Below are 57,671 nucleotides of genomic sequence, written 5' to 3' on the forward strand. Positions count from 1 at the left end.
AGACGCGCTTTCCGGTGAAGGGGGCCGAACGAGCCAATCGTCACTCTATGGAGTGAAGGATCTTTCCACATCGTCTTGGTTGTCCACAGATTTGCGAATTCCTCTGGCCTTTTCGGCCGTTCAAGTTCACGCTGGGTAGTGGCAGGTAGATACGGCGAAGCTGACCACGGTCTGAGGGAGGGGGATGCGAATGGACGCGGTGCGCATCATCGCGGCCAGCCGGCGCGGTCTGGCGCAGGCGCGGACGGTCCGGGAGATCGTCCTTGAAGCCTGGCAGGCCCAGGCTCTGGCCGAGGCGGTGGGCAGCCATCTCGCGATATCCGGCCCGCACGAAGTGCGGTCCCGGGCGCGGGGGTTGGGCGATGCGGGAGGGAGGACGAGCGCGGCCCTGGTGGTTCCGGCACCGAGGATCGGCGGGCCGCGAGCGGCCCAGCTGTCCGAGGTACGGGACACCAAGGAGGCGTTACGAGGACTGTCCTGGCTGCTCGGTGAGGTGTGCGAGGCGCTGGTGGGCGTGGTCTGCGCGGCGGACGAGGAAGGGATGTACTGGATCTGCGTGGAGGCGATGGACGTCGCCGACGAATCCCGTGACCGGGTGACCGGAATACTCAAGCACCTTGCCGTACGGGACCGCGACACAGCCTGACCGGGTCACGCGCCGGCGCGCGCCCTCCCGAACGACCCCCAGTCCGCCGGGTGCGGGTCTGGATGCGGGGTCTGGGTGCGGGCGCTCGGGCGGAGTGTGACTGGGCGGCCGGAGCCGGGTTGGTTGGCTGGAGCCTGGTGGACGGCTGGAGACCGGGGCGGCCGGGTCCCGGGTGGTCGGCCGGTGGCTGGCTGGGCGGGGGGCTCGGCGGGGATGGCTGTAGCCCGGTGGCTGGCTGGCTGGTGTCCGGTGGGGCGGCTGGGTGGCTGGTGTCCGGTGGGCTGGTCGTGGCCCGGTGGCTGTCTGGGTGGCTGGCCCGGTGGGGTGGCCGTGGCCCGGTGGCTGTCTGGGTGGCTGGCCCGGTGGGGCGGCCGCGGCCCGGTGCTTGGCTGGTGGCTGGTGGGGCGGTCGTAGCCGGGGGCTCGGCTGGGCGGCCGGTGAGTGGCTGGGCTGCCGCAGTTCGCTCGGGCGGCTGCCGCCGGGGGTGGGTCGGGCCGTCGGGTGGTTGGGTGGGGCTGTCGGGTGTTGGGGGGTGGTCGGGGTTCCGGGCGGCGGGGGTGTGGGGGCGGTGCGAGACTGCGGGGGAGGAGGTGATCACCATGGGAGGGGAGGCCTTCGCGGACGCCTATCCGGGTGCCGAGGGGTACGGGCTGCTGGAAACGTTGCTGGAGCATGTCCAGCGCGCGGCGCCGACGGACATGCCCGACCTGGTGAACCGGCACGCGGTGGCTCTCGGCCTGCGCCACGTCGGCCTCTACCTGGTCGACATCCAGCAGCGGCAGCTGTGCCCGATGGGTGAGGGGCGCAAGGCGCTCTCCGTGGACTCCTCGGTCGCCGGATGGACGTACCGCACCCTGGCCATGCGGGTGGAGGACGCCGACGGCGCCGAAGGCGGGATCCGGGTGTGGTTGCCGCTGGTCGACGGGGTGGAGCGGCTGGGGGTGCTGGAGGTGCGTACGGATCTGCTGGACACCGAGCGCATGCGCCGGTGCCGGGCGCTCGCGGCGCTGCTGGCGCCCATCATCGCTTCCAAGCGGGCCTACAGCGACACGTTCGTACGGCAGGCACGTACCCAGCCCATGCAGCTGCCCGCCGAGATGGTGCGGGCCTTCCTGCCGCCGCGCACGATCGGCACCGAGCAGGCCGTGTCCACCGCCGTGCTGGAGCCCGCGTACGAGCTGGGCGGCGACGCGTTCGACCATGCCATGACGCAGAGCACGCTGCACGCGGCCATCATCGACTCGATGGGCCACGACCTGGCCGCCGGGCTGGCCACCTCCGTCGCGCTGGCGGGCTGCCGCAGCGGGCGGCGCGCCGGGGCGGACCTGCGCGAGATGGTGGACACCGTGGACCAGGCGCTCGCCCAGTGGCTGCCGGACCGTTTCGCCACCGGCGTCTTCCTGCAACTGGACCTCAGCGACGGGCGGCTGCGCTGGATCAATTGCGGCCACCCGCCGCCGCTGCTCATCCGCCGGCACGCCGTCCTGGACCGCGCGCTGGAGCGTTCCGGCCAGTTGCCGCTGGGTGTGCCCGCGGCGTTGAGCCCCGAGCCGCGTACCGTCCATGTGGCGGAGCTGGAGCCGGGCGACCGGGTGCTGCTCTATACGGACGGCATCACCGAGGCGCGGGATTCCCACGGCAGGCTCTTCGGGATGGACCGCTTCACGGATTTGATCATTCGTGCGACGGCGGGTGGGGAGCTGGCTTTCGAGACGCTGCGCCGGCTGATCCACTTCGTCGTCGACGACCAGGCCAAGGATTTGCGCGACGACGCGACCCTGCTGCTGGTGGAGTGGTGCCCGGGGCCCTGGGGGCCGGGCGGGGACACCCTCCCCTGATGACGGCCGCCCCGGTCCGCGCCCATCGGAGCACACCGGAGCGGCCCCCGCCCGCCGGGCGGTCTTCTCAGGAGACCTGCGGCATGACCTCGGAGGCGATCAGTTCCATCTGGTCGAGGTCGGTCAGGTCGAGCATCTGAAGGTAGACACGCCGGGAGCCGACGGCCCCGAAACGGCCGAGGCGTTCGACGACCTCGGCGGGGGAGCCGGCCAGCCCGTTGGCCTTCAACTCGTCGACCTCGCGGCCGATGGCGTCCGCGCGGCGCTTGACCTCCGCGTCGTTCTTGCCGACGCAGGCGACCAGGGCGTTGGAGTAGACGAGGTCGTCGGCGTCGCGGCCGCGGGCCTCGGCGGCCGCGCGTACCCGCTTGAACTGCTGCTCGGTGGCGTCCAGCGAGGCGAAGGGGATGTTGAACTCGTCGGCGTATTCGGCGGCCAGCGCGGGGGTGCGCTTGGTGCCGTGCCCGCCGATGAGGACCGGCACCTTCGGCTGGGCCGGCTTCGGCAGCGCGGGCGAGTCCGTCAGCTGGTAGAACTTCCCGTCGAAGCTGAAGCGTTCGCCTGCCGGCGTCTTCCACAGTCCCGTGATGATCGCAAGCTGTTCCTCCAGGCGGCCGAACTTCTCCTTGGGGAAGGGGATGCCGTACGCCTTGTGCTCGTCCTCGTACCAGCCGGAGCCGAGCCCGAAGTCGACGCGGCCGCCCGACATCTGGTCGACCTGGGCGACCTGGATGGCGAGGACGCCGGGGAGGCGGAAGGTGCCCGCGGTCATCAGGGTGCCGAGCCGGATGCTCGTGGTCTCCCGGGCCAGGCCGGCCAGGGTGATCCAGGCGTCCGTCGGGCCGGGCAGCCCGTCGGTGCTGCCCATGTGCAGGTAGTGGTCGGAGCGGAAGAAGGCGCCGTAGTTCAGGTCCTCGGCGGCCCGCGCGACGCGGAGAAGGGTGTCGTAGGTGGCCCCCTGCTGGGGCTCGGTGAAGATCCGGAGTTCCATGCCGCCCATCTTGCCCTGCGCGTGCCGGGAGCATGAATGAGGCACGGAAGGCGCGGCCCTCGTAAAACGCTTAGGTCATATCACCGCGATCGGGCGATACTCGTTCGTGTGTTCCTGACGATAACCACCACTGGCAGCGCCGAGCGCCCCGCGACCGATCTCGGGTTTCTGCTGCACAAGCACCCCGCCAAGGCGCAGACGTTCTCGACGGCGCACGGCACGGCCCACGTCTTCTACCCGGAGGCGGACGCCGAACGCTGCACGGCCGCGCTCCTCCTGGAGGTGGACCCGGTCGCGCTGGTACGGCGCGGCCGGGGCAAGGGCCGCGGCGGCGCGCCGGACTCGGCCCTCGCGCAGTACGTCAACGACCGCCCGTACGCGGCCTCTTCGCTGCTGGCCGTGGCGCTGAGCGCGGTCTTCGCGAGCGCGATGAAGGGGCAGTGCAACGCGCGCCCCGAGCTGCCCGCGCTGCCGCTGCCGCTGCGCGTCGCGCTGCCCGCCGTACCCGCGCGCGGCGGCGCCGATCTGGTGCACCGGCTGTTCGAGCCGCTGGGCTGGACGGTGCGCGCCGAGCCGGTGCCGCTGGACGAGACGTTTCCCGAGTGGGGCGATTCGCGGTACGTACGCCTGGAGCTGGCGGGGGAGCGGACGGTCGCCGAGGCGCTGCGGCACCTGTATGTGCTGCTGCCGGTGCTGGACGACGCCAAGCACTACTGGGTCTCGCCCGACGAGGTCGACAAGCTGCTGCGTGCCGGCGAGGGCTGGTTGGAGAGCCACCCGGAGCAGCGGCTGATCGCCGGGCGCTACCTGGCCCGTCGCTGGTCGCTGACGCGCGAGGCGTTGGAGCGGCTGGAGCTGGCCCGGCTCGCCGAGGTGGACGACACGGCCGCCGAGGAGATCGACAACGCGGTGGACGAGGCGGCCGACACCGAGGAGAAGCCGGTGCCGCTCGCCGTGCGGCGCCGGGCCGCGATCCTCGGTGTGCTGCGTGACGCGAAGGCGGCGCGGGTGCTCGACCTGGGCTGCGGGCAGGGCCAGCTGGTAGGCGAGCTGCTCAAGGAGGGGCAGTTCACCGACATCGTCGGGGTGGACGTGTCGATGCGCGCGCTGCACGAGGCGCGGCGCCGGCTGCGGCTGGACCGGATGCCGGAGCGGCAGGCCGAGCGCGTACGTCTCGTACAGGGCTCGCTGGCGTACACCGACGCCAGGCTGAAGGGTTACGACGCGGCGGTGCTGAGCGAGGTGGTCGAGCACGTCGACCTGCCGCGGCTGCCCGCGCTGGAGTACGCGGTGTTCGGTTCGGCCAGGCCGCGTACGGTCGTCGTGACGACGCCCAACGTCGAGTACAACGTGCGCTGGGAGTCGCTGCCCGCCGGGCACGTGCGCCACCGCGACCACCGCTTCGAGTGGACGCGGGAGGAGTTCCGTACGTGGGCCGGCGAGGTGGCGGACCGGCACGGGTACGCGGTGGAGTTCCGGCCGGTGGGCCCGGACGACCCCGAGGTCGGGCCGCCGACCCAGCTGGCGTGCTTCCGGTTGGCGGAGGGCGGGGACGGCGCGGTGGCGCGTACGCGGCAGGCCGCCGTCCGCTCCGCGGCGACGCGGCCGGACGAGTCCGCCGACCCGCCGGAGAGCCCCGCCGCCCCCGGCGACCCCGCCAGCCCCTCCGCCCCCGAACAGCCCGAGAAGGAGGCCGTGACATGACCGGCTCCACCACCGACCGCCGCCCGCTGGCCGTGCCCGACCTCTGCCTCGTGGTGCTGGTCGGCGCCACCGGTTCCGGCAAGTCCACATTCGCCGCCCGGCACTTCAAGCCCACCGAGGTGCTCTCCTCGGACTTCTGCCGCGGCCTGGTCAGCGACGACGAGAACGACCAGAGCGCCAGCGGCGACGCGTTCGACGTGCTGCACTACATCGCGGGCAAGCGGCTCGCGGCCGGCCGGCGGACCGTCGTGGACGCCACGAACGTCCAGCCCGAAGCGCGCGGGCAGCTGGTCAAGCTCGCCCGCGAGTACGACGTGCTGCCGGTGGCCGTCGTCCTCGACGTGCCCGAGGAGGTGTGTGCCGCGCGCAACGCGGCCCGCGCCGACCGGGCCGGGATGCCGCGCCGCGTCATTCAGCGCCACCAGCGCGAACTGCGGCGCTCGCTGCGTCACTTGGAGCGCGAGGGCTTCCGTAAGGTGCATGTGCTCAGGGGGGTGGAGCAGATCGCGGCGGCGGAGATCGTCACCGAGCGGCGCTTCAACGACCTGCGGCACCTGACCGGCCCGTTCGACGTCATCGGCGACATCCACGGCTGCCGCTCCGAGCTGGAGACGCTGCTCGGACGGCTGGGGTACGAGGTCGGGCGGGACGCGCTCGGCCGCCCCGTGGACGCGCGGCACCCGGAGGGCCGGACCGCGGTGTTCGTCGGCGACCTGGTCGACCGCGGGCCGGACAGCCCCGGTGTGCTGCGCCTGGTGATGGGCATGGTGGCCGCGGGACACGCGCTGTGCGTGCCGGGCAACCACGAGAACAAGCTCGGCCGTTACCTCAAGGGCCGCAAGGTGCAGCACAGCCACGGGCTGGCCGAGACCGTGGCGCAGCTGGAGCGGGAGGACGAGGCGTTCCGTACCGAGGTCGCCATGTTCATCGAGGGCCTGGTCAGCCACTACGTGCTCGACGGCGGGGCGCTGGTGGTCTGCCACGCCGGGCTGCCGGAGAAGTACCACGGCCGGACGTCCGGCCGGGTGCGGTCGTTCGCGCTGTACGGCGACACGACCGGCGAGACCGACGAGTTCGGGCTGCCGGTGCGCTACCCGTGGGCCGAGGACTACCGGGGCCGCGCCGCCGTGGTCTACGGGCACACGCCGGCGCCGCGCGCGAGCTGGCTGAACAACACCATCTGCCTGGACACCGGCTGCGTCTTCGGCGGTGCGATGACGGCGCTGCGCTGGCCGGAGCGGGAGCTGGTGGCCGTACCGGCCGAGCGGGTCTGGTACGAACCGGCCAAGCCGCTGGCCAACGAGGCGCCGGGCGGTGCCGACGGGCGTCCGCTGGACCTGGGCGACGTGGCCGGGCGGCGGGTGGTGGAGACCCGGCACATGGGCCGGGTGGCGGTGAAGGAGGAGAACGCCGCGGCCGCCCTTGAGGTGATGAGCCGGTTCGCGGCCGACCCGCGCCTGCTGCCGTACCTGCCGCCGACGATGGCGCCCTGCGCGACGTCCAAGGAGGACGGTTACCTGGAGCACCCGGCCGAGGCGTTCGCGTCCTACCGGGCGGACGGCGTACGGCACGTGGTGTGCGAGGAGAAGCACATGGGATCGCGTGCCGTGGTCCTGGTGTGCCGCGACGAGTCGGTGGCGCGGGAGCGGTTCGGCGCGGCGGCGGGCGTCAGCGGCGCGGTGTACACGCGCACCGGCCGGCCGTTCTTCGACGACCCGGCCGTCACCGAGCAGGTGCTGAAGTCCGTACGGGAAGCCGTGGAGAGCGCGGGCCTGTGGGAGGAACCGGCCGGCCCCGCCGCGTCCGGCTCCGGGCACTGGCTGCTGCTCGACGCCGAACTGCTGCCGTGGTCGCTGAAGGCGTCCGGCCTGCTGCGCGGGCAGTACGCGGCGGTCGGTGCGGCTGCCGGCGCGGCGTTCCCCGGAGCGCTGGACGCGCTGGAGGCCGCGGCGGCGCGCGGGGTGGAGGTGCCGGAGCTCCTGGCGCGGCAGCGCGAGCGGGCCGCGGACGCCGCCGCGTTCACCGAGGCGTACCGGCGGTACTGCTGGCCGGTCGACGGCCTGGACGGCGTACGGCTGGCGCCGTTCCAGATCCTGGCCGGGCCGGGCCGCAGTCTGGCCGCCGTGCCCCACGACCAGCAGCTGGCCTGGCTGGACCGGCTCGTCGAGCACGACGGCACCGGTCTGCTGCGGCGCACCGGCCGGCTGGTCGTCGACACCGAGGACGCGGCGTCGGTCGCGGCGGGCGTGCGGTGGTGGCTCGACCTGACCGCCGGCGGTGGCGAGGGCATGGTGGTCAAGCCGCTGGACGCGCTGGTGCGCAAGGGCGACGGCCGGCTGGTGCAGCCGGGCGTCAAGTGCCGGGGGCGGGAGTACCTGCGCATCATCTACGGCCCCGAGTACACCCGCCCGGAGAACCTGGAGCGGCTGCGCGCCCGGCACCTGGGCCATAAGCGCTCCCTCGCCCTGCGCGAGTACGCCCTCGGCCTGGAGGCCCTCGACCGCCTGGCCGAGGGGGAACCGCTGTGGCGCGTCCACGAGGCGGTCTTCGCGGTCCTGGCCCTGGAGTCGGAGCCCGTGGATCCGCGGCTGTAGTACGGGGAGTGCCCACCGGCCCGGCCGCTTGGACGGAGGTCCTTACGGCCGGGCCGCCGGCGCCGGGGCCGGCCGCCCGCTGCGGTACGACCGCCGGTAGTCGACGGGCGGCACGCCGACCGCGCGGGTGAAGTGGCGGCGCAGGTTGGCGGCCGTGCCCAGACCGCACAACTCCGCCACCCGCTCCACCGGCGCGTCGGTGTCCTCCAGCAACTCGCGTGCTCGCGCGATGCGTTGGGTCTGGAGCCACTGCATGGGGGTGGTCCCCGTCGTCGCGTGGAAGCGGCGGACGAGGGTGCGCGGGCTGGTGTGGGCGCGGTCGGCGAGCGCGGCCACGGTCAGGGGGCGGCCGAGGTTCTCGCCCGCCCACTGCAGGAGCGGCGCCAGCGAATCGTCCGTGCGCGCGGGCAGGGGCGCCTCGATGAACTGGGCCTGGCCGCCGGGCCGGTGGGCCGGTGCGACGAGCTGGCGGGCGAGGGTGTTGGCCGCCTTGGTGCCGAAGTCGGTGCGCACCAGGTGCAGGCAGACGTCGATGGCGGCGGTCGACCCGGCGCCGGTCAGGACGTCGCCGTGGTCCACGTACAGGACCGAGGGATCGACGGTGACCGACGGGTGGCGTTCGGCGAGCAGTGGCGCGTACATCCAGTGGGTGGTGGCCGTGCGCCCGTCCAGCAGGCCGGTTGCGGCGAGCGTGAAGGCGCCCGAGCACAGCGAGACGAGGCGGGCGCCGCGCGCGTGGGCGGTCCGCAGCGCCTCGGTCAGCTCCGGCGGCGGGTCGCCGTGCACGTCCGCGGCGGCCGGTACGAGGACCGTGTCGGCGGTGACCAGTTCCTCGGGGCCGCAGGGGGCGTGGGTGCTGAACCAGGAGCGGGCCAGGGCCGGTGCCCCGTCCGTGCCGATCGCGCAGAGCCGCAGGTCGTACCAGTCGGCGGGGGTCTCGGGCCGGTCGCTGCCGAAGATGTGGCAGGGGATGGCCAGTTCGAAGAAGGGCAGTCCGTCGGTGACGGCGATGGCCAGGGAAGGCATGGCAGTAATGTAGCGGGTGCTGTCAGTCCTGCCACTCGTGACGGTGTGCGCGGACCGCGATGCTTGATCCACATGACGAATCCGCTCTCTTCCCGCCAGGGGTGTGGTGCGCCCGCGACCGGCGCCGCCACCCCGCGTACGGCGTCCTCCGGGGCGCGCGCGGCCGCGCCAGGTCCGCACCGCTGGCTGGTGCTCGCCATCGCCTCCGCCGCGCAGTTCCTCGCCGTCCTCGACATGATCGCGGTCACCATCGCGTTCCCGGCGATCGGCCGCGACTTCGGGTCCGCTTCCCCCGCCGCGCTGTCCTGGGTGCTCAACGCCTACACCGTCGTACTCGCCGCCCTGCTCGTGCCCGGCGGACGGATCGCCGACGCGGCGGGTCGCCGGCGCGCTTTCCTGGCGGGCATGCTGCTCTTCGGGCTGGCGTCGGCAGGCTGCGCCGCCGCGCCCTCCTTGGCGCTGCTGATCGCCGCCCGCGTCGCGCAGGGCGTGGCGGCGGCCGTGCTGATCCCCACGTCGCTGTCCTTGGCGCTGCCCGCCTTCCCGGCCCGCGAACGCGCCACCGCCGTCGGCGTGTGGACGGCCGTCAGCGCGGTCGCCGCCAGTTCGGGACCGGTCGTCGGCGGGCTGCTGGCCGCTGCCGACTGGCGGTGGATCTTTCTGGTCAATGTGCCGGTGGTGGTCGTCGCGGTGGTCGCGGGCGTACGGTACCTGCCCCGCCGCGCGGAGGGAGCGGGGCGGGCCGGCGCTCCGGACCGCCGGCCGGGGCTTGACCCGCTCGGTACGGTGCTGGTCCTCGTGTGCGTCGGCGCGCTGGTGACCGCCTGCTCCCAGGCGTCGCAGTGGGGGTACGCCGCTCCCGGCACCCTCGCCTTCCTCGCCGCCGGCGTTCTCGCGGGCGTGCTGTGCGCCGTGCACGTACGCCGCGCCGCCGAACCGGTGGTGCACCCGGACCTCTTCCGCACCCCCGGCTTCACCACCGCCACCCTCGGACTGCTCGCCTACTTCGTCGCCTACGCGGCCACCACGCTCGGCTCGACCCTGCTGTTCACCGACGTGTGGCACTACTCGTCCCAGGGCGCGGGGCTCGCCCTCGCGCCGTGGCCGCTGACGGTGCTGGTCGTCTCGGCGTTCTCCGGGCGGGTCGTACGCGTCATGGGGGAGCGGGCCGCGGCGCTCGCCGGCGCGCTGTGCTTCGCCGCCGTGCCCGTGTGGTGGCTGGCGGCCGCCCCCGCCGACGGTTCGCACTACGTCACCGCCTACTTGCCGGGGCTGGTCCTCGCCGGGATCGGTACCGGGCTCTACCAGCCGGTGATGTTCGCGGCGGCGGGCCGGCTGCCCGCCGCCAGGCTCTCGCTCGGCTCCGGTGTGCTGATGGTCTCGCGGCAGGGCGGTACGGCCCTCGGGGTGGCGGCGCTGGTCGCCGTCACGGGCGGGCAGCGGCACATGGACGCCGCGGCATTGCGGTACGGCTGGTTCCTCGTTGTGGTGATGGCGGCCCTCGCGGTGGGTGCCGCCGCCGTGCTCCCCGCTGCTCGAAGAGCCGAGTGAGGTACGGGTGTTCGAGGTGCTCAACAGGCAAGAAAACAAAGGGAGTTGAGGTGCGGTGAAACATTGACGGGGTCCGGTCATATGCCTGCCGTTCCGTAACTCAACCGAGCGCAGATCGATCAATTTGCGCAAGAACCTCGCCTGTAACGAAAGGTTTCAGAGGCGAGCTCATTTCTCCGCCACGCTGAGGAACCGGGCCGGGGCCCCAAGGCGACCAGATGCACAAGGACCGAGAGGTCCGCGGGGTCCGAGGGCGACCGGGGCCGGCAACCGACAGGGCGGGGGGAGGGGGCGGATGAGTCTCTTCGAGGACGGCAGACCCTTCTTGCGGGCGCTGCCCGCGCAGGACCGGCGGGCGCTGCTCGCGCTCGGTCGCGGCCGCAGCTACGCGCCGGGCGAGGTCGTCCTCAGGGAGCACGACACCACCACCTTCGTCGTGGCCATCGTGCACGGCTGGGCCTCCGTCTCCCTGGAGACGGAGCGCGGCGTACGGCTGATCCTGGCGCTGCGCGGCAGCGGCGAGGTGGTGGGCGACCAGGCGGCCGTCGACCACCGCCCGCGCAGCGCCACCGTCACCGCGCTCGGCCCCGTGGACGCCGTGGTCGTGCCCGGCGACCGGTTCCGCGGCTACCTGGCCGCGCGGCCCGTCGCGACCGTACTGATCATGCGGCAGTTCAGTTCCCGGCTGCGCAGCTCGGACGGCGAACGGCGGTCCCTGGCCTCGGAGAAGGTGCTGCAACGGCTGGCCGCGCGCCTGGCGGAGCTGGCCGAACGCACCGGGCGCGCCGGGGCGGGCGGCGTGCACGTCGATCTGCCGCTGCCCCAGCACGACCTGGCGGCCGCCGTCGGCTCCACCAGGGAGGCAGTGGCCAAGGCGCTGCGGCTGCTGCGGGAGCAGGGCGTCGTGCGCACCGGGCCCCGGCGGCTGGCGGTGCTCGACCTCGCGCTGCTGCGGCTGCTCGCCGAGGGCCGCACGGTCGGCGGCGCCGCCTCCGGACGTACCGGGGAATCCCCGCCCGCTGTGTAAACGGCTACAGCCACCACTCCCCGCCCCGGCCATGCTGCTGCACGTCGGCACGATCCAGGAGGTCCAGTGAGCACGGAAGCCTTGCACCGACTCGTCGTCAACGGAGACGTCTGCGGATCCGGACGGCTGGGCTTGCGGGCCAAGTTGCGGATGCGCGAGGCGATGTACGAAGTCTTCGCGTCGGGGTTCGACGCCGCGGGAGTCGGCGAGCGCTCCTTCCGCATGGAGGACCGCGGGGACGGCGTACTCGTCGCGCTCGCCCCCGGCGTACCGTCCGCCCACCTGGTCGGCCCCTGGCTCGAAGGGGTCTACCAGCGGCTGCGCCAGGAGAACGAGGGACGCGCCGAGCCGCTGCGGATGCGCGTGGCCATGCACGCGGGCCCCGTCGCCGAGGACGCCAGAGGGCTGGCGGGGCGCGCGGTGGACCTCACCTGCCGGCTGTGCGACAGCGACACGGCCAGAGACGTCATCGAACTCGCCCGCAGGGCACCGCTGTTGTTCGTGGTGTCCGACTCGCTGTACCACGACGTCGTGGCGGAAGGCGGCGCCTGCATCGAGCCCGAGCACTACCGCAAGGCCCGGGTCTCGAAGAAGGAGACGGACACGGAGGCGTGGTTCCACGTCCCCCGGCTGCCGTACCCGCCGCTTCCGGCACCGGACCGGCCGCGCGTGACAGGGGTGCACACGGCCCGGGGCCCGGCGCCGGAGCAGGGCGGCGGGGCGGAACACGAGGGATCGGCCCCGCCGCCCGAGTACGCCGCCAAGTACCACTTCGGGCACATCGGCGGCAGCAACCAGATCTTCGACGGCAACACCTTCAACGGGGACTTCACCGGTGTCCGCGGCACCGCGTCCGACCCGGAGACCGGCAGCGCCACGGAAGGCGGTGGCAGGTGACCGACACGGACGACGGGACGGCAGGAGGCGGCGAACAGCCCCCGCCGCAGAACGACGGCAGGCCGGGCGTCCGGGACGAGGACGGCGGGAAGGGGGGCAAGGACGGGAAGGACGGGAAGGACGACGGCAAGGGGGCCGGCGGCGAGCCGCCCGAGGAGAAGCCCCGCCTGGACGCCCCCAAAGGCAGCCCGCTGGGCGGCGCGGGCGAGGCGGGCGGCGCCCGTACCGCCAGGGAGGCCCGCACCAACCTCCACGTCGAGGGCGACAACCAGATCTACGACGGCAACACCTTCTACCAGACGCAGGTCCGGGTCGGCGCCGAGGACGTCTTCGTCGACGGGCCGGTGCCGGCCGAGGAACTGGAGCACCTGGACCGGGTCTACTGCCGGGCCCCCGGCTACGACGCGATGAAGACGCGGCTGGAGCGCACCCACCTGCTGGCCCTGTGCGGCGAACACGGCACCGGCCGCGCCTCGACGGGCCTCGCCCTCCTCCACGACATCGCCGCCGGGGTCTCCCGCCTCGACCCGTCCACCACGCTCGGCAGCGTCGACAAGGAGAAGTTCGAAGCCGGCCGCGGCTACCTCCTCGAACTGCCTGCCGAGGACGCCGGTACGGCACCGGGCGCGCACACCGGACCCGACCGCAACAGCGGCGCCGAACGCCGCCCGACCGAACTGCACCTGGACCGGCTGAGTGCCCTGCTGGCCGGGCGCGGGGCGTACGGCGTGCTGATCGTGGGCAGCGGCGACTTCGCCGACCGGCTGGTGCGCGGCCGCTACGGCGCGCTGTGCGTGCCACCGCCCGCCGCCGACGTCCTCGAACGCCACGTGGCGGACCTGCTCGCCGACGCGCCCGTACCGATCCGCCACCTGGCGCACGCCAACGCCGGACGTGCCGACGTGAAAGAGGCCCTGGGCCTGGACGAGCTGCGCCCCGGGGAGGCCGCCCGGCTCGCCACCCACCTGTGCGCACACGCCAAGGGCGACGCCGACGACGCGCGGCTCCTGCGGGAGTGCCGGTGGTTCGCGCCGCGCCAGGCGCAGGAGTGGTTCGCCGGCGCCGACCGCCCCGGCACCCTGCCCGAGGCGCTGCCCGCGCTGCGCGCCGCCGCGCTGCGGCTGTCCCTCGCCGTCTTCAACGGCTCGGCGGACAGCCTGGTGACGGAGTCCGGTGAACTGCTCGCCTGGGAGCTGGCGGTCACCCTCGATCCCCAGTACGCGCCCGGCAGGCCGCTGTTCACCGCGCACACGGCGGCCCGGCTGGCCGCGGCGCGTGCCGTGCCCGGCCGGGGCGTGGAGGACCTGGGCGACGCGGCCATCCCCGTACGGGTGGCCCGCTTCCAGGGACGCAGGCTGGCCACCGCCGTCCTGTACGAGGCATGGGACGGCTACCACAACGTGCGCGGCCCGCTGACCCGCTGGCTGCGGTCGCTCTGCGACGACCAGCGCCCCCAGATGTGGGTACGCGCCGCGATCGCCGCCGGCGTCCTGTGCTCCTGGGACTACTTGTACGGGTTCTCCGAACTGCTGCTGCCGCTCGCCCGCGCCGACAGCCCGGTCCAGCAGATGGCCGCGGCAACCGCGCTGGCCGAGGCGTCCCGCGACCCCCAGGTCCGGCTCGCCGTGCGCGGCCTGCTGCGCGACTGGGCGCGCGGCGGGGACGAGCCGGCCTGCGAGACCGCGGCCTTCGCACACGGCTACGGCATGGTGGCGGGCTCGGTCGCCGGCTCCCTGGACGAACTGGCCAGGATCGGCTGCCGGGACGACGGCAAGCCCGCCGACGCCGCCTCGTACAGCGTGGTGCGGCTGCTGGCGGGCCCCGAGCCCGAGGTCGTGCTCAGGCGGCTGGCCCGCTGGCTCAACGACCGGCGGCAGGTACGGCAGAACCTCGCGCTGATGGTGGTGCTGCGCGCGCTGTCCACCCGTACCTCCCACCTGTGGGGCCTCCAGGACAGCCCCGCCCTGGAGCCGTACGCCTCCTGGCCGCTGGCCGCGGCGCTGGCGGCGGCCCACCCGGAGCGGGCGCCCTGGCTGGCGGACCTGGTGCGCAGCGCGCTGAACACGGCACGGGCGGGCGCCGCGGCGCAGGAGCAGACGGCCCGCTGGATGCGGCGGGCGGCCGAGGACCCGCGGCAGCTCGACGTGCTGTGCGCGTTCCTGCCGCGGCTGGTGTGGGACCGGCGGGACCGGGACCGGTTGCTGCTGCTGGTCGCCCGGCTGGAGCGGGACAGTGACGAACCGCTCGCCCCCCGGGCGGCCGCGCGGATGCGGGCGGTGCTGGAAGGAGAGGGACGACGATGACGCAAGACGGCGGGAACGGCGCGGGATACGGCTACGGGCAGGCCCCGTGCCCTGCCGCGCCGGCAGGGCACGGCCAGGGACCGGGACCCGGGGCGGCGGTGCGGGGGCCGCTCGTACGGGAGTACGTGCCCGCGGGGCGCTTCCGGCGGCCGGGCATGCAGGTGGCCGCGGTGCTCAGGTACGAGAACGGCGGCTACAGCGTGGTGTGGCCGGACCGCCGCGAGGACGTCAACAAGCCGCTGTTCAGAGGGCCTTTCACGGTGATGGAGGTGCGGATGGGCTGGCATCTGACCGAGTTCCGCACCGAACTGCCGGCGGCCGGCGACGCGGAGTCCTTCCGCGCCGAGGTGCAGGTGCGCTGGCGCGTCGTGGACGCGTACGCGGCGGCCTGCGCCGGGGTGTGGGACCTCGCGGAGCACTTCTCGCCGGTGCTGCTCAAGGCGCTGCGCGGGGTGACCAGGCGCTACCGCATCAGCGAGGCGGAACAGGCGGACCGGGCGGTGGAGAGCGAGCTGGCCGGGCTGCGCCCCGGCGAGGAATTCGGCCTGGAGACCGACGTCTTCGTACGGATCGACCTGAGCGAGCGCGGCATCAGCGCGGAGCGGCAGCGCACGGCCATCGACCACGAGGGCGACCTGGCGCGGCGGCAGCACGCGGAAGAACTGAAGAGGGAACGGCGGGAACAGGAATTGACGCGGATGAGGGCCACCGAGCTGCAACAGGTGCTCAGTGGCAGCGACGACAGCCGGATCGCCTGGTTCATGGCACGGGACAAGGCCCGCGCCTGGGACATCCACCAGGCCATCCTCCAGGAGCGCAGGGAGGAGCGGGCCCTGTCGATCGAAACGGTGTTCCGCTTCGTGGACGGCGGCCTGATCGAACGCCAGGACCTCAACGACCAGACCCTGGCGGCCATCGACTTCCTGCGCTCGACCACGAGCGGGGTGGTGGGGCGCGCCGCCGACACCTTCCTGGAGCAGCCGCAGCGGCGGCGCGCGCTGGAGGACGGTGAGCACCACACCGAGCGCGAACGGGTACGGGAGCGGCAGCGCATGGACTGGGCACAGGACCCGGACCCGGATCCGGACCTCGCGGACGATCCGTACGGCAAGGACGATCCGTACGGCAAGGGGGACGACGACCTCGGCCGTGTCTACGAGCCCGACCGCGTGCAGCCCGCCGCCGAACGCGACGACTACCCCACCGGCCGGCCCGACGACTTCCGCGACGAGTTCCGCGACGACCGCGGGGACGGCCCGGCGCCGCGCGGCGGCCGCGGCCGGGGCCTGGACTGGGGGGACGAATGAGCACCTGCTCCTGCTCCTGCCGGGCCCCCGCGCCCGGCGCCGGCTCCGACTTCGTGGCCGAACGCCTGCTGAAGGCCGTACGGGAGGAGATCAGCCGCGCCGACACCAAGGCGTCCGTCCTGATGACGGGGGCCACGGCGGCGCTGGTCCTGCTCCTCGGGCGGGACGGGCGGCTCCCGACGCCGGCCGAGGGCGGCGCCCTCCTGCTCGCCGGCACCGTCCTGTGGACGGCCGGCATAGCGATGTTCGTGGCGGCCGTGCTGCCGCGCACCCGCACCTCGGCGGACGGCCGGCTGACGTTCTTCCCGCAGCTGGCCAGGGGCGCTTCGGCCGAGGCGCTGCTGCCGCGGGTGAGCCTCGCGGGCCGGGACACCGCGCTGTGGGCGGTCGAGCAGGCGTGCGCTCTCGGGCGCATCCTCGGGACCAAGTACCGCTGGCTGCGCTGGGGAGTCGGCTGCCTGGCGGCCGGCGGCACCTGCGCCCTGGCCGGTGGGCTGTGGTGAGCGGGGTGCGCCGCGCGGCCGTGGCGGCGCTGACCGCGCTGTGCGCGGCCGTGCCGGTCGGCCCGCCGCCCGCCCGGGCCGCGTCCGCGCCCGCCGCCCCGGCCGCCGGGCCCGCCCCCGTCGACTTCGCCGTCGTCGTGGACGCCTCGGCCAGCATCGACAAGGACGCGCTGGCCCGCGAGGCCGAAGCGGCCGCGCTGATCGGCCAGGGTGAGATCTCCGAGCGGTCCAGGGCGAGCGTGATCGGCTTCGGCAGCGCGGAGAAGGAGGGGCAGCAGCCCGTACGGGAAGTCTGCCCGCCCACCGTCGTCGACGCCGCCGGACGGCAGCGCATCAGCGACTGCGCCCGCCGGCTCAACGACCGCGCCGGCAACGGCCTGGGCCCGGGCACGGACTTCCCCGCCGCGCTGTCCCAGGCCCTGGCCCGGCTGCGCGAGAGCGCCGTCGAGGGAACGCCCAAGGTCGTGTTCCTGCTCACCGACGGCAAGCTGAACGTCAAGGACAGCCCCGCCTACGGCGCCGACCCGGACGCCCGGCAGCTGGAGGGCGAGAAGCAGCTGCGCGAGGTGCTGGCCCAGGCGCGCCGCGAGCACGTGCAGATCTGGCCGCTGGGCTTCGGCAAGGGCATCGACAAGCAGGCCCTCCAGGAGATGGCCGACGCCGGATACCGCAACGGCTGCGCCGACCTGCCGGGGTCCCGCCCGCGGCCGGAGGTCGTCGACGGCGCGGCGGACGTGGACAAGGCGCTGCAGGGCGCTTTCGCGGCCGCCCGCTGTGCCCGCGTCGAGCAGGGCACCAGCGGCAAGCCCCCGGGCGAGCTGACCGTCACCATCCCGCCGATCGCCACCGACGGCTCGATCACGGTGACCAAACGCGACCCCAAGGTGCGGGCCAGGTACTTCGACCCGAAGGGCCGTGAGGTGCCCCTGCAAGGGGAGGCCGACGGCTCGCGGTTCGAGGTGAGCGGCCAGGACGGGCCGGTGGAGGCGCTGCGGGTCAAGGACCCGCTGCCGGGGCGGTGGCGGGTGGAACTGTCCGCGCCCGAGGGCCACCGCGACCAGCCGGCCACCGTACGGGCCATCTGGCAGGGCGTGCTGCGCTCGTCGGTGACGCTGGAGCCGTCCGCGCCACGGGCCGGCGAGAGCGTCACCGTACGGATGCGCCTGCAGACCCGGCGCGGCGTGGTGATCACCGACCCCGGGCTGCTGGCCGGCGTACGGGCCGCCGCCCAGCTGTCCGGCGACGGCTTCGAGCCGGTGGACGTGCCGCTGCGCGACGACGGCAGGAGCCACGACGAGAAGCCGGACGACGTCCTGTACGGGGGCACGGTGACGGTGCCGAAGACCGCCACCGGCGCCCTGCGGCTGGCCGGCGCGATCGCGGCGCCCGGCGTCACCGGCGACCGGCGGCCCTACCACACCCGGGTGTCCTCCGGGCCCGCGCTGGTGACGGCCGGCGTCACGCTGGAGGGCCACGGCGTCCACCCCGGCGGCACGGTCGGCGGCAAGCTGGTGGCCCGCAACAACGACAGCCGCCCGCACACGCTGCGGCTCGGCCTGGCCGACCAGTCCGCGGCGGCCGCGCTGCGCGTCGGCCCGGCCACCGTCACGGTCGCGCCCGGCGCCCAGCGGCCGGTGCCCTTCACCGTGTCGTTCGGCGGCGGCACCCCGGCGGGCGACGCCGGCGGGCGGGTCACCGTCACCGACCTGACCGACGGCGGCCGCGAGGTCGGTTCCGGCTTCCTGACCGTCACCGTCACCCCCGCGCCCACCTGGTGGGACCGGTGGTGGTGGGCGGTCGTGGTCGGTGCCGGGCTGCTGCTCGCGGCGGCCGCCGTCATCGCCGTCCGCGTCTGGTACGGCGGCATCCAGGGCTCGTTGCAGGGGATCGTCGTCGAACTGCGCAGGGACGGCAAGACGCTGGGCGAGCTGGAGGTACGCGGCGCCAGGACGAAGGTGTTCTGCTTCGTGGTGGACGGCGCGGCCTCGGCCCGCCCGGGACTGCGCCGCCGCGACGCGCGCGCGGCACAGGCGTACCGGCTGCTGCGCAAGGGCGACGGGCTGCGGTTGCGGGCACCCAAGGGCGGCGAGCAGCCGGTGCCGCGCGGCGCGCCCGTCGCGCTCGACCACGACCTGGAGCTGTTCGTGCGCGGCGGCCGCGGCCAGGGCCGGGAACGCACCTCCCCGGGGCGCCGTCCGGGCCGGGTGCCGGGCCCCCGCAGCGCGCCCGGCCCCTCGGCCGGCGGCACCGCCAGGCCGGCCGGCCAGGCCGGGACGGGCACGGCCGGCGGATCGGCCGGGTATGACTCCGCGTTCTGAGGCGCCGCCCGCGCCACCGGCCCCCGGTACGGGCGCCCGCCCGCCCGTACCGCGGACCGCACCACCCGAAGCAGCACAGGCCGCCCCCGACGGGCGGACGAGGGGAGCGACACCATGAAGATCTACCAGCCCATGCTGTTCGTGGGGCTGGGCGGCACCGGCGCCCGCATCGGCGCCGAACTGGAGCGGAACCTGCGCCGCGAACTGTGCGGCCCGGACGGTACCGACCTGGTCGGCCGCGGCAAACAACGGGTTCCCTTCCAGCTGCCGGACTGCCTGCAATTCGTGTACGCGGACTTCAGCGAGGCCGAACTCGACCGGCTGCCGCACCTGAGCGCCCGCGGCCCCGAGGCGGCCGCGTACGCCCGTACCTCACGCGCCGTGCACAACCTGCTGCCCACCTACGACAACTCGCCCGAGATGACCCGCATGCTGCGGATCGCCCAGCACGAGGAGACCGCCGGCTGGCTGCCGCCGCGGGTGGACGAGCCCCGGGTCTCCCCGCTGCACACCGGCGCGGGGCAGCTGCCCACCGTGGGCAGGGCCGCGCTGTTCGCCACCATGCGCAACGGGCCCGACCAGGTACTCGGCCCGCTGCGCTCGGCGATCGACGCGCTCAGCAAGTCGGCGGGCGACCTCCAGGAGCTGGGCGGCGGGCAGATCCGCGGCTACGACGTGTTCGTGGCGTTCTCCGTCGCGGGCGGGACGGGCGCGGGGATCTTCTACGACTTCCTGCACCTGCTCGGGCACGCCTTCCACTCGGTGAACCTGCCGGGCGCCAAGATCTATCCGCTGGTCGTGATGCCCTCGGCGTTCCCGCCGGAGTCCGGCGGCGGCCGGGAGGCCGAACTGAACGCGGCACGTGCCCTGGTGGACCTCTCGCACCTGGTCGACGACCAGAACGCGGCCGACGCCACCGCCGACCTCGGCGACGTGGCACAGCGCGGCTCGCTGAGCGTGAAGTACCCCGAGATGGTGCCGGTGAGCCTGCGCACCTCCACCGTCCAGACGGCGTTCCTCTTCAGCCGTACCGCCGGCATGCGCCCCGAGGACCTGCGCCGCTCCATCACCGCCATGGTCACCTCGCTGATCGGCACGGATCTGGGCGAGGAGAACACCCGCGGCCGGGCCGACGACGCCTACCAGTCGTTCGCGGCCAGCTTCGTCAACCGCGGCACCAGCCGGTCGGCGGCCGCCGCCACCGGCATCGGCCTCCAGGGCATGTCCACCAGCCTCGCCGCCTCCATGACCGTGCCCGTCGACGAACTCGCCGAGATCGTCGCCGCCCGCATGCTCGCCTGCGCCGTACGCGGCCTGGCCGAACGGGCGCGCCAGGGCGGCGAGAGCCACCGCGGCCTGGTCGCCGAGGCGTTCAAGGAGTCCGGCGTGGAGGAGGTGTGGGCCAGGGACGCGCTGGAGGTGCCGGCGCCCGACCCGGTGCCCAAGGGCGCCAAGGCCATCGGCACGGCGCTGCGCGACCGGGTCGGCGACATGGAGGACCAGCTCGCCTCGCTCGACCGGCAGCTGGACCGCCGCTCGGTGGAGCTGGCCGAGCGCTTCAACCCGCGCCGTGGCCTGCTCACCATGCTCAAGCAGCACGACCCGTTCCGGCTGGAGCGGGTGTTCACCGGTAATCCGGGCGACCGCGACCGGGTCGCGCAGGCCGGCTTCTCCGGCATGCTCGACAACCGGCGCAACCGCCCGCAGCGCCCCGAGGGCGTGGACACCAGCCCGCCGCAGGTGCCGCGCATCGGCCGCCGGATGGGCGGCGTGGTGCCCGCACGCTGGGGCGACCCCGAGGTGGAGGCCGCCCTCCAGGAGCAGGACGCCTGGTACCGCTGGGCGGCCTGCCGGGTGTGGCACGCCCGGTGGAAGGAGCAGGAGCCGCGCTGGCGGCCGCTGGCCGACCGCGCGATGAAGGAACTGTCCGCGCTGGTACGGGCGTTCCGTGACCACGAGGAGGAAGAGAACGGCCTGTTCCGCGAGCGGCGCCGCGAGCTGTACCGCGAAGACCGCACGGGCGTCTCGTACCTGCTCCCGCCGCAGAACTCGCTCGACGCCTTCTACGACGACGTACTGACCCGCCTCCTCCAGCGCGAGGGCATCGCGGACAACCAGGACGAGGCCGTGCTGCTCGCCCGCATCGTCGAACCGCAGCACTGGGAACGCGCGCTGGAAGCCGTCCAGCGCTCGCCGCGCGCCGCCGTCAAGGAGGTCAAGCAGGTCCTGGAGGCCCGCATCAAGAAGCTGTTCGGGGAGGCGGGCGTCCACCAGGAGCGGCCGCTGCTGCCGTCCCTCGGCGACCTGCTCGCGGCGGCGTCCGGGGACGAGGAGTCCGCCGAGGCGGTGGACGAGAAGTGGCTGGAGCAGTTCCGCTCCCAGCTCGCGGGCCTGCTGCCGGCCGGCTTCACCCCGGACGGCACCGGAAAGCTCAAGACCCTCATCGTGCGCCCGCAGACCAAGGCCAAGGGCAGCGTGGACCGCTTCCTGGAGCAGTCGCTGCTCCTGCCGCGCGACGAGAACCGGCTGCCGCCGGAATTCCGGGCCGTGGTCACCGAGTCGATCACCGTCGTGCTGTTCCGCAGCGAGATGAGCCTGACCGACATCTCCGAGGTACGGCAGGTGCTGCGGCTGTGGGGCCGGGCCAGGGACCGGGAGGGCCGCGAGGACCATCTCCAGTGGCGCCAGCGCACCGGCTACCGCGACTCCTGGCTGGCCAGCACGGAGAGCGACCGGCAGCGGGTGCTCCAGCGCATGCTGTGCGCGATGTGGAACGGCCGGGTCGAGACCACCGGCGACCCCCTGTCCCCGGAGAGCGTCTGCTTCCGGCTGCGCGGCGGCGACTCGGCCACCATGACGCTCGCCCTCCAGCCGTACGACCGGGACGTCTCCAGCTGGTCCGATCTGCTGCGCGCCTACGAGCGCTGGGCACTGCTGGATGCCGGGTCGGCGGTCAAGGACTTCTGCTCGGTGCTGATGGAGGCGCTGCCGGAGGGGCTGAGCACCACGCCGAGGGAGCCCGACCCGCTGTTCTGGACCTTCCTGCGCCGGGTGGCACCGGCGGAGGCGGACCGGCTGCGGCGGCGCGCCCGCGAACTGGACGAGGACGCCAGGGACTGGATCGACCCGCTGCGCCACTTCTGGACCACCACCCTGGACGGCGCGCTCGACCTGCGCTTCCCCAGGAGCCTGCGGGCCAACCGGCCTTCGCTGCGCGCCCTGGCGCTGGCGCAGGAACAGGCGCGCGCGTCCGGCGCCGCCCCGGCGCGGCTGCGCAAGGCCAACGGCCACCAGCCCGACGGCCACCAGCCCGGCGGGGTGCCGCGGGCGAGGGAAGCGCAGCCGTACGAGCCGGGCCCGCACGACCCCGGCCCGGACCGCTCCGTACCGCACGACCCCGGCCCGGACGAGGCGCCGGTCGGCGCGGGGCGGGCCGGGCGCGCGGAGACCAAGGAGCCTCCGGGCCCGGCGGGCCCGCCCGGGTCCGGCCTGTGGGCCGACCCGTGGGACGACGAGCCGAGGGAGGAGGACCTGCTGTGAACGCCCGCACCACCGCCCCGGTCGTCACCCTCGACCTGCGCGACGGCGCCGCCGGACCGGACGGCGCGGACGGGCTGCACCGCGCCGTCCGCGCCGCCCTGGCCGGTACGCCGGACCGGCAGGCCGTGCGCTTCCTGCTCGTGGACACCGCCACCGGCCTGGCCCGCCACCAGCGCACGTACGAACAGGTCCTCGCCTACGGACCGGGCCACGCGCTGTGCGTCGCCGTCGGCGCCCCGCCCGCCGAACCGGGCGACGGCGTCGCGGTGCCGCCCGCGCCCACCCCCTGGGCCCTGGACCGGCCCTCCCCGCTGCGCCCGCCCGCCGTCGGCGTGCTGTGGGTGCTCGACCCGCACTGCGGCCTGCTGTCCTGCCCCACCCCCGCCGAGGACGCGGGCGCGCTGCGCCCGCTCCTGGAACTCCTCGCCGCGCCGGACGTGTTCGACGCCGTCCTGCACGCGGTCGCGGAGATCCCCGACGGCGTGGCCGTACCCGGCCTGCGCGTCCTGGAACACGACCTGTCGCACACCGCGCGCGCCCGCGTCTGGCGGCAGGCCCTGGCCGACCTGGTCGGCCAGGACGACCCCGGCGGCCGGGTCACGGTCGCCGACCCGGAGGCGGGCGGGGTGCCCGCCGCGCTGGCGCCGCTGATCGGCGCCGGACTGCCCAGGAGCGTGGAACAGGCGCCGTGGCGGCGGCCCGGCGGCGAGGTGGACGAGCGGTTCCGGGCCTGCGAGGCGGCGCTGGCGGAGGCCGAGGACGCCTGCGAACGGCAGCGCGGCGCGGGCGGTCTGCTGCGCGGCGCCGCCGCCGGTGACGGGGACCTCGCGGAGAGCCTGGACGCGGCCGCCGCCGAACTGGCCGCGTACCGCGAGACCGTCGCCGAGACCCTCCGCGACGGCGACGGCGTCGGACTGCCCCCGGAGCAGCGCAGAAGGCTGCACGAACGCGGCGTCGACCTGCCCCGGGTGCCGGAGGCCGCCCGCGACCGGATCGGTCCGGGGCTGCGCGGCTTCGCGCAGGGCCTGCTGGCCCGCCGGCTGCCGCTGCGCTCCACCGCGGCCCGGCTCGGCGCGCTCGCCGACCTGGCCACGCCCACCGGCAGCGCGGCCCGCCTCGGCCGGCTCGACGAGCTGTGCCCGCCCGGGCTGCCGCGGCGGATGGGCAGGGCGCGGCCGTTCGACGTCCCCGGCGCGGCCCGCCCGGAGCTGGCCGCGGGCTGCGCGGCCGCCGCCGCGGCGGGACTGTGGCCGGGGCCCGGCTGGGTGCTGGGCCCCTTGACGGCGCTGGCCGGAGCGGGGCTGACCGCGCTGGCCCTGGCCCGCCGCCCGGGACGCACCGGTGACGGGCATCTCGACGGCGGCGGCCGGTCGGGTGCCCCGGCCCAGGCGTGCGCCGGGCTGCTGGGCGCGGCCGCCGGCATCGCGCTCGGCCTGCTGCTCGCGGTGCCCGCCTGGGTCGGTCTGAGCACCTTGCTGGCGGCGGTGGTCGCGGTGCCGCTGCTGGCGGTACGCCGCTGGACCGCGGCCCTCGACGACTGGTGGGCGGCGGGCGGCGGCCCCGAAGCGCGGGACGCGCTGTGCGCGCTCGACGGACTGCTGGCGGACGCCGTGGCGCAGGACTGGCTGCTGGCGGACGCCCGGCTGTACTGCGCCGACGGGGCGCGGGCGGTGGCCGGGATGATCCGCAGCGCGGCGGACGCCGCGGAGGGCCGCGACCCGGTCCCCGCGGCGGCACGGAACGGGGCGGCCGCGGGAGGCGGCGCGCGGGACGACGGGTACGGTCCGCCGGACGGCGACCCGGCGGACGGCGGCCTGCTGGACGACGACTGGTTCGGCCCGTCCTACGACCGTTCCACGACGGCCGGCGACTTCCGCGGGCACGAGGCCCACGGCGCCGCCGACGCCCGGTACGAGGCCACGGCCCAGGACTGGGACGACTGGGACGACTGGGACCGCGAACCGGCCCACGGCGGGGACGGCGGCGACGGCACCGACGCGGGCCACGGCACAGCCCCGCAGGACCCGCCCGCCGAGCCGCCCGGCGACGTACCCGTGCCCTGGCTGGAGCGCGAAGCGGGCGACGGCGGCCCGGAGCTGGTCGCCACCCTCGTCGGCGATCTCGCCGACGGCATCGCCGGGCTCCTCGACCCGTACTGGGGCACCATCGAGCGCGACCCCGGCGCGGCCGCCGCGCTCCCGGTCGGCCGTGCGGTGCGGGCGCTGATCGACGACGAGACCGCCCGGCTGGCCAGGGACGGCGTCGCCGCGGCACCGTCGTTCGCCCGGGACCCCGCGGCCCGGCCCGGCCCGGCGGTGCTGCTGGGCCTGGCGCCCGACCGGGTCACCCGGATCCTCCGGGCGCACGGCGAGGGCACCGGCACGGTGCCGCTCTGCGCGGCCGAGCACCGGCGGATCCTCTCCCGCGACCGGCACGCCGGGCGCCGGGTGCGCTTCGCCCCCGACGTGGCGCGGCACGGCGACGAACCGCTGCCGGCCGACGGGCCGGGGCCGGGCGCCGACGACCTGGTGTGGACACCCGCGGGCCGGTACGCGGGCGTCTTCCGGCTGCTGCCGCTGCGCACCGGCTCGGTGCGCACGGTCCGGCTGCGCGGCGGGACCACCGGGCCGGGACTGCCGGCGAACGCGAGCGAATGAGGGGACGTCATGGACGAGTGGGCGGACCGGCGGGACACGGTACGGACACCCGGCCGCGCGCCGGAGGACGGCGGCGCGCGCGAGGAGGGGGCGCGCAACGGAGGGCGCCCGGCGCGGGACCGGACGGAGCTGGCCTTCTTCACGGACGAGGGAACGCCCGCGCGGCTGCCCGCGGTGTGCCGGGACGATCTCCCCGCCGGGCCGCAGCGGCACCCCCTGCTGGCCAGGCCCGTGACGCTGGGCGAGGACTGGCGGGTCGTGCAGTACCGGCTCGCGCACACGGCGCGCGGCGACCACCGGGCCCGTGACCGGCTGGAGGCGGAGGTGGGCGTCGGCCTCGCCGTGCGCCGGGCGTTCGGCGACGCCCCGTACCACCGGCTGTTCGCCCGGCTCGGCGGCTACCACCTGGACGTACGCGAGCCGTTCGTCTTCTACGAACCCGCGCGCGGACGCCCGCTGGCGGCGCTCGCGGGCCGGGCCACGGTCCGCGAACAAGAGCGCATCCGCAGTGAACTGGTCCTTGCCGTACGGCTTTTGGAGGCCGTCGGTGTGGTGCACCGCGGGCTGACCCCGCACACCGTGCGGTGGGACGGCCGGCACGTCAGGATGCCCGAGCCCTGCCTCGCCACGCGCGCCGGACATCCGCGCGAGGCGCTGGGCGAAGCGCCCTGGGCCGCGCCCGAGCAGCGCGCCGGGCGCGGCACCGCGGACCCGCGCGACGACCTGTGGAGCGTGGCCCAGGTCATGTACCACCTGGTCACCGGGCGCGAAGGGGAGCCGGACGGGCCGCCGCGCGACCTGGCCAGGCTGCCCGCCCTCGGCGTGCTGGCCGGCGCGTACGCGGCCACCGCCGGGGAGCGCGGCCACCCCGTCGAGGTGCTGCGGATGCTCAACCGGCAGGACCCCCTCCAGGGACGCCCGCTGCCCGCCGACCCCCTGGAGCCGGGCCGCCGCGCCTTCGACGAGGAACTCGCGCACAAGAGAACGGAGTTGGGGTTGGACGACGACACCGCGGCGGAGCCGGGGGCCGCGCGTACACCGCCGGCCCGCGGGCTGCGTACCCTGTTCGGCGCCGGCCGTCCGGGCACGGGAGGGCGCCGGTGAGCACGTACCCGATGCCCCCTGGCCCCCGGCCGGTGATGTGCCCGTACTGCCTCGACCCGATCTCCTTCGACGAGGACCGGCTGTACGTGCGCGACGAGACCAGCACCTTCGTCCGGCTGGACCTGACGGGCGAGCACAATCCGCTGCGCCGCCAGGACGCCCTGCGCGAGGCGTTCCAGGTGTGCGGCAACACCGCCGGCATGCCCGAGCATTACCTGCCCGCTCCCTATCTCACCAACGGCGAACCGCTGACCGTGGCCCTCGTCGGCAGTTCACGGGCCGGCAAGACGCATCTGCTCGCCTCGATGATCGGCGAGGTGGAACGCGGCGCGCTGGACGCCCACGGGCTCAAGGCCGTACCGCTGCACACCGATTCGCACCGCGCCTACCTCAACGACCGGGTCCTGAAGCTGCGGGCGGGCCGGACGCTGGCGCACACCGAGCAGACCGAGTTCGCCGAGTTCGCCGACGGGCTGCTGGTCAGCAGGGGCGGCACCACCCGGCCGGTGGTCTTCTTCGACCTGTCGGGCGAGGACCTGGAGCGCACCGGCCGGGTCACCCGGTTCCTGGCCGCCGTCAGCGCGTTCATCTTCGTCGTCGACCCGCTGCGCGCCCTGCCCCTGCCGTACCTGGACGCGGTGCGCGAACGCACCAAACAGCGCACGGACGACCTCGGCGACCGCTCGTTCGGCACCGTGCTGGACCGGGTGCCGCGCGAGGGGCCGTACGTGGAAGCGGCGGCCGCCGTCGTCGTGGGCAAGAGCGACCTGATCCGGTTCGAACCGGCCGTGGCACGCTGGCTGACCGCCCCCGAAACCGCCCGGCCGACGGCGCGGGCCCTGCGTGCGGAGAGCCGCGACGTCTACGCCTTCCTGCGGCACCACGGCGGGCCCGCCTGGCTCAAGCCGTTCAGCGACTGCGCGCGGTGCACCCTGCACTTCGCGTCGGCCACCGGCGGCCAGGAGGACGCGGGCGGCTTCCCGCAGGGCGTACGGCCGCGGCGGGTGCTGTCGCCGCTGCTTTCGGTCTTCGCGATGTGCGGGCTCCTCCCGGGAGCCGACCCCCGGGAGGTGGGGCTGTGAACGCTGCCGGAACGGTGCACCAGATCGTCTTCCGCTGGGACGCGCACCACGCCGTCGGCGGCGCGGGGGTGGGCCCGGTCGCCTGGTCGGGCAGCCGCGAAGGGCTGGAACCGGTCTACCGCAAGGTCGCCCCGCTGCTGCGGGTCCCCGGCGACGAGGCGCGCGAGAGCCTGGCCCGGGTGGAGCTGCCCAGGGACCTGGCGCCTGGGGGAGCGGTCCTGCTCATCCGGCGGATTCCCGACCGGGACCGCGGCGGCCGCCCCAGCACCTGCTCCCACGCCCTGCTGGGCAGCGCCTCGGCGCTGACCCCCGCCACCTGCCTGGGCCTGCACGGCTGGCACTGGGAAGGCAGCGGCATCAGCCTGCGGGACGTCGAGGGCCCGGCCCTGGACCGGGTGCCGCCCGAGGTACTGCGGACCGCCGCCGAACGCGCGGCGCCCGCGCTGACCCGGCGGACGGGGGAGTACGCAGAGGAGTTGGCGGCGGTGCTCGCCGGGCGCCTGCGCCACCCGAGGCAGCGGCTCTCCGTCCTGGACCGCACGGGCGGCGACGGGCCGGTCCACGTCCTGTGGGGGCTGCGCAGGCTGCTGGGGCCCGCGGTGCCGGGGTCCTGGTCCTTCGCCACCCACGACACGCGCGACGGCGGCCCGTTCCGGTACGTCTTCGTCCCGAGCTGGCCCGTGTCGGCCACCCGGGACCAGCAGTTGACCCGCCTGGACCCCGGCCCGCCACGGCCCGGCGGCCCCGGCGGCGAGGGCACCGACGGCGGCGGGCCCGGCCACGGCGACGCGGTGGACGACGCCGCGGCGCGGCTGGTCGAGCACTACCTGGAGCGCCGAGACGACCACGAGGCGCTGCGCGAGACCCGCCGCGCGCTGGCCGACCGGCACGTCTTCGAAGAGGAACGCCTCGACGAACGGGTGCTCCTGGTGCACGAGGCGCTGAAGTGGCTCAGCCACGCCGGGGGCCACCGCCGTACCCCTGCGGACCGGGCGGACGAGGGGCGCGAACCGCCGCGCGAGACACCGCAGGACCGGGACGCCGGGACACGGCACGGGGCGCGCCACGACGAAGCGCGCCACGACGACCGGGTCTTCGACCACCTCCGGCAGGACCAGGACCAGGGCCGGCCGCCGTACCGGCGGACCGACGAGCCGGCACCGGCCGCCGGCCACGCCGTCAGGTCCGGCTCCGGCTTCCCCCGCGCCGTGACCACCCGGGTGCTGCGCGAGGCGCTCCACCAGGACGGCGACGGCGCCGCCCGGTACCTGCACGACAGCACGGACAGCGTGCTCCTGGGCGTGCTCGACGAGGGCCTGCCCGCCGCGCACGCCGACCGCGTGGCCCACGTGCTCGCCGGCCGCGCCGGCCACCGGACCGCCGCCGAGGCGCGGGCCGTCTGCGAAGGGGTGCTCGGCGCGCACCTGTTCCTCGGCCGGGGCGGCGGGCACCTCGACGAGGACCCGGTCACCGGGCCCGACAGCCGGATGCGGGTGCGGACCGCCCTGCTCCTGTACGAGCACCTGGTGCGCCCGTACGGCGAGGAGGGCAACGCGCCCGCCCTGCTGCGGCGGGTGCTGCCGGACCTGTGGGCCGACCACGACGGGCCCGGCCGCGCGGTGCTGCGGCACCTGCTCGGGGCCGGCCGGCCCACCGGCTTCGGCGAGGCGGGCTGGCAGGCGCTGTTCGACGCCGCGACACGGCAGCCCGCGCGGGAGGAGCCGCCGGTCCGCCGGATCATCGGCCTGGGCGCCGGGCCCGGGCACCGGCTAACGGGCCGCCGCGCCCGTGCCGTCCGCGACCCCGGCGACGCGGCCGGCGCTACGGACGACCCGGCCGGCCGGCTCTGGGTCACCACGCTCCTCGGGGTGATCGCCGTCGCCGTCGTGCTGATCGCCGTCCTCGCGGCGACGAGCTGAACGGCGGCGTCCGGGCCCGCCGCCCCCGGGCGCCGCTCCCGCCGGCCGCGGAAGCCCTTGGCGCGGCCGGGCCGTTCTCCTCCGCCGCGCGCTCCGAGCAGCGAAGATGGGGGCATGGGATTCCATGTCGACTCCGAGGCCGGGCGGCTGCGCCGCGTCATTCTGCACCGCCCCGACCTGGAGCTGAAACGACTCACCCCGTCCAACAAGGACGCGTTGCTCTTCGACGACGTGCTGTGGGTGCGCCGGGCGCGCGCCGAGCACGACGCCTTCGCCGACATCCTGCGGGACCGGGGCGTCGAGGTGCACCTCTTCGGTGACCTGCTGACCGAGACCCTCCAGGCCCCCGAGGCGCGGGCGCTGGTGCTGGACCGGGTCTTCCACGAGAAGGAGTACGGGCCGCTGGCCACCGACCACTTGCGGGCCGCCTTCGACGAGCTGCCGGTGGCCGAGCTGGTGGAGGCGCTGGTCGGCGGAATGACCAAGCGGGAGTACCTGGCGGCGCACCCCGAGCCGACCTCGGTCCGCTTCCACGTGATGGACCTGGACGACTTCGTGCTGCGCCCGCTGCCCAACCACCTGTTCACCCGCGACACCTCCGCCTGGGTCTACGACGGAGTATCGATCAACGCCATGCGCTGGCCGGCACGGCAGCGCGAGACGGTGCACTACGAGGCGATCTACCGGCACCACAAGCTCTTCCGGAACGGCGGCTTCAACGTCTGGTCGGAGGGGCAGGCGGCCTACCCCTCGACCATCGAGGGCGGCGACGTGCTGGTGATCGGCAACGGCGCCGTGCTGATCGGCATGAGCGAGCGGACCACCCCGCAGGCCGTGGAGATGCTGGCGCGCGGCCTGTTCGCGGCCGGTTCGGCGCGCACCATCGTGGCGCTGGACATGCCCAAGCGGCGGGCCTTCATGCACCTCGACACGGTGATGACGATGGTGGACGGCGGGACCTTCACCCAGTACGAGGGGCTGGGCATGCTGCGCTCGTACACGATCGAGCCCGGCGCCGGCGAGCAGGACCTGAAGGTCACCGACCACCCGCCGGAGCACATGCACCGCGCCATGGCGGCGGCGCTGGGCCTGGACGGCATCCGGGTGCTGACCGCGACGCAGGACGTGCACTCGGCGGAGCGCGAGCAGTGGGACGACGGGTGCAACGTGCTGGCCGTCGAGCCGGGCGTGGTGGTGGCGTACGAGCGCAACGTGACCACCAACACCTTCCTGCGCAAGCGCGGCATCGAGGTCATTACGATTCCGGGCAGCGAGCTGGGGCGCGGCCGGGGCGGACCGCGCTGCATGAGCTGCCCGGTGGAACGCGACCCCGTATAAGGGGAAGGCCGCCCCGCGCCGGGGAAGAAACCGAAGGGCGGGCCCGTGTGACGTCCGTGCCGGACGGGCTCCGTATAGGGATGCGTACGGTCGTATACACTTCCAGTATTCCGATTGCCGCGACCTAGGAGCCACCGATGGCGATAGACCTCACGGGCCGCCACTTCCTCAAGGAGCTGGACTTCAGCGCCGAGGAGTTCTGCCGTCTCGTCGACCTGGCGGCCGAGCTGAAGGCCGCCAAGCGCGCGGGCGAGGAGGTCGCGCGCCTGCGGGGCCGCAACATCGCCCTGATCTTCGAGAAGACCTCCACCCGCACCCGCTGCGCCTTCGAGGTCGCCGCCGCCGACCAGGGCGCCGCCACCACCTACCTCGACCCGGCCGGGTCGCAGATGGGGCACAAGGAGTCGGTGAAGGACACCGCCCGGGTCCTCGGCCGGATGTTCGACGGGATCGAGTACCGGGGCAGCTCCCAGGCCACCGTCGAGGAGCTGGCCGCCCACGCCGGCGTCCCGGTCTTCAACGGCCTGACCGACGCGTGGCACCCGACCCAGATGCTCGCCGACGTGCTGACGATCAGGGAGCACCTGCCTTCCCGCCCGCTCACGGAGACCGCCTTCGCCTACCTCGGCGACGCCCGGTACAACATGGGCAACTCCTACCTGATCACCGGCGCGCTGCTCGGCATGGGCGTACGGATCGTCGCGCCCGAGGGCCTCTGGCCGGACCGGGAGGTCGTCGCCAGGGCCCGGGAGCTGGCCGCGCACAGCGGCGCACGCGTCACCCTCACGGCGGACGTGGCCGAGGGCGTGCACGGCGCCGACTTCGTCGCGACCGACGTCTGGGTCTCGATGGGCGAGCCGAAGGAGGTCTGGGACGAGCGGATCGAGCTGCTCGGCGACTACGCCGTCACGATGGACGTGCTGCGCGCCACCGGCAACCCGGACGTGAAGTTCCTGCACTGCCTGCCCGCCTTCCACGACCTGGGCACAAAGGTCGGACAGGAGATCTACGAACGGCACGGCCTGACGTCCCTGGAAGTCACGGACGAGGTCTTCGAGTCCCGGCACTCCGTCGTCTTCGACGAGGCGGAGAACCGGCTGCACACGATCAAGGCCGTGCTGGTCGCCACCATGGCCGGCTGAGAGCCCGCCGTAGCATCGAACCGATCACGGGATACGGACCCACCGGCCCTGCCCCGCTCCGCGCGCGGCCCACCCCCGCCGCGCGCGACGCACCACGCACCACGCACCACCAGAGATGAGAACCACCCCATGCGTCCGTCCGGACTGCGCATCAAGTCCCCCGACGTCCTCATCGCCGAATCCGGCGCGGACCGCGAAGGCCACGGCCTCAAGCGCACCATGGGGCTCTTCCAGCTCGTGTGCTTCGGCATCGGTGCCATCGTCGGCACCGGCATCTTCGTCGGCCTGTCCGACACCGTCGCCCAGGCCGGCCCCGCCGTCCTCGTCTCCTTCGTGCTCGCCGCGGTCACCTGCGTCTTCACCGCCTTCTCCTTCGCGGAGCTGGGCGGTGCGATCCCGGTGTCCGGCAGCTCGTACTCCTACGCGTACGCCACCCTCGGCGAGCGCGCCGCCTTCCTCGTCGGCTGGTGCCTGCTGCTGGAGTACGGCGTCTCGGTCTCCGCGGTCGCGGTCGGCTGGGGCCAGTACCTGAACGAGCTGCTCAACAGCCTGGTCGGCTGGCAGCTTCCCGCCGCCCTGTCCAACCCGCCGGGCGACGGCGGCGTCGTCAACGTCCCGGCCGTCGTCGTGATGCTGCTGGCCGCGGTGCTGCTGGTGCGCGGCGTCCGCGAGAGCGCCCGCGCGACCGCGGCGATGGCCGTGCTCAAGCTGGCGGTCCTCGTCCTGTTCTGTGCCGTCGCCTTCACCGCCTTCCGGGACGGCAACCTCACGCCGTTCGCCCCGGAGGGCATCGCCGGCATCACCTCCGGCGCCTCGGTCGCCTTCTTCTCCTACATCGGCTTCGACGCGATCACCACGGCGGGCGAAGAAGTACGCAACCCGCGCCGCAACGTACCCACCGCGATCATGATCTGCATCGGTCTGGTCACCGTCCTGTACTGCGTGGTCGCCCTCTCCGCCATCGGCGCGCTCTCCGCCGGCGAGGTGGGCGACAAGCCCGCGGCGCTCTCGCTCGTCGTCAACCAGGTCACCGGCTCCGCCGTCGGCGGCGGCGTGATCGCCTTCGGCGCGGTCGTCGCCATCGCCTCCGTCGTCCTGGCCGTCATGTACGGGCAGACCCGCATCCTGATGTCGATGTCCCGCGACGGGCTCGTCCCGCGGGTCTTCGAGCGGATCTCACCGAAGACCGCCACGCCGGCGGCGGGCACCTGGATCGTCGCCGTGGTGTTCGCGGTCCCGGCCGCCGTGGTCCCGCTGGACGTCGTGATGAACCTGACGACCATCGGCACGCTGGCCGTCATGGCCGTGGTCAACGTCAGCGTCATGGTGCTGCGCCGCACCCGCCCCGGCCTGCAGCGCCGCTTCCGGGTGCCGCTCTTCCCGCTCAGCCCGGTGCTCGGCATCGCCTTCTGCGGCTACCTGATCTACGGCACGGGCCCGGCGACCTGGCTGCAGTTCGCCGGCTTCCTGGCGGCCGGCGCGGTCGTCTACGCCCTGTACGGGCGGCGGCGCTCGCGGCTGGGCGCCGGCGCCGAGGAGGCCAGGGTGCCCGCGGACGTGTGAACCGCGCGGACGGCCCGCGGGGAACCCGCCGACGCTTATCGCGCACTCGTGACGACAGTCACACAACGGTGATAGCTTCGAAGCGCAGGAAGGTACCGGCACCAGCCGTCCGGCCGAAGGGGGCAGTGGCTCGATGAGCCCGTTCACAGGTTCCGCCCGTACCACCAGCGCTTGGCAGCACATCCGCGTGACCAGGGAAGACGGCATCGTCACCGTCACCCTCGCACGGCCGGAGAAGCTCAACGCGCTCACTTTCGAGGCGTACGCCGATCTGCGGGACCTGCTCGCCGAGCTGTCCAGAGAGCGGTCGGCGCGCGCCCTCGTCCTCGGCGGCGAGGGCCGCGGTTTCTGCTCCGGCGGCGACGTCGACGAGATCATCGGCGCCACGCTCGCCATGGACACCGCGCAGCTGCTGGACTTCAACCGGATGACCGGCCAGGTCGTACGGGCCCTGCGGGAGTGCCCCTGCCCGGTCGTCGCGGCCGTCCACGGCGTCGCGGCCGGCGCCGGCGCGGTGCTCGCGCTGGCCGCCGACTTCCGGGTGGCCGACCCGTCGGCCCGCTTCGCTTTCCTCTTCACCAAGGTCGGCCTGTCCGGCGGCGACATGGGCGCGGCGTACCTGCTGCCGCGTGTCGTCGGCCTCGGCCACGCGACCCGGCTGCTGATGCTCGGCGAACCGGTCCGCGCCCCCGAGGCGGAACGCATCGGGCTGCTCAGCGAGCTGGCCGAGGAAGGGCGCGCCGACACCGCGGCGCACATCCTCGCCCGGCGCCTCGCCGAAGGCCCCGCGCTCGCGTACGCGCAGACCAAGGCGCTGCTCACCGCCGAACTCGACATGCCGCTGGGCGCCGCCGTCGAGCTGGACGCCGCCACCCAGGCCCTGCTGATGAACAGCGCCGACTACGCCGAGTTCCACGCCGCGTTCACGGCGAAGCGGTCCGCGAAGTGGCAGGGGAAGTAGGGGTGGGGGCCCGCCAGGTGGCCGTCGTCGGGGGCGGCCCCGGCGGCCTGTACGCCGCCGCCCTCCTCAAGCGCCTGCGCCCGGACCGCGACATCACCGTCTGGGAGCGCAACGCCCCCGACGACACCTTCGGCTTCGGCGTCGTGCTCTCCGACGAGACGCTCGGCGGCATCGAACACGCCGATCCGCAGGTGTACCGCGCGCTCCAGCGGGAGTTCGTGCGCTGGGACGACATCGACATCGTGCACCGCGGGCGCACCCTGACCTCCGGCGGACACGGCTTCGCGGCCCTCGGTCGCCGTACACTGCTGCGCGTCCTGCACGAACGCTGCCGCTCCCTCGGCGTACGGCTGAACTTCCGCACCGAGGCCCCGCCCGCCGCCGAACTCGCGGCCGGCCACGACCTGGTGATCGCCGCCGACGGCGTGCACAGCCTCACCCGCGCCGCGCACGCCGAGGTCTTCGCCCCGCGCGTCACCACCCACCGCTGCCGCTACATCTGGCTCGCCGCCGGCTTCGCCTTCGACGCGTTCCGCTTCGAGACAGCCGAGACCGAACACGGCGTCGTCCAGCTGCACGGCTATCCGTACGCCCGCGCCGGGTCCGGTCCGCGGGCGGCGGGCGCCAGCACCGTCATCGTCGAGATGCGCGAGGAGGTGTGGCGCCGGGCCGGACTGGACCGCTGCGACGAGCGGGAGTCGGCCGAGTGGTGCGCCAAGGTCTTCGCCGACGCGCTGAGCGGCCGTCCGCTGCGCTCCAACAACTCCGCCTGGACCGCGTTCCGCACCGTCGTCAACGACCGCTGGTCGCACGGCAACACGGTGCTGCTCGGCGACGCCGCGCACACCGCCCACTTCTCCATCGGCTCCGGCACCAAACTGGCCGTCGAGGACGCCCTCGCGCTCGCCGCCTGCCTGGAGGAGCACCCCGCGCTGCCGGACGCGCTGGCCGCGTACGAGGCCGAGCGGCAGCCCGTCGTCGCCTCCACCCAGCGGGCCGCCCGCGCCAGCCTGGCATGGTTCGAGGAGCTCGCGGAGTACGCCGGCCAGCCGCCCCGCCGGTTCGCCTTCAACCTGCTCACCCGCAGCCGCCGGGTCACCCACGACAACCTGCGGCTGCGCGACCCCGCCTTCGTCGCCGCCGTCGAGGAGGAGGCCGGCGTCCCGGACGGCACGCCGCCCATGTTCACCCCCTTCGAGCTGGGCGGCCTGACCCTGCGCAACCGGGTCGTGGTCTCCCCGATGGACATGTACTCCGCCGACGGCGACGGCACGCCGGGCGACTTCCACCTCGTCCACCTCGGCGCCCGTGCGCTGGGCGGCGCCGGCCTGGTGATGACCGAGATGGTCTGCGTCAGCCCCGAGGGCCGCATCACCCCCGGCTGCACCGGGCTGTACGCGCCGGAGCACGAGACGGCGTGGCGCCGCGTCACCGACTTCGTGCACGCGCAGTCGCCCGGCACCGCCATCGGCGTCCAGCTCGGGCACTCGGGACGCAAGGGCTCCACCCGCCTCATGTGGGAGGGTATCGACCAGCCGTTGGCCGAAGGCAACTGGCCGCTCGTGGCGCCCTCCGCGCTGCCCTACCGCCCCGGCGTCAACCAGATACCCCACGCCTTGACCGAACCCGAACTCGGCGGAATACGCGAGCAGTTCGTGCGCTCCGCCCGGTCGGCCGCCCGCGCCGGTTTCGACCTCCTCGAACTCCACTGCGCCCACGGCTATCTGCTCTCCGGCTTCCTCTCCCCGCTCACCAACCGGCGCACCGACGCCTACGGCGGCGACCTCGCCGCCCGGCTGCGCTTCCCGCTGGAGGTCTTCGACGCGGTGCGCGCCGTCTGGCCCGCCGAGCGGCCGATGACGGTACGGATCTCCGCCACCGACTGGGCCGAGGGCGGCACCACCGCCGAGGACTCGGTGGAGATCGCCCGCGCTTTCGCCGCACACGGCGCCGCCGCCATCGACGTGTCGACCGGCCAGGTCGTGCCCGACGAGCGCCCCGACTACGGGCGTTCGTACCAGACCCCGTTCGCCGACCGCATCCGCAACCGCCTGGGCGTCCCGGTGATCGCGGTGGGCGCCGTCTCCTCCTGGGACGACGTCAACTCCCTGATCCTGGCGGGCCGCGCCGACCTGTGCGCCCTGGCCCGGCCGCACCTGTACGACCCGCACTGGACCCTGCACGCGGCGGCCGAGCAGAACTACACCGGCCCCGGCGCCCCCTGGCCGCTGCCGTACCGCGCGGGCAGCCGCACCCCGCCCACCGGCCGCACGGACGCGCCGAAGCCCCGCTTGACGCTGGGCTGACCCGGGCGTACGGGCCGGTGCCGCAGCGCGCGGCGGGGCTCGGGGGAAGCGGCGGAACCCGGGGCGCGCCGTCGCGGCCCGCCCCGGCGTCGGTTCAGCGGATGGACTGGCTCGCGGTCCTGGCGGTGAAAACAGAGCGGCCGTGCTGCCGGATGTCGATGTCGAGAAGCAGGCGGTCGTGCTCGTCGCGCCCGGCCAAGGTCGCGTCGATCCAGCTCGGGGCGTCCAGTTCGGCGTAGCGGTGGAAGGAGCACTCCATGTCGGCGGGGAGCGAGAAACCGGGGCCCGCGGCGGCGTGCGCGGCCTGCCGGGCGGCCTCCACCATCAGCATGCCGGGGGCGTGGTCCACGGGGTGGTCGAACAGCACCGGGTGCGAGGTGTTCACCCGCAGCTGCCAGCGGTTCGCGTGACCGGTGGGGGACAGTACGACGTCACCGGTGCGGTCGCGCGCCACCAGGGGCGGCTCGACCGGCTCCGAGAGGGCCAGCTTGCGTTCGTTGGCGCGCTGCACGTCGCTGTACTCGCCGCGCAGCCTGCGGTAGACGGCGGGGGAGTGGCAGGAAAAGTCGAGCTCCGCGGTGGCGAGTTGGGCGCCGTCGCACAGGACGCGGTACTGCTGCCGCGCGCTGGAGAGCCGCTTGCCGCGATAAGCCAAGTCGCAATCGGTAATGTGCAGTTCGACCTCGGCGGGCGCGCCGGTGACGCGCAGCGCCTCGGGGGTCAGCGAGTAGCGGAGGTCCTGCCAGATGATCGGGTGGTCCAGTGGCACGCCGTGCGCCACGTGGCTGAGCAGGATGCTGGCCTGCCGCATCGTCTCGACCAGGAGCATCGGGTCGTGCAGGCCGTCCACCGGGCTGTAGAAACTGTGGGCGCGCGGCCACTGGGCGCTCACTACCCAGGCATCGCTCCCCGCACGTCGCCAGTCGGTCAGGAACACCTCGGAAACAGCCGTCCGGTGCACGTACTGCCGGGGCACGGTGGTCGTCAGCGGCGGCATCTCCGAGAGGCTGGTGTGCTCCCTCCCGGCGTACGGACGGCGGTCTGCTGCGGTGGACGGCGCGGTGAGCGTGGCGCTGGCCATGCGTATTCCCTCCCTGGTGGGGCTCACGCTGCTCGGACAGAGTGAGCCTCGGTGGCGGACCAACGCGGACTAAGATACAAACCGGATGGTTTGTTTTCTAGTGCTTCCACGGGATTTCTTACGGGAAGGTTTTGACGGGGGAGGCAGGCGGTACGGGGGCGCGACGGCGCGCCGGACGCACGGGGTGTGCGGCCGGGCGCGGGGGCGTTGGGCTCAGGCCGCGGTGCGCACCGAGCGGCCGTGCGGGTCGAGGTGGCTCATCGCGCCCGGCGAGGCCAGGCCGGGGAGGATGTGCTTCCACAGCGCGGTGACGCGCTCGGGCAGATCGTGGCGGCTGCTCGCGGCGTGCGAGAAGAGCTGTACCCCCATATAGGCCGAGACGAAGAACTCGGCGGCCCGGTCCGGCGCGATCGCCGGGAGCAGTTCGCCGTTCTCCCTGGCGTCGGTGAACATCGTCGAGATGATGTCGATCCATGCCTGGTACGGCACCAACGGGTCGTCACTGAACGTCGTCTCGACGGCGATCCGGGTGCCGGCCTGGAGGAGCGGGTCGTCCCGCAGGGCTGCCGCCACCTGGTGGGTGAAGTCGATGGCGTCCTGCAGTCGCGATTCGCTGACCTGCGGAATGAAGGGATCGGTCTGTTCCGAGATGACGGCGCGCGCGAGGGCGTCCTTGGAGGCGAAGTGAAAGTAGAGGGCGCCCTTCGTCACGCCGGCCCGTTGGATGATCTCCGCCATCGTGGCCGCTTCGTACCCGCGCGTGCCGATGACCTGGGCCGCCGCTTCGAGGACGGCACGTCGAGTGCGCACTGCGCGTTCCTGCTTGACCACCGATCGTCCTCCGTATGCTCTCTGGGGGGATGTTGTGCCTGGGGCCAACCTTACGAGCCCGGTCTGTCAGTCTATTTTCGAAACCTGAAAAAAGCCAACCATGCGGTATTGAAAAACGCCTTGGCGGCAGCCTCCCGCCGGGGCCGCCGGATACCATCGACCCACCGGGAGCACCGCTTTGACCGCCGAACGCCCGCCGCTGCCCGCCACGCACCGCGAGATCCGCCTCGCCACCCGCCTCCGGGGCGCCCTCACCCCGGAGCACTTCACGCTCGCCGAGGCCCCGTTGCCCGTGGCGGGCCCCGGCCGCCTGCTCGTACGCAACCGGGTGATGGCCGTGACGGCGGCGATGTGCTCGATGATGACCGACGCCGAACTGCCGATGCCGTCCTTCGTGCCGGGGCAGGCGCTGTGGGGCTCGGCCGTCGGCGAGGTCGTACGGTCCTCGGGCGGCGCGTTCGCGCCCGGCGACCTGGTGGTGCATCCGTACGGCTGGCGGGAGTTCGCGGCGGTGGAGGAAGGGCGGGCCCGGCGCGTCGACCTCGAGGCGCTGCCCGACCCCGCGGCGTACCTCTCGCAAGGCGTCACCGCCTGGGGTGCGCTGACGCGCGCGGCCGAAGTGCGCTCCGGCGACACCGTGTTCGTCACGGGTGCGGCGGGCGGCGTCGGCAGCATGGCGGCCCTGCTCGCCAAACGGCTGGGCGCCGCCCGCGTCGTCGGCAGTACGGGATCTCCTCGCAAGGTGCCGTATCTGCGGGAGGCGCTCGGCTACGACGACGTGATCGTGCGCGGCGCCGGCCCGGCCGAGGAGCGGCTGCGCCGGGCGGCGCCGGACGGTATCGACGTCCTGCTGGACACCGTGGGCGGCGAGCAGTTGCGCGCGGCGCTGGCCACGGCCCGCACCGGCGCCAGGTTCGCGCTGGTGGGCGCGCTCTCCGCCCAGTTGGGCGGCGGTGCGGGCGTGGCCGCGCCGGTCGAACTGGACTCTTCGCTGGTGGTGACCCGCAGGGTGACGCTGCGGGGGTTCGCTCTGCACGACCATCCGGACCTGCCGCGGGAATGGGTGGCGGAGTTCGGGCGCGGGCTGCGCGACGGTTCGCTGGTCTTCGCCCACGCCCGGCTGCGGGGCATCGACCGGGCGCCGCGCGCCCTGTGCGAGCTGACGCGGGGGTGTCACACCGGCGCGGTCCTGGTGGAGGTGTGAGCCGGCGCGGCACCCTGGGCCCCGGGCGGCAACTGGGTCCAGATGTCCGTGACGACGTCCTTGTCCCACCACGTCCGGTCCACTTGCCCGAGGTTCAGCAGGCCGACGACGAGCGCGGCCAGCAGTTGCGCGGAGCGCCGGGGGTCGTCGCCGGGCGGTGACTGCCCGGCCGCCCGGTCGGCGGTGGTCTTCTCCAGGAAGAGCGCGTACCACCGCTGCTGGAGTTCCGGTTCGGCGATGCCCGGCGCGGTCTCGGGGCGCAGCTGGAGCCCGGCCCGTACGACGACGTCGGCGTCCACCCGGCCGAGCAGCCCGATCGCGAAGTCCCGTACGGCGGTGCGGGCCGGGTGCGGCGCCCGGGCCAGCTCGTGCTCCAGGTCCTTGAGCGCGTTGAGGGCTTCGTCCCGCACCGCGAGGGTGAGGTCCTCCTTGGACGCGAAGTGGAAGTAGAGGGCTCCCTTGCTCAGGCGGGCCCGCCGGCTGATGTCGACCATGCCGGCGGCGGGCACGCCCTTCTCGATGAAGGTCTGGGCGGCAGATCGGATGAGCGCCTGGCGGCTTTGTATCGCTCGATACTGCGTCGGCACGGTGTCCGTCCTCCTCTGGTCCGGCTGCGAACGCGCCGCAGTCTACATACAAAACCAACCATGCGGTTCGATAATTGGGGCGGCGTGTGACCTGTGTTACTGAGGTGGTTCCGTGGTGCAAATGAGGCAAACGGGTTCGCTGGTTGTTCGCCTGCCTGTCAGTTCGGGCTTCCGGGTGTCGACGTGGATCGTTGGACTTTGGACGGGGTGGCGCCGTAGGGCGCATTGACAAACAGCGCAGGCGGTTTTTAAATCTGCGAAGGCGAGCGATGGGACGTGCCTCTTCCGGAGCCGCCGCTCCGGCGGGGACACGCCACTTCCGGACACCGGTGTGCCACGGCGTCCGCCGTTCGCGGCACGGACACCACCGGCACGTCTTCCCGCGTCCGACGGCGTCACGGACGGCGATCGGACCCCCAGACCCCCAGGCCCACAGGAAATCGGAAGGTGTCGAGCAATGCGGAATTCAGCGGGAGCCGTGCCCCGTCCCGGGAGCGCCGAGCGGGCCGCGGTCGGCGAGACCGTCAGGGCCGCCGTCTTCGACCTCGACGGAACCCTCGCCAACACCCTGCCGCCCATCAGCACGCTGCTGGTCAAGGTCGTGGCCGAACAGGGCCGTTCGGTCACCCCCCGGCAGGCCGCCACCGCCATCGGCAAGCCCCCGGGGCCGGCCTTCGGCAAGCTGCTCGGCCTGCCGGAGGACCACCAGGCCGTGGCGGCCGCCATCGGCCGCTACCGCGAGCTGTTCGCCTACGAGGTGCTGCGCGAGGGGCCGCGGCTGCTCTTCCCCGGCGTGGCCGCCGGGCTGTCCGCGCTGCGCGCCCACGGCATCGAACTGGCCGTGGCGACCTCGAAGGGCACCCGCAGCGCCGAGGCGCTGCTCGACGCGCTGGGCATCCGCGACCTGCTGGGCCCGGTCGTCTGCCAGGACATGGTCAAGCGCGGCAAGCCGCACCCGGAGCTGGTGCTGCGGGCCGCCGCCGAGCTGGGCGTGGCGCCCTGGGAGAGCGCCTACGTGGGGGACACGGTCGGTGACATGCGGATGGCTGTCACGGCCCGCATGGAGCCGGTCGCGGTCACGTACGGGGTGGGCAGCTTCGGCGAGTTGGCGGCGGTGGCGGGCACCCGGATGTGCGGTTCGTTCAAGGAGGTCGTCTCCACCGTCGCCGCCGCCCGGCCGCGGTCGATGGCCGCCGCCGCGGCACACCACAGGAGGCGCTGAGCGCGGGCCTCAGGCGGTGGCCGGCATCCGGCCGGGCCCGTCCACCGCCGTGCGCACGAACCGGGCGCCCGCCGCCCGCAGCTTTGTGTGCAGCCGGCCGAAGACGTCCGCCGCGTGGCCGCCCGGCCAGCCCTCGGGCAGGAGGGGAGAGGGCAGGCCGGGGTCCGCGTAGGGCAGGCGGCGCCAGGCGTCCAGCGCCAGCAGGTAGTCGCGGTACGCCGCTTCGGCGGGCACGGTGCGCCGGCTTGACCAGTGGCGCAGCACCGGCTCGTGGTCGGCGAGGAACGCGTGGTGGCGCGCGGCCAGGGAGCCGAGGTCCCACCAGCGCGCCACCGCGTCGGCGGTCGGCTCGAAGCCCGCGTGGGCGCCGGTGAACAGGTCGACGTAGCCGGACAGTTGCAGCCGGTCCAGCGTGTGCCGCGTCTCGTCGTACAGGTGCGCGGGGGCGATCCACACGCCGGGCGCCGCCGTGCCGAAGCCCAGCCTGGCCAGCCGGGAGCGCAGCAGGTGCCGCTTGTGGCGCTCCTGTTCGGGCACCGAGAAGACGGCGAGGACCCAGCCGTCCGAAGGGCGGGGGGACGGCCTGCCGTAGATCCGCCGGTCGCCGTCGTCCAGGAGCTGGTGGGCGGCTTCCGAGAGCCCGTACGCGGCGGCCCCCGACTCCGTACGGGCGGCGACCAGCAGTCCGCGGCGCTTGAGCCGGGAGACGGCCGAGCGCACCGACGGCGGGTCGACGCCGAGCGCGCCGAGCAGCCTGATCAGCGCGGCGACCGGCACCGGTCCCGGCGGGTCGCCGGGACCGCCCTTCGGGCCGCGCCCGTACGCGCCGTAGAAGGTGACGATCAGGGACCGCGGCGTGCGCTGCGCGTACTGGTCGCTCACGTGGTCGTTTCCCGCCTTGTCGTGCTCCGGTCCGCGGCTGTCAGGGGCGCGCGCGGACGGCTGCCGGGCCGTGGCCGCTTTGCGCGCGATCGTATCCGCAGCCGCCACGGCGCGGTACGGCGGTGTCCCGCACCACGGCCGCCGGTCACGGCGTGCCGCCCGCACCGCCCGTGCCGTCGCCGCGCAGCCGGAAGCGCTGGAGCTTGCCCGTCGGTGTCCTGGGCAGCGCGTCGTGGAAGAGGATCTCGCGCGGGCACTTGTACGGCGCTATGGCCGCCTTGGTGAACTCGCGCAGCTCCGCCACCGTTTCCGCGCCGCGCGGCACGCCGGGCCGCAGCACGAGGTGGGCCACCACGACCTGGCCGCGCTCCGCGTCGGCCCGGCCGACGACCGCCGCCTCGGCGACGCCTGGGTGGCGCAGCAGCGCGTCCTCGACCTCGGGGCCCGCTATGTTGTAACCGGCCGAGACGATCATGTCGTCCGCCCGTGCCACGTAGCTGAAGTAGCCGTCCGCGTCCCGGACGTAGGTGTCGCCGGTCAGGTTCCAGCCGTCGCGCACGTACTCCCGCTGCCGTTCGTCCGCCAGGTAGCGGCAGCCCGTCGGGCCGCGCACCGCGAGCAGCCCCGGGGTCCCGTCCGGCACCGGACGGCCGTCCGCGCCGACGACCCGCGCCTCGAAGCCCGGCACCGGCACCCCCGTCGTGCCGGGCCGTGCCGCGTCGTCGGCGGCCGAGATGAAGATGTGCAGCAGCTCGGTGGCGCCGATGCCGTTGATGATGCGCAGCCCGGTCGCCTGCTCCCAGGCGTGCCAGGTCGCGGCGGGCAGGTTCTCGCCCGCCGAGACGCAGCGGCGCAGCGAGGAGACGTCGTGCCCGGCCAGCTTCGGCAGCATCACCCGGTAGGCGGTCGGCGCGGTGAACAGTACGGACACGCGGTGCCGCGCGACATCGCGCAGCAGCTGCTCCGGGCCGCCCCAGGCAGCCAGGTACGCCGAGGCGCCGGCCCGCAGCGGGAAGACCACCAGCCCGCCGAGGCCGAAGGTGAAGCCGAGCGGCGGGCTGCCGGCGAAGACGTCGTCCGGCGTGGGGCGCAGGACCTGTGCGGAGAAGGTGTCGGCGATGGCCAGCACGTCGCGGTGGAAGTGCATGCAGCCCTTGGGGCGGCCGGTGGTGCCCGAGGTGAAGGCGATCAGCGCGACGTCGTCGGACGCGGTCGCCACCGCCTCGTACGCGCCGGTCCTGCGCCCGGCCAGGCGCAGGAGGTCGTCGGGCCCTTCGCCGCCGTACGGGGTGATCCGCAGCCCCGGCACGCCGGCCGCCGCCAGGTCGTCCAGGGAGCGGACGTCGCACAGCGCGTGCTCCACCCGGGCCAGGCCGCAGACCGTGGCCAGTTCGTGCGGGCGCTGTGTGGCCAGCACGGTCACGGCCACCGCGCCCGCCTTCATCACCGCCAGCCAGCAGGCGGCCAGCAGGGGAGTGGTGGGGCCGCGCAGCAGCACCCGGTGGCCGGGCAGCACCCCGAGGTCGCCGGTGAGCACGTGCGCGATGCGGTCCACCCGCTCCCGCAGTTCGCCGTACGTCCACACGGCGCCGGCCGCGTCCCGGAACGCGGGGCGGCCGGCGCCCAGCCGCTCGATCGTGGCGTCGAGGAGTTCGGCGCCGCAGTTGAGCCGGGCGGGATAGCCGAGGTCGGTGAGGCGCGGCCACTGTGCGGCGGGCGGTAGGTGGTCGCGGGCGAAGGTGTCGATGTGTGCCGAAGGCCGTGCTGCCATGCCGGTCTGCCCCCTTGCGGACGACGGCGGGGACGCTCGGAACCTGCTCGGACCTGCGCGGAACCCGGTGGGGGAGTGCCGTGGAAACCGTCCGGGTACTGCCGCGCCGACCCGTCGTCAGCGTAACGTGTTGGTGACGGCAGTCAACAGAGCGCGATACGGTCCGGCGGCGCGGCCGTACGGGAAGGCACCGGCGGCGCCGCACCGCACCGACCCGAGCGAACCGCCCGGCCGCCCCGGGCCCGAGACGAGGGAGCCGCCCCGTGACCGCATTCGCGCTGGGACCCGAGGAACGCAAGTGGTGTGCCGAACTGCGCGCGCTGGCCGCCGAACGGCTGCGCCCGCTGGCGGAACGCGGCGCGGCGGGCCGGGTCAACCGCCCGCTCGTGGCGGCGCTCGGCGAACTCGGCCTGCTGCGGCGGGTGTTCCCCGGCGACGGGCCCGTACGCGCCCTCGACCTGTGCCTGCTGCGCGAATCGCTGGCCCAGGAGTCGACCGAGGCGGAGACCGCGCTCGCGCTCCAGGGCCTGGGCACGTATCCGGTCGTCCAGTCCGGCACGGCCGCCCAGCGCGCACGTTGGCTGCCGGAGGTGGTCGCGGGCCGCGCGGTGGCGGCCTTCGCGCTCAGCGAGCCGGACGCGGGCTCCGACGCCGCGGCGCTCGCCCTGGCCGCCGAACCGGACGGCGGCCCGGACGCCGGCCGCTGGCGGCTCACCGGCGAGAAGTGCTGGATCTCCAACGCGCCCGAGGCCGACTTCGCCACCGTCTTCGCCCGCACCGGCGGCGGCGCCGGGGCCCGGGGCATCACCGCCTTCCTCGTCCCCGCCGACCGCCCCGGCCTGTCCGGCGAACCGCTGGACATGCTCAGCCCGCACCCGATCGGCACCCTCGCCTTCGACGGCGTGCCGGTGACCCGCGACGACGTCCTGGGGGAGGTGGACCGCGGCTTCGGCGTCGCGATGCGCACGCTGGACCTCTTCCGGCCCAGCGTCGGCGCCTTCGCGGTCGGCATGGCCCAGGCAGCGCTGGACGCCGCCCTCTCGCACGCCGCCACGCGTACCGCGTTCGGCGGCCCGCTGAAGGACCTCCAGTCCGTCGCCCACCAGCTCGCCGAGGTCGCCACCCGCGTGGAGTCGGCCCGGTTGCTGGTCTACGCGGCGGCCACCGCGTACGACAGCGGCGCCACCGGCATCGCCCGACGTGCCGCGATGGCCAAGCTGCTGGCCACCGAGACCGCCCAGTACGCCGTGGACACGGCCGTCCAGGTCCACGGCGCCCGCGCCCTGCGCCGCGGCCACCTCCTGGAACACCTCTACCGCGAGGTCCGCGCGCCCCGTATCTACGAGGGCGCGTCGGAGGTCCAGCGGTCGATCATCGCCAAGGAGCTGTTCCGCGAGGGCTGAACAGGATGCCCGTGCGCCGCAGCACCGCCTCGCGCAGCTCCGGCGGGGCGGTGGTCATGGGGCCTCCGGCGCGGGTCGGTCGCCGGGCGGGAGCGTGAAGTCGTGGACGGCCGAGTCGAAGGCCGCGTACTGCTCGTAGCCGAGGAGTTCGTACAGGCGGGAGCGCGTCTGCATGCGGGGCAGCAGGGACTCCTGGGTGCCTTCGGCGGCTAGGGTGCGCAGGCCGTCCTCGACGGCGCCCATCGCCAGGCGCAGCAGGGTGACGGGGTAGAGGGCGATGTTGTAGCCGAGCCGCTCCAGGGCGGCGGCGTCCAGCAGCGGGCTCTTGCCGAACTCGGTCATGTTGGCCAGCAGCGGCACGTCCACGGCCGCCCGGAACGCGGCGAACTCCGCCTCGTCGCGCAGCGCCTCCGGGAAGACCGCGTCGGCGCCCGCGGCCACGTACGCCCGTGCCCGGTCGATCGCCGCGTCCAGCCCCTCCACGGCGCGCGCGTCCGTGCGGGCCATCAGCAGGAAGTCCGGGTCGCGGCGCGCGTCGGCGGCGGCCCGCAGCCGGCGCACCATCTCCTCGCGCTCCACCACCGCCTTGCCGTCCAGGTGCCCGCACCGCTTGGGATTGACCTGGTCCTCCAAGTGCAGCCCGGCGAGCCCGGCGTCCTCCATCAGCTGGACGGTCCGGGCGGCGTTCATCGGCTCGCCGAAACCGGTGTCCGCGTCGATCAGTACGGGAAGACCGGTGACCCGGGTGAACTGCTGCGCGCGGGCGGCCAGTTCGGTGGACGTCGTCAACCCGATGTCGGGCAGCCCCAGGTCGGCGGAGAGGACCGCGCCGGACAGGTAGCACGCGTCGAAGCCGGTCTCCTCGACGAGCCTGGCCGACAGCGGGTTGAGGGCGCCGGGCACCCGCAGCAGCCGCCCGGAGGCGAGCTTCTCGCGCAGGTCGCGGCGGCGCTGGGACGCGGTGGTGCGGGTGTGCAGCATCAGAACAGGCCCTTCGGGAGCGCGGCGTCGTACGCGGCGAGGGCGTCGGCGTCGACGGCGGGGAAGAGCGCGTCCAGGCCGGGCCCGTCCAGCGCTGGCAGCCCGTGGGCCGCCGCCAGGAACCGGTCCTGCGCCTCGCCCGTCACGACGCCCTCGGCCAGCGTGCGGAACTTGGCCGCGTAGCCGTCCCGGTCGAAGGGCCGAGCCCCCGCCGGGTGCGCGTCGGCCACCGTCAGCTCGTCCTCGACCACCGTGCCGTCCGCCAGCGTGACCACGGCCCGCCCGCCGAACGCGCGCCGCGCCGGGTCCGGGTCGTGGTAGCGGCGCGTCCACTCCGGGTCCTCGACGGTGCTGATCTTCCGCCACAGCTCCATTGTCCCCGGCCGCGCGGCGCGCTCGGGCGCGTACGAGCGCTCGTGGTGCCAGCCGCCGTCCTCCAGCGCCACCGCGAAGACGTACGGCAGCGAGTGGTCCAGCGTCTCGCGGCTCGCGTGCGGATCGTACTTCTGCGGATCGCCGGACCCGGAACCGATCACCTGATGCGTGTGGTGGCTGGTGTGCAGCACGATCGAGCGCACCTTCTCCAGCGGCCCGGTCCGCTCCCGCAGCCGCCGCGCCAGGTCGATGACGGCCTGCGCCTGGTACTCGGCGGAGTGCTCCTTGGTGTACGTGTCGAGAATCGCGCGCCGCGCCTCACCGGGCTCCGGCAGCGAGACGGTGTACGCGGCCTCCGGGCCGTCCAGCATCCACGCCAGGAACCCGTCCTCGCCCTCGTAGACGGGGGACGGCGAACCCTCGCCGCGCATCGCCCGGTCCACCGCCTCGATCGCGGTCTTCCCCGCGAAGGCCGGGGCGAACGCCTTCCAACTGGAGATCTCGCCCTTACGGGACTGCCGCGTCGCGGTCGTCGTGTGCACGGCCTGCTGCACGGCCTGGTACACCACCTCCGTCGGCAGCCGCAGCAGCGCGCCGAGGCCGCACGCCTGCGCGGCGCTCAGGTGCGCGACGTGGTCGACGCGGTGCCGGTGCAGGCAGATCCCCTTCACCAGGGCGACGTGCACCTCGTACGCGGCGACGATGCCGCGCAGCAGGTCGGCGCCGCCCCGGCCGGTGTGCTGCGCGACGGCCAGCAGCGGCGGGATGCTGTCGCCGGGATGGGCGTAGTCGGCGGCCAGAAAGGTGTCGTGGAAGTCCAGTTCCCGTACGGCGGTGCCGTTGGCCCACGCCGCCCACTCGGGCGAGACCCGCAGCCCGCCGGCACCGAAGACCGAGGCCCCCGGCACGCCCGGATGCGGCCCGGCCTGGGCGCGGGCGACGGCCACCGGCCGGCGGCGCAGCGCGGCCACGGCCACCCCCGCGTTGTCGACGACCCGGTCGGCCGCCATCGCCGCCGCGCCGGGGCCGAGGTCCCCGGCGTCCTGCGTACCGGTGGCGACGGCCGCCAGCTTCCAGGCGAGCTGCTCCTCGCGCGGCAGCCGGGCGGCGCTCGGATGGACACGTACCTGATGGTCGATCACGGGGCTCCTCGGGGATGCGCGGCGCGGCGTCCTGCACAGACGGACGGAGATCACAGGCTCTGCTGCCGGAACCATTCCAGCGTCTCGGCGAAACGCGCCAGCCCGTCGCCGCGCAGCGCCTCCAACGGGAAGCTCGGCCGCCGCCTGGGCAGTTCGGCGTCGGGGACGTCCAGCATCACGCCGGGGATGCCCTGAAGCCGGTCGCGCAGTTCGGCCAGGAGTCCGGGCCGGGTGAAGGGCTCCCGCTTGGCGAGGTACTCGAAGACGACCTCCACGGTCCCCGAACGCGGGTACACGCTCACCGGCCAGAGGCAGCCCTGCGGCCCTCTCCCCTCGCGCAGCATGGGCGCACAACTGGTCTCCGCGGCGGCTCCGTACCCGAGCCAGCCGCCCTCCGCCTCCCACTTGCCCAGCAGAGTCAACAACTCGTCGGCCACAGCGGGCTGGTGGGCGCACAGCAGCGCGGCGAAGTTCTCCGGCCGCTCGGCAGGAGGAGTACCGGGGCGCCGCGCTGCCGGGTCCTCCGCGCGCTCCTCCGGCGCGTCGAGCCCGGCGAGTTCGGCCAGCTCGGCAGTGAGCAGCCGCTGCCCGGGATCGGCCACCGCGCCGTTGAAACGGACGCCCTCCCGTTCCAGCGCCTCCTGCTGTGATTCCGTACGGCTGTCGAGCCAGGCGAATCCGGGGGAGGACGTGCCGCCGGCCGTCAGCACGCGGTGCGCGTTCGGCACGTCCGCGCGCTTGGCCAGGTAGGTGCCGACGGTCTGGGCGGAACCCGCTCCGGTGACCGTGCCGAGGTCCTTGTACGTCGTCCACTTCCCGGCCGGAACGGCCGCCAGCACCCTCCGCAGCCGCAGCCACTCCGAGCGCTCGTCGTCTCGGGCATCCTCACTCGACGGCGGCCCCGGCCAGATCCGCACCGCCCGTTCGGCGAGACGGTCGGCACGGTCCAGGATCTCCCGCCGCCCCCAGCGGTCGGCTGCGGCTATCTCCCGGTTCATGCGCAGGGCACTCTGGTCGAGGATCTGCTGCTTGCGCTCGTACGGGTGGTTGGACAGCCGGGCGTTCTCGCCGGAGAGCGTCAGGTTGCCCAGGGTGTGCACCAACGCCTCGTGCAGTTCCTCGGGCCGCTCTCCCTCCCCGGCGTCCTCGGCCAGCATGTCGAGCCACTCCTGTCCCGGCCGCTGCGGCAGGACGTGTTCGATCGACGCCCAGGCACGTGAGAAGTCGACGGGCTCCGGAGACGCGTAGTCCTCCTCGAAGCGCCGCAGCACGTAGGCGCGGTGGCGGCTGCTGCCCTGCCAGTAGAACGGCTGCGTGCGGATCGCCTCGGCCAGCTCTTCGTCCCGCGGCCACCCCCGCCGCGGTCCGGACAGATAGCGCCGCATTGCCTCGTGCAGTGGCCGGTCCCGCTCCAGTGCCGAAGGCACGGCGGCCAGGATGTGCCGGACGCTGTGCGAGGGTTCCCGGCAGATCATGCGCCGGACCAGGAAACTCTCCACACAGCTCAGCGCTTCGGCGGCCTGCGCGGTCTCCGCCGTGCCCCGGTCCGCCTGATCCAGCACGTGCAGCGCGGGCGGGTAGTGCGCCTCGCCGCCCCACCGCCCCAGCCGCTCCAGGACCGCCGCCAGCTCCGCGCGCGGTTCCCGGTCGGGTTCGAAGACCCGCAGGAGGAGGTGACCCAGGCGGCGCAACCGGGTGAGGTCCTCCCGCAGCCCTTCCTCGCCGGCCGCGGCCACGATCCGGCCCATCCGGCGCCGCTGCCCCTCGTAGACCTCGCTGACGGTCAGCCGGCTCTGGCCCTGCAACACCAGGTCGAGCCAGGCGAGCGTGGTCAGCCGCTCCGGTCCGAGTTCGGTCTGCAGCGGCAGCCACACGCGGTCGTAGACCTGCTCGCCGAGGGTCGGCAGCTGCATGAACACGAAGTTGCGCAACAGGTCGGCCTGGCTGAGCGACTTGCCGGTGTTGTTGAGCGACTCGAAGATGCGGAAGGCGTTGTCCTGCGGCCCGGCTGTGATCGTCACCAAGGTCAGCCGGTGGCGCAGCGCCTGGTCGACGTGGCGTACCCTCTCCCACTCGCCGACCGGGTCGTACTCGGTCAGCGCGGCCCGGAAGAACCGGTAGGCGGCCCCGATGCTGTCCTCCCCGCCCGCCGTGGCGTCGCTGTTCACGCAGGCGAGGAAGGACGGCCGGTCGGCCTGGGTCGGCAGCAGGCGGTAGGCGTCGAGTCCGGTGTAGTCCTCTTCGTTGACCAGGTACCGACGCTGTATGTAGCCGGCCCGTTCGGCGTCGAAGGCGCGTACGTGATCGCGGATCGCGCAGGCCAGCAGCATCAGCGTCGTGAGCCGCTGCTGCCCGTCGACGACGACCCAGCGCTGGACCGTGTCCGGCAGCGGCGGACGCGGATCGAGCACCACGGAGCCGAGGAAATGCCCGGCCGGCGCGTCCGCCGTGCCCGCGGCGGCCTGCTGTAACAAGTCGTCCCACAGCCGCTGGTGGTCCTTGGCGTCCCAGCTGTACGTGCGCTGGTACAGCGGGATCTGGAACTGGTTGTCCCCCTGGATCAGCCGCTCGAACGTCGTTTCCCGTGCTTCCATCGGTACCTCGCCCCAGTCGCGAACTACGGTGATGCCCTTGAGGTTTCAAGAGGATCACCCTAGCCAGCGAGCGCCTGGGGCGAGGTCGTTTCGGCCGGGCCGCGACCGCGCGAGTGCCTCAGCGGTGCGTGAACCCCGCCGCCCGCTTCTCCACGAACGCCGTCATGCCCTCCTTCTGGTCGGCGGTGGCGAAGGCCGCGTGGAACAGGCGGCGTTCGAAGCGGACGCCCTCGGCGAGGGTGGTTTCGAAGGCGCGGTTGACGGCTTCCTTGGCCATCATGGCGACCGGCGCGGACATCGCCGCCACCTTCCCGGCGACCGCGTGCGCCTCGGTCAGCAGGTCGGCGGCCGGTACCACCCGCGAGACCAGGCCCGCCCGCTCGGCCTCCGCCGCGTCCATGGTGCGGCCGGTCAGGCACAGTTCCATGGCCTTGGCCTTGCCGACGGCGCGGGTCAGCCGCTGGGAGCCGCCGATGCCCGGGATGACGCCCAGCTTGATCTCCGGCTGGCCGAAGACGGCGGTGTCGGCGGCGAGCAGGATGTCGCAGAGCATGGCCAGCTCGCAGCCGCCGCCCAGCGCGTGCCCGGCCACCGCGGCGACCGTCGGCGTGCGCAGGGCACCCAGCCGGTCCCAGGCGGTGAACCAGTCGCCGAGGTACATGTCCATGTACGACTGCGGCCGCATCTCCTTGATGTCGGCCCCGGCGGCGAACGCCTTCGCCGAGCCGGTGATGACGATGCAGCCGACTTCCGGGTCGCGGTCCAGCTCCCCGGTCGCGGTGACGACCTCGTTCATCACCTGGAGGTTGAGGGCGTTGAGCGCCTTGGGGCGGTTGAGGGTGAGCGTGGCGGTACGGCCGGTGCGCTCCACGAGGATCGTTTCGTACGGCTGCGTACGGTCGTCCGTGCGCGGGGTGGTGTCGGTCATGCGGTCGTCGTTCCGTTCTGCTCGGTTTCCTGTGCGGCGGGCCTGCCGGTGCCGGAACGCTGCCGGATGGTGCGGACGATGCCGGAGAAGTCCTCCGACGCGCCCTCGCCTTCGGCGAACGCCGCGAACAACTCGGCGGCACGCAGGCCGAGTTCAGCCTGTACGCCGCCCGAGCGGACCGCGTTGGCGGCCAGGCCCAGGTCCTTGGCCATCAGCGGCGCCGCGAAGCCCGGCCGGTAGTCGTGGTTGGCGGGGCTGCCCGGCACCGGGCCGGGCACCGGGCAGTTGACGCTCAGCGCCCAGCACTGCCCGCTCGCGGTGGATGCCACGTCGTACAGGGCCTGGTGGGTCAGGCCCAGGCTCTCCCCGAGGACGAACGCCTCGCTGACGCCGATCATCGAGATGCCGAGGATCATGTTGTTGCAGATCTTCGCGGCCTGTCCGGCGCCCGCGGCACCGCAGTGCACCGCCTTCTTGCCCATCGCCGAGAGCAGCGGCTCGGCCCGCGCGAACTCGGCCGCGCCGCCGCCCGCCATGAAGGTGAGGGTGCCGGCTCGGGCGCCGACCACGCCGCCGGAGACCGGTGCGTCCAGGGCCTGGTGGCCGGCGCGTACGGCGGCCTCGTGTGCGGCGCGGGCGTCGGCCACGTCGATGGTCGAGCAGTCGGCGAACAGGGTGCCGGGGCGGGCCGCCGCGAGCAGCCCTTGGTCCTCGTAGAGGGCCAGGACGTGCCGTCCGGCGGGGAGCATGGTGATCACCACGTCCGCGTCCGTCACGGCGGCGGTCGCCGAGCCGGCGGGTTCGACGCCGGCCTCGGCGGCGGTCGCCAGCGCCTCCGGTACGAGGTCGAAACCGGTCACCCGGTGACCGGCCTTGACCAGGTTGGCCGCCATCGGCCCGCCCATGTTCCCGAGCCCGACGAACCCGACCGTGGCGGGCCCCGCGTTCCCGTACGCCGTTTCCGTGCTCACCAGGGCACCTCCTGCGGGAAGCCGCCGGCGAGCCCGAGCTCGCGGTCGCCGAGCGGTGTGAAGAACCGGGCCACGTCCGCGTCGGTGACCTCGGCGAGGGTGGCGGGGGACCAGCGCGGCCTGCGGTCCTTGTCGATCACCTGGGCGCGGATGCCCTCGACCAGGTCGGGCGTGGCCAGGGCCGCGCACGAGACGCGGTACTCCTGGTCCAGGACCCGTTCCAGCGGCCCCAGGCCCCGGGCCCGGCGCAGCGCGGCCAGGGTGACCTTCAGCGAGGTGGGGGACTTGGCGAGAAGCGTCTCGGCGGCCTCCTTGGCCTCCGGGACGCCGGTGCCGAGCAGCCGGTCCACGATCTCCTCGACGGTGCCGGCCGCGTAGCAGTGGTCGATCCACTCCCGGCGCGCCGCCAGCTCGCCGTCCGGGGCCTCCCGTACGTACCGCGGCAGCACCTCGGGCACCGGTTCGGCGGCGAGGTCCGCCACCAGCCGCTCCACCCGTTCCGCCGGTACGAAGTGGTCGGCGAGCCCGCAGAGCAGCGCGTCCCCGGCCGCCACCGGCGCCCCGGTCAGCGCCAGGTGGGTGCCCAGCTGTCCGGGCGCCAGCGCCAGCAGGTACGTGCCGCCGACGTCCGGCACGAAGCCGATGCCGGTCTCCGGCATGGCGACCTTGGAGCGCTCGGTGACGATCCGTACGCTGCCGTGCGCCGAGACGCCGACGCCGCCGCCCATCACGATGCCGTCCATGACGGCGACGTACGGCTTGGGGTAGCGCGCGATACGGGCGTTGAGCCGGTACTCGTCGCGCCAGAAGGCGGCGGAGGCCGTGCCGCCGGTCCCGGCGTCCTCGTGGATGGCGCGGATGTCGCCGCCCGCGCACAGCCCGCGCCCGCCCGCGCCGCTGATCACCACGGCCTCCACCGCGGGGTCCTGCTCCCACGCGGCCAGGGCCGCGTCGATCCGGCGCACCATGGCGTGGGTGAGGGCGTTGAGCGCTTTGGGGCGGTTGAGGGTGAGGTACGCCGCGCGGCCCTCGGTCCGCAGCAGTACGGAGTCGTCGGTCATCGGGCGGCCCCCGCCCCGGCGCGGGCGCCGCCGGTCTTCGCCCCGGTCAGCCCGCGGGCCACGATCACACGCATGATCTCGTTCGTCCCTTCCAGGATCTGGTGCACCCGAAGATCGCGGACGATCTTCTCCATGCCGTACTCGCTCAGGTATCCGTAACCGCCGTGCAGTTGCAGCGCGCGGTCGGCGACGGAGTAGCCCGTGTCGGTGGCGAACCGTTTGGCCATCGCGCACAGCTGCGGCGCCTGCGGGTCGGCGCGGTCCAGCGCGTCGGCCGCCTGCCGCACCAGCGCACGGGCCGCGGCCAGCTCCGTCGCCATGTCTGCGAGCCGGAACTGCAGCGCCTGCGCGTCCAGCAGCCGGCCCCCGAACGCCTCCCGGTCCGCGAGGTAGGCCTGCGCCGCGTGCAGCGCGCTCTGCCCGCCGCCGAGGGAGCAGGCGGCGATGCCGAGCCGGCCGCCGTTGAGGCCGCTCATCGCGATGCGGAAGCCGTCGCCCTCCGCACCCAGCCGCCGGTCGGCGGGGACGCGCACCTCGCCCAGGACCACCTGCCGGGTGGGCTGCGCGTTCCAGCCCATCTTCTTCTCGTTGGCACCGAACGACAGCCCCGGGTCGTCGCGCTCGACGACGAACGCCGAGATGCCGCCCGGCCCTTCCTCGCCGGTACGGGCCATCACCACGTACACCTGCGAGGCACCGGCGCCGGAGATGAACTGTTTGACGCCGGTCAGCACGTAGTCGTCGCCGTCGCGCACCGCACGCGTGCGCAGCGCCGCCGCGTCCGACCCGGCGCCCGGCTCGGTCAGGCAGTAGCTGCCCAGGTCCGCCATCGAGCACAGGCCGGGCAGCCAGCGGGCGCGCTGCGCGTCGTCGCCGTACCGGTCGATCATCCAGGCGACCATGTTGTGGATGGAGAGATAGCCCGCGATGGACGGGCAGGCGGTGGCCAGCACCTCGAAGACCAGCACGCCGTCCGCGCGGCCGAGCGCGGAGCCGCCGCACTCCTCCCGTACGTAGATCCCGCCGAGCCCGAGCCCGGCGGCCTTGCGCAGCACGTCCACGGGGAAGTGCTTGTCCTGGTCCCAGGCCACGGCGTGCGGCGCGATGTGCTCCTGCGCGAAGTCCAGCGTGGTCTCGACGATGGCGAGCTGGTCCTCGGTGAGCGAGCTGAGCGAGGCGGCCGTGCCGGCGGTGGTCATGACGCTCATCGCGCTCAGCCCATCGTCGGGATGGTGAAGCTCGCGCCCTCCTTGACCCCGGAGGGCCAGCGCGAGGTGACGGTCTTGGTGCGGGTGTAGAAGCGGATCGCGTCCGGGCCGTGCTGGTTCAGGTCGCCGAAGCCGGACCGCTTCCAGCCGCCGAAGGTGTGGTACGCCACGGGCACCGGGATCGGCACGTTCACGCCGACCATGCCCGTGTTCACCCGGCGGCTGAAGTCCCGCGCGGTGTCCCCGTCCCGGGTGAAGATCGCCACGCCGTTGCCGTACGGGTGCTCCGTGGGCAGCCGCAGCGCCTCCTCGTAGTCGGCCGCCCGGACCACCGACAGCACGGGCCCGAAGATCTCCTCCTGGTAGATCCGCATGTCCGGGGTGACCCGGTCGAAGAGCGAGGCGCCCGCGAAGAAGCCGTCCTCGTGCCCCGGGAGGGAGAAGTCCCGGCCGTCGACGACCAGTTCGGCGCCCTCGGCGACGCCGAGGCCCACGTAGGAGCGGACCCGGTCCAGCGCGTCCCGGCCCACCAGCGGCCCGAAGTCGGCGTGCGGGTCGTCGGAGCGGCCGATGCGCAGCGCGCCGATCCGCTCCTTGAGCCGTGCCACCAGCGCGTCGGCGGTCTCCTCGCCGACGGGTACGGCGACCGAGATGGCCATGCACCGCTCGCCGGCCGACCCGTACCCGGCGCCCACCAGCGCGTCCACCACCTGGTCGAGGTCGGCGTCCGGCATCACGACCAGGTGGTTCTTGGCGCCGCCGAAGCACTGGGCGCGCTTGCCGTGCGCCGCGGCGGTCGCGTAGATGTGCGCGGCGACCGGCGTCGAGCCGACGAAGCCCAGCGCTTCGACGCGCGGGTCCTCCAGCAGCGTGTCCACCGACTCCTTGCCGCCGTGCACGACGTTGAGGACGCCCGGCGGCAGGCCCGCCTCCAGGAACAGCTCGGCCAGTCGCAGCGGTACGGACGGGGCCCGCTCGGACGGCTTCAGGATGAACGCGTTGCCGCAGGCGAGGGCCGGCGCGGCCTTCCACAGCGGGATCATCGCGGGGAAGTTGAACGGGGTGATCCCGGCCACCACGCCGAGCGGGCGGCGCAGCGAGTGCACGTCGATGCCGGTCCCGGCGTTGTCGGAGAACTCGCCCTTGAGCAGGTGCGGGATGCCCGCGGCGAACTCGACCACCTCCAGGCCGCGCTGGAGGTCGCCGTGCGCGTCCGGGACGGTCTTGCCGTGCTCGCTCGACAGCAGCCGGGCCAGCGCGTCCCGCTCGCCCTCCACCAGGCGCAGGAAGTTGAGCAGCACACGGGCGCGCCGCTGGGGGTTCCACTCGCCCCATTCGGGCTGCGCGGACGCCGCGTCGGCGACGGCCGCGGCCGTCTCGGACCGGTTGGCGAGCGGTACCCGGGCCTGCACGGTGCCGGTGTTGGGGTCGAACACGTCGCCGTAAGCACCGGAGGCACCCGGGGTGTGCTTGCCGCCGACGAAATGGGTGAGTTCGCGGACCATGGGAGCCTGCTCTCGTCAGGTGGAATCCGGGGATGGCACGGCCGGGCACCCGGGCGGCGCGGAGGGCGCGCGGACCGTGGCGGGGCCGTGGGACGCGAAGGGCGTGGAACCGTCAGCGCGCGGGCGGTGCCGCGGGCCGGGCCGGATCACCTGGGCTGTGGGTACGCACCGGTGCCATGCGTGTCTGCTCCATCCTCGTGGACAACACGGAACAACACCCGCGGCCGGTATCCTGGCTTCCGGATCACCGCGCGCCGCCCGCCTTCCCGACCGCGTTCTCGTCAGTGGCGTGTTGCTCGGCGTCGCACTCCCCGGTCACAGTGGCGGGACCACGCCGGATTCGCACCGGCTTCCCTGCACCGCGGGCCTTGGTCACGACGATATAGTTGGACGTCCTAGTAAGTCCAGGGGGTCCCGCCACGCCGCCCGGCCCGTCACCGCTTCCGGCGGGCGTTGAGGCGGGCGGACTGGCGTGTCAGATGGTCGCGTTCGGCGAGGTTGGACGCCTTACGGGCGGCTTCGGCGTACAGCCGGGCCGCCGTCGGCAGGTCGCCGTCGCGTTCGTGGAGGTATGCCGCCACCGCGGTGTGGCGGGGCAGGGAGGCGTCCAGCGCCGCCAGTTCCGCCAGGCCGGCGCGCGGGCCGTCGGCCTCGCCCACGGCCACCGCGCGGTTGAGCCGGACGACCGGGCTGCCGGTCAGGCGCGTCAGCTCGTCGTACCACTCGACGATCTGCACCCAGTCGGTCTCCTCGGCGGTGGGCGCGTCCGCGTGCAGTGCCGCGATGGCGGCCTGGGCCTGGAACTCGCCCAGCCGGTCGCGGGCCAGGGCCGCCTGGAGGATCCCGACGCCCTCGGTGATCGCCTCGGTGTCCCACCGGCCGCGGTCCTGCCCGGCGAGCGGCACCAGGCCGCCGTCGGGCGCGGTCCGGGCCGCGCGCCGGGCGTGGTGGAGCAGCATGAGGGCGAGCAGCCCCGCCACCTCGGGGTGGTCGATCGCGGCGGCGAGCTGCCGGGTGAGCCGGATGGCCTCGGCTGCGAGGTCGACGTCGCCGGAGTAGCCCTCGTTGAAGACCAGGTAGAGGACGCGCAGCACGGTGGCCACGTCGCCGGGCCGGTCGAACCGCACACCGGAGACGGTCCGCTTGGCCCGGCTGACTCTCTGTGCCATGGTCGCCTCCGGCACCAGATAGGCCTGGGCGATCTGGCGGGTGGTGAGGCCGCCGACGGCCCGCAGTGTGAGCGCGACCGCGGACGCCGGTGTCAGCGAGGGGTGGGCGCACAGGAAGTAGAGCCGGAGAGTGTCGTCCACCGCGGACGCGGGTCCGGGCGCCGGTTCCTCGTCGGCGCGGTCCTCACGCCGGCGGCGTGAGGCGTCCGCCCGGGCCGTGTCGAGGAACCGGCGCCAGGCCACGGTGACCAGCCAGCCCTTCGGGTCCCGTGGCCGGCCGGCGGGCCAGGCGCGGACCGCTTCGACCAGCGCGTCCTGTACGGCGTCCTCGGCCGCCGCGAAGTCGGCTCCGCGGCGGACGAGGACGCCGAGCACGCCCGGCGTGAGGCTCCGGAGCAGGGTCTCGTCCACTGCGGAGGTCACTCCGTGATGGTGGGCG

The 57,671-nt window shown here is 74.3% G+C and carries 42 protein-coding genes and 1 riboswitch (2 of these 43 only partly in view); of the genes, 25 read left to right on the top strand and 17 right to left on the bottom strand.

The window, feature by feature from the left end; genetic code table 11:
• The 3 genes from ACH4K4_RS29790 to ACH4K4_RS29800 all read left to right on the top strand — a co-directional run.
• Window positions 1-56: the final stretch of a nucleotide pyrophosphohydrolase gene (locus tag ACH4K4_RS29790; RefSeq protein ID WP_398171578.1), read on the top strand. The gene continues 298 nt to the left of window position 1, outside the view; the window shows 56 of its 354 coding nt (coding positions 299-354); its start codon lies off the left edge, out of view; the stop codon is at window positions 54-56.
• Window positions 57-190: 134 nt separating this feature from the next.
• Entirely contained in the window at window positions 191-646 is a 456-nt protein-coding gene (locus tag ACH4K4_RS29795; protein ID WP_398171579.1) for a DUF6099 family protein, read from the top strand.
• A gap of 599 nt (window positions 647-1,245) precedes the next feature.
• Complete coding sequence (locus ACH4K4_RS29800) at window positions 1,246-2,484, top strand: PP2C family protein-serine/threonine phosphatase (RefSeq protein ID WP_398171580.1); 1,239 nt, start codon at window positions 1,246-1,248, stop codon at window positions 2,482-2,484.
• 67 nt (window positions 2,485-2,551) lie between these two features.
• Here the strand turns inward: ACH4K4_RS29800 and ACH4K4_RS29805 are convergent, their stop codons facing one another.
• Complete coding sequence (locus ACH4K4_RS29805) at window positions 2,552-3,475, bottom strand: LLM class F420-dependent oxidoreductase (protein WP_398171581.1); 924 nt, start codon at window positions 3,473-3,475, stop codon at window positions 2,552-2,554.
• A 108-nt stretch (window positions 3,476-3,583) separates the two neighbouring features.
• Between ACH4K4_RS29805 and ACH4K4_RS29810 the strand changes: the two genes are divergently transcribed.
• On the top strand, window positions 3,584-5,179 hold the full coding sequence (locus ACH4K4_RS29810) for a 3' terminal RNA ribose 2'-O-methyltransferase Hen1 (RefSeq protein ID WP_398171582.1): 1,596 nt from the start codon (window positions 3,584-3,586) through the stop codon (window positions 5,177-5,179).
• On the top strand, window positions 5,176-7,773 hold the full coding sequence (locus tag ACH4K4_RS29815; RefSeq protein WP_398171583.1) for a polynucleotide kinase-phosphatase: 2,598 nt from the start codon (window positions 5,176-5,178) through the stop codon (window positions 7,771-7,773). Before ACH4K4_RS29810 ends, ACH4K4_RS29815 begins: the two co-directional genes overlap by 4 nt.
• A 42-nt stretch (window positions 7,774-7,815) precedes the next feature.
• Here the strand turns inward: ACH4K4_RS29815 and ACH4K4_RS29820 are convergent, their stop codons facing one another.
• Entirely contained in the window at window positions 7,816-8,799 is a 984-nt protein-coding gene (locus ACH4K4_RS29820; protein ID WP_398171584.1) for a helix-turn-helix domain-containing protein, read from the bottom strand.
• Window positions 8,800-8,871: 72 nt separating this feature from the next.
• On the opposite strand from ACH4K4_RS29820, the gene ACH4K4_RS29825 reads away from it, so the two are divergent.
• From ACH4K4_RS29825 to ACH4K4_RS29905, 17 genes are all read left to right on the top strand, one after another.
• Entirely contained in the window at window positions 8,872-10,350 is a 1,479-nt protein-coding gene (locus tag ACH4K4_RS29825) for an MFS transporter (protein WP_398171585.1), read from the top strand.
• A 295-nt stretch (window positions 10,351-10,645) separates the two neighbouring features.
• On the top strand, window positions 10,646-11,377 hold the full coding sequence (locus tag ACH4K4_RS29830; protein ID WP_398171586.1) for a Crp/Fnr family transcriptional regulator: 732 nt from the start codon (window positions 10,646-10,648) through the stop codon (window positions 11,375-11,377).
• Window positions 11,378-11,443: 66 nt separating this feature from the next.
• Window positions 11,444-12,274, top strand: a complete 831-nt coding sequence (locus tag ACH4K4_RS29835; protein ID WP_398171587.1) for a hypothetical protein — start codon at window positions 11,444-11,446, stop codon at window positions 12,272-12,274.
• Window positions 12,271-14,577: a hypothetical protein gene (locus tag ACH4K4_RS29840; RefSeq protein ID WP_398171588.1), complete on the top strand. Its 2,307-nt coding sequence runs from the start codon at window positions 12,271-12,273 to the stop codon at window positions 14,575-14,577. Before ACH4K4_RS29835 ends, ACH4K4_RS29840 begins: the two co-directional genes overlap by 4 nt.
• Window positions 14,574-15,884 (top strand): hypothetical protein, encoded by a 1,311-nt coding sequence (locus tag ACH4K4_RS29845; RefSeq protein WP_398171589.1) that lies wholly within the window; start codon window positions 14,574-14,576, stop codon window positions 15,882-15,884. Before ACH4K4_RS29840 ends, ACH4K4_RS29845 begins: the two co-directional genes overlap by 4 nt.
• The gene (locus ACH4K4_RS29850) at window positions 15,881-16,387 is read left to right on the top strand and encodes a Pycsar system effector family protein (protein WP_398171590.1); all 507 of its coding nucleotides are present in this window, start codon (window positions 15,881-15,883) and stop codon (window positions 16,385-16,387) included. The genes ACH4K4_RS29845 and ACH4K4_RS29850 overlap by 4 nt, the downstream gene beginning before the upstream one ends.
• Complete coding sequence (locus ACH4K4_RS29855; protein WP_398171591.1) at window positions 16,384-18,705, top strand: VWA domain-containing protein; 2,322 nt, start codon at window positions 16,384-16,386, stop codon at window positions 18,703-18,705. The genes ACH4K4_RS29850 and ACH4K4_RS29855 overlap by 4 nt, the downstream gene beginning before the upstream one ends.
• Window positions 18,706-18,819: 114 nt before the next feature.
• Window positions 18,820-22,245 (top strand): tubulin-like doman-containing protein, encoded by a 3,426-nt coding sequence (locus ACH4K4_RS29860; RefSeq protein ID WP_398171592.1) that lies wholly within the window; start codon window positions 18,820-18,822, stop codon window positions 22,243-22,245.
• A complete protein-coding gene (locus ACH4K4_RS29865; protein ID WP_398171593.1) occupies window positions 22,242-24,902 on the top strand; it encodes a hypothetical protein in 2,661 nt (886 codons plus the stop codon). Before ACH4K4_RS29860 ends, ACH4K4_RS29865 begins: the two co-directional genes overlap by 4 nt.
• Before the next feature lie 9 nt (window positions 24,903-24,911).
• Complete coding sequence (locus tag ACH4K4_RS29870) at window positions 24,912-26,006, top strand: hypothetical protein (protein WP_398171594.1); 1,095 nt, start codon at window positions 24,912-24,914, stop codon at window positions 26,004-26,006.
• Entirely contained in the window at window positions 26,003-27,088 is a 1,086-nt protein-coding gene (locus tag ACH4K4_RS29875; RefSeq protein ID WP_398171595.1) for a hypothetical protein, read from the top strand. The genes ACH4K4_RS29870 and ACH4K4_RS29875 overlap by 4 nt, the downstream gene beginning before the upstream one ends.
• Entirely contained in the window at window positions 27,085-29,007 is a 1,923-nt protein-coding gene (locus tag ACH4K4_RS29880; RefSeq protein ID WP_398171596.1) for a hypothetical protein, read from the top strand. Before ACH4K4_RS29875 ends, ACH4K4_RS29880 begins: the two co-directional genes overlap by 4 nt.
• A gap of 114 nt (window positions 29,008-29,121) precedes the next feature.
• Window positions 29,122-30,345 carry an arginine deiminase gene (locus tag ACH4K4_RS29885; RefSeq protein WP_398031661.1) on the top strand — a complete coding sequence of 408 codons (1,224 nt, stop codon included), beginning with the start codon at window positions 29,122-29,124 and terminating at the stop codon, window positions 30,343-30,345.
• 137 nt (window positions 30,346-30,482) lie between these two features.
• A complete protein-coding gene (argF, locus tag ACH4K4_RS29890) occupies window positions 30,483-31,487 on the top strand; it encodes an ornithine carbamoyltransferase (RefSeq protein WP_398171597.1) in 1,005 nt (334 codons plus the stop codon).
• Window positions 31,488-31,616: 129 nt separating this feature from the next.
• Window positions 31,617-33,050, top strand: a complete 1,434-nt coding sequence (locus ACH4K4_RS29895) for an amino acid permease (RefSeq protein WP_398171598.1) — start codon at window positions 31,617-31,619, stop codon at window positions 33,048-33,050.
• 133 nt (window positions 33,051-33,183) lie between these two features.
• Complete coding sequence (locus ACH4K4_RS29900; RefSeq protein ID WP_398171599.1) at window positions 33,184-34,011, top strand: enoyl-CoA hydratase family protein; 828 nt, start codon at window positions 33,184-33,186, stop codon at window positions 34,009-34,011.
• A gap of 2 nt (window positions 34,012-34,013) precedes the next feature.
• Window positions 34,014-36,317, top strand: a complete 2,304-nt coding sequence (locus ACH4K4_RS29905; RefSeq protein ID WP_398171600.1) for a bifunctional salicylyl-CoA 5-hydroxylase/oxidoreductase — start codon at window positions 34,014-34,016, stop codon at window positions 36,315-36,317.
• A 94-nt stretch (window positions 36,318-36,411) separates the two neighbouring features.
• Here the strand turns inward: ACH4K4_RS29905 and ACH4K4_RS29910 are convergent, their stop codons facing one another.
• Window positions 36,412-37,398: a ScbA/BarX family gamma-butyrolactone biosynthesis protein gene (locus ACH4K4_RS29910; RefSeq protein ID WP_398171601.1), complete on the bottom strand. Its 987-nt coding sequence runs from the start codon at window positions 37,396-37,398 to the stop codon at window positions 36,412-36,414.
• Between the two features lie 213 nt (window positions 37,399-37,611).
• Window positions 37,612-38,208, bottom strand: a complete 597-nt coding sequence (locus ACH4K4_RS29915) for a ScbR family autoregulator-binding transcription factor (RefSeq protein ID WP_398171602.1) — start codon at window positions 38,206-38,208, stop codon at window positions 37,612-37,614.
• 199 nt (window positions 38,209-38,407) lie between these two features.
• Between ACH4K4_RS29915 and ACH4K4_RS29920 the strand changes: the two genes are divergently transcribed.
• Window positions 38,408-39,433: an MDR family NADP-dependent oxidoreductase gene (locus ACH4K4_RS29920; protein ID WP_398171603.1), complete on the top strand. Its 1,026-nt coding sequence runs from the start codon at window positions 38,408-38,410 to the stop codon at window positions 39,431-39,433.
• Here ACH4K4_RS29920 and ACH4K4_RS29925 read toward each other — a convergent pair.
• Window positions 39,403-40,020 carry a TetR family transcriptional regulator gene (locus tag ACH4K4_RS29925; protein WP_398171604.1) on the bottom strand — a complete coding sequence of 206 codons (618 nt, stop codon included), beginning with the start codon at window positions 40,018-40,020 and terminating at the stop codon, window positions 39,403-39,405. The two genes, ACH4K4_RS29920 and ACH4K4_RS29925, sit on opposite strands and share 31 nt — an antisense overlap.
• Window positions 40,021-40,477: 457 nt before the next feature.
• Between ACH4K4_RS29925 and ACH4K4_RS29930 the strand changes: the two genes are divergently transcribed.
• Window positions 40,478-41,242 (top strand): HAD family hydrolase, encoded by a 765-nt coding sequence (locus ACH4K4_RS29930; protein ID WP_398171605.1) that lies wholly within the window; start codon window positions 40,478-40,480, stop codon window positions 41,240-41,242.
• Between the two features lie 9 nt (window positions 41,243-41,251).
• On the opposite strand, the gene ACH4K4_RS29935 is transcribed toward ACH4K4_RS29930, so the two are convergent.
• Entirely contained in the window at window positions 41,252-42,124 is an 873-nt protein-coding gene (locus tag ACH4K4_RS29935; protein ID WP_398171606.1) for a PaaX family transcriptional regulator C-terminal domain-containing protein, read from the bottom strand.
• 145 nt (window positions 42,125-42,269) lie between these two features.
• Window positions 42,270-43,895: an AMP-binding protein gene (locus ACH4K4_RS29940; protein ID WP_398171607.1), complete on the bottom strand. Its 1,626-nt coding sequence runs from the start codon at window positions 43,893-43,895 to the stop codon at window positions 42,270-42,272.
• A gap of 263 nt (window positions 43,896-44,158) precedes the next feature.
• Between ACH4K4_RS29940 and ACH4K4_RS29945 the strand changes: the two genes are divergently transcribed.
• A complete protein-coding gene (locus ACH4K4_RS29945; protein ID WP_398171608.1) occupies window positions 44,159-45,298 on the top strand; it encodes an acyl-CoA dehydrogenase family protein in 1,140 nt (379 codons plus the stop codon).
• 54 nt (window positions 45,299-45,352) lie between these two features.
• Here the strand turns inward: ACH4K4_RS29945 and prpB are convergent, their stop codons facing one another.
• The 10 genes from prpB to ACH4K4_RS29995 form a co-directional block, all read right to left on the bottom strand.
• Window positions 45,353-46,279, bottom strand: coding sequence for a methylisocitrate lyase (gene prpB / locus ACH4K4_RS29950; RefSeq protein ID WP_398171609.1), 927 nt, complete (start codon window positions 46,277-46,279; stop codon window positions 45,353-45,355).
• Window positions 46,279-47,796 carry an MmgE/PrpD family protein gene (locus tag ACH4K4_RS29955; RefSeq protein ID WP_398171610.1) on the bottom strand — a complete coding sequence of 506 codons (1,518 nt, stop codon included), beginning with the start codon at window positions 47,794-47,796 and terminating at the stop codon, window positions 46,279-46,281. The genes prpB and ACH4K4_RS29955 overlap by 1 nt, the downstream gene beginning before the upstream one ends.
• 50 nt (window positions 47,797-47,846) lie before the next feature.
• Window positions 47,847-50,390: a DUF262 domain-containing protein gene (locus ACH4K4_RS29960; protein WP_398171611.1), complete on the bottom strand. Its 2,544-nt coding sequence runs from the start codon at window positions 50,388-50,390 to the stop codon at window positions 47,847-47,849.
• A gap of 118 nt (window positions 50,391-50,508) precedes the next feature.
• A complete protein-coding gene (locus tag ACH4K4_RS29965; RefSeq protein ID WP_398171612.1) occupies window positions 50,509-51,318 on the bottom strand; it encodes an enoyl-CoA hydratase in 810 nt (269 codons plus the stop codon).
• Window positions 51,315-52,289 carry a 3-hydroxyisobutyrate dehydrogenase gene (mmsB, locus tag ACH4K4_RS29970; RefSeq protein ID WP_398171613.1) on the bottom strand — a complete coding sequence of 325 codons (975 nt, stop codon included), beginning with the start codon at window positions 52,287-52,289 and terminating at the stop codon, window positions 51,315-51,317. The genes ACH4K4_RS29965 and mmsB overlap by 4 nt, the downstream gene beginning before the upstream one ends.
• On the bottom strand, window positions 52,286-53,350 hold the full coding sequence (locus ACH4K4_RS29975; RefSeq protein WP_398171614.1) for an enoyl-CoA hydratase/isomerase family protein: 1,065 nt from the start codon (window positions 53,348-53,350) through the stop codon (window positions 52,286-52,288). The genes mmsB and ACH4K4_RS29975 overlap by 4 nt, the downstream gene beginning before the upstream one ends.
• Window positions 53,347-54,558: an acyl-CoA dehydrogenase family protein gene (locus ACH4K4_RS29980; protein WP_398171615.1), complete on the bottom strand. Its 1,212-nt coding sequence runs from the start codon at window positions 54,556-54,558 to the stop codon at window positions 53,347-53,349. Before ACH4K4_RS29980 ends, ACH4K4_RS29975 begins: the two co-directional genes overlap by 4 nt.
• Before the next feature lie 5 nt (window positions 54,559-54,563).
• A complete protein-coding gene (locus ACH4K4_RS29985) occupies window positions 54,564-56,063 on the bottom strand; it encodes a CoA-acylating methylmalonate-semialdehyde dehydrogenase (RefSeq protein ID WP_398171616.1) in 1,500 nt (499 codons plus the stop codon).
• Window positions 56,064-56,267: 204 nt separating this feature from the next.
• Window positions 56,268-56,449: riboswitch (cobalamin riboswitch) on the bottom strand.
• Window positions 56,450-56,497: 48 nt separating this feature from the next.
• Window positions 56,498-57,643, bottom strand: a complete 1,146-nt coding sequence (locus ACH4K4_RS29990; protein ID WP_398171622.1) for an RNA polymerase sigma factor — start codon at window positions 57,641-57,643, stop codon at window positions 56,498-56,500.
• A gap of 8 nt (window positions 57,644-57,651) precedes the next feature.
• Window positions 57,652-57,671 carry the 3' portion of a YciI family protein gene (locus ACH4K4_RS29995; RefSeq protein ID WP_398171617.1) on the bottom strand. It continues 388 nt past the right edge of the window, so only the last 20 of its 408 coding nucleotides appear in the window; the start codon falls outside the window, past its right edge; its stop codon occupies window positions 57,652-57,654.

Origin of the sequence: Streptomyces sp. NPDC017529, assembly GCF_044329785.1 — a bacterium.
Taxonomy (GTDB): domain Bacteria; phylum Actinomycetota; class Actinomycetes; order Streptomycetales; family Streptomycetaceae; genus Streptomyces.

What these genes read in the sequence shown, in the direction of transcription:
- ACH4K4_RS29795 (WP_398171579.1), top strand. Translation starts at nt 191, where the DNA reads ATGGACGCGGTGCGCATCATCGCGGCCAGCCGGCGCGGTCTGGCGCAG.
- ACH4K4_RS29800 (WP_398171580.1), top strand. Translation starts at nt 1,246, where the DNA reads ATGGGAGGGGAGGCCTTCGCGGACGCCTATCCGGGTGCCGAGGGGTAC.
- ACH4K4_RS29805 (WP_398171581.1), bottom strand. Translation starts at nt 3,475, where the DNA reads ATGGAACTCCGGATCTTCACCGAGCCCCAGCAGGGGGCCACCTACGAC.
- ACH4K4_RS29815 (WP_398171583.1), top strand. Translation starts at nt 5,176, where the DNA reads ATGACCGGCTCCACCACCGACCGCCGCCCGCTGGCCGTGCCCGACCTC.
- ACH4K4_RS29820 (WP_398171584.1), bottom strand. Translation starts at nt 8,799, where the DNA reads ATGCCTTCCCTGGCCATCGCCGTCACCGACGGACTGCCCTTCTTCGAA.
- ACH4K4_RS29825 (WP_398171585.1), top strand. Translation starts at nt 8,872, where the DNA reads ATGACGAATCCGCTCTCTTCCCGCCAGGGGTGTGGTGCGCCCGCGACC.
- ACH4K4_RS29830 (WP_398171586.1), top strand. Translation starts at nt 10,646, where the DNA reads ATGAGTCTCTTCGAGGACGGCAGACCCTTCTTGCGGGCGCTGCCCGCG.
- ACH4K4_RS29845 (WP_398171589.1), top strand. Translation starts at nt 14,574, where the DNA reads ATGACGCAAGACGGCGGGAACGGCGCGGGATACGGCTACGGGCAGGCC.
- ACH4K4_RS29850 (WP_398171590.1), top strand. Translation starts at nt 15,881, where the DNA reads ATGAGCACCTGCTCCTGCTCCTGCCGGGCCCCCGCGCCCGGCGCCGGC.
- ACH4K4_RS29860 (WP_398171592.1), top strand. Translation starts at nt 18,820, where the DNA reads ATGAAGATCTACCAGCCCATGCTGTTCGTGGGGCTGGGCGGCACCGGC.
- ACH4K4_RS29870 (WP_398171594.1), top strand. Translation starts at nt 24,912, where the DNA reads ATGGACGAGTGGGCGGACCGGCGGGACACGGTACGGACACCCGGCCGC.
- ACH4K4_RS29885 (WP_398031661.1), top strand. Translation starts at nt 29,122, where the DNA reads ATGGGATTCCATGTCGACTCCGAGGCCGGGCGGCTGCGCCGCGTCATT.
- argF (WP_398171597.1), top strand. Translation starts at nt 30,483, where the DNA reads ATGGCGATAGACCTCACGGGCCGCCACTTCCTCAAGGAGCTGGACTTC.
- ACH4K4_RS29895 (WP_398171598.1), top strand. Translation starts at nt 31,617, where the DNA reads ATGCGTCCGTCCGGACTGCGCATCAAGTCCCCCGACGTCCTCATCGCC.
- ACH4K4_RS29900 (WP_398171599.1), top strand. Translation starts at nt 33,184, where the DNA reads ATGAGCCCGTTCACAGGTTCCGCCCGTACCACCAGCGCTTGGCAGCAC.
- ACH4K4_RS29910 (WP_398171601.1), bottom strand. Translation starts at nt 37,398, where the DNA reads ATGGCCAGCGCCACGCTCACCGCGCCGTCCACCGCAGCAGACCGCCGT.
- ACH4K4_RS29930 (WP_398171605.1), top strand. Translation starts at nt 40,478, where the DNA reads ATGCGGAATTCAGCGGGAGCCGTGCCCCGTCCCGGGAGCGCCGAGCGG.
- ACH4K4_RS29940 (WP_398171607.1), bottom strand. Translation starts at nt 43,895, where the DNA reads ATGGCAGCACGGCCTTCGGCACACATCGACACCTTCGCCCGCGACCAC.
- prpB (WP_398171609.1), bottom strand. Translation starts at nt 46,279, where the DNA reads ATGCTGCACACCCGCACCACCGCGTCCCAGCGCCGCCGCGACCTGCGC.
- ACH4K4_RS29960 (WP_398171611.1), bottom strand. Translation starts at nt 50,390, where the DNA reads ATGGAAGCACGGGAAACGACGTTCGAGCGGCTGATCCAGGGGGACAAC.
- ACH4K4_RS29965 (WP_398171612.1), bottom strand. Translation starts at nt 51,318, where the DNA reads ATGACCGACACCACCCCGCGCACGGACGACCGTACGCAGCCGTACGAA.
- ACH4K4_RS29975 (WP_398171614.1), bottom strand. Translation starts at nt 53,350, where the DNA reads ATGACCGACGACTCCGTACTGCTGCGGACCGAGGGCCGCGCGGCGTAC.
- ACH4K4_RS29980 (WP_398171615.1), bottom strand. Translation starts at nt 54,558, where the DNA reads ATGAGCGTCATGACCACCGCCGGCACGGCCGCCTCGCTCAGCTCGCTC.
- ACH4K4_RS29985 (WP_398171616.1), bottom strand. Translation starts at nt 56,063, where the DNA reads ATGGTCCGCGAACTCACCCATTTCGTCGGCGGCAAGCACACCCCGGGT.